Source organism: Aliivibrio sp. S10_S31 (genome assembly GCF_014694495.1).
GTDB lineage: Bacteria > Pseudomonadota > Gammaproteobacteria > Enterobacterales > Vibrionaceae > Aliivibrio > Aliivibrio fischeri.
Window position 1 is genome coordinate 1 of sequence record NZ_JAAUWR010000014.1, and the last position, 57,671, is coordinate 57,671.

The following is a 57,671-nucleotide window of genomic DNA, read 5'->3' on the forward strand; positions in this document are numbered from 1 at the left end:
CTTTGCTCATGCTGTTCGTGGTCATTGGGGTATAGAGTCGATGCATTGGTCTTTAGATGTCAGTATGCGAGAAGATGAATGCCAAATATTACTTGGAAATGGTGGTCAAAATTTCGCACGTTTTCGTTATATAGCGCTTAATTTACTGAAGAAAAATAAAGGCAAAGACAGCGTAAACTTAGCTCAAATGAAATCATTAATGAATGATGAGTACAGAGAAAAGCTAATGTTTGGTTAAAAAACGTTCATGCGTTTGCCGTGAGGTTACGCTATTTTCGATGTGCCTATTAACGGTTCGTTATCACAAATATTATTTGGAACATTGCTATTTATATCAGCAAGTTTGACGCTTGGTTTGGTAATTTCAACAATAGCAAAAACACAGTTGCAAGCGATGCAAATGACGATCTTTATACTCCTTCCATCTATACTGTTATCTGGTTTTATGTTTCCGTACGAAGGTATGCCTGTCATAGCTCAATGGATAGCAGAAGTATTACCCGCAACCCACTTTATGCGATTGATTAGAGGTATCGTATTAAGAGGAGCTGATTTAATGGACTTATGGCGTGATACGATTTGGATGATAGTGTTTACATTAATAGGACTGTTTATCGCGTCTAAACGCTTTAAGAAATCGTTGGATTGATTGGTTAAATTTATTGTAAATTTTGAGCTAACAAAAATTGTTTCTGAAGGAATTCAACCTTATTGTTATGATACATCTGCGATAACAGATACATAACAGACGATTACTGCTAGGAAATACTTATCCAGAGAATCGTACAGCCTGTATGGTTCCGTGTTGTATTTTATTAGAACTTGGACTTAGCTTCGCTAGAGGTCATGCAAAATGGTTCGCAGAGAAAAATTAATCTCTACCTAAAAGTCTTATAACAGAATGAATATCCATCTATGAGCATTATTTTTACCTCAATAAAAAGTTAAATATCAAGATCAAAAGTTTTAAGCAATAGTCGACAATCATGACTAAGTTTAATTCTTAGAAGTAGTATCGTTATTTGTCACCGCTCTCAAATCTGTTCCTTTCTTCACATATTGTTTCAACAGGCCATTAGCGTTGCACTAATTACCTGAAATCAGGAGTAAGCTGTTTTTTAAATGGACTAGATATAGTTGCTTGTTATAATTAAAGTCATATGCATATTAGGTATATGTTTAAAGTGATATAGGTAATAGTTATTTTTACCATTCTGTTTTTTAAGTGCCCCCCAATTACCATATTACACTGCAATTTACACCTATATAATGTTACAGGTGTAAATTGCAATGTAATATGTGACTATGAGATAAATTTATCAGCGGTAGATCACAGTGACTGAGTTTAGTTTATATCCATCATTAGATATCGTAAATAAAAGAGCGTTAACATCAAAATCAGCAATAGAAATAACGCAAAGAAAAGGGAATGAAAAAAAAGAAATAGGAAGCCCTCTAGATATTGCTTTTACTTATCAAAATTCAGGTGCTGATTGGATACATATAGTAGACCTTGATGCTGCATCAGGTAAAAAAGATAATAGTGATATTATTATTAGTATTATAAAAAACAAAAATATAAAAATGAAAACACAAGTATGTGGAGGAATCAGGACAATAAAACAATTGGATAAATATATAAATGCAGGATGTTCAAGAGTAAATATTAGTTCCATGGTTTTTGATAACCCTAAGCTCTGTGAGTTAATTTTAAAAGAATATGGGGATAAAGTAGCTATAGCGCTAGATGTTAAACTAGTGGGTTTTAACTATCAACTAACGACTCAAGGCTGGAATAAATTACAAGGTAGTTTGTGTTCTACTATTGAATGGCTTGAACAATGCGGATGTACTCGCTATGTAGTTACCGATACTAATAAAGGTGGAATGATGAATCGCCCCAATATAACTTTAATTAATGAGGTTCTAAAAATGACTAATAAACCTATTATTTCAGGAGGAGGGATTTCAAATTTAAGTGATATAAGAACTTTAAAATCCACTGGAGTTGAGGGTACAATTCTGGGGCAAGTTATTCACAGTAATAAGCTCCCGCTTAATAAATTTATTGATGAAGCTAAAGTATTAAATTATGCGTATTAGATTATCAGATGTGGGAATTTTAGGTGATGTAAGATTCCAGAAAGACTTGATTACCTCTGATGATGGTTTTTTAGAATTTTATTTAAATACAACTGAAATAGATGGTTTTTTATTGTCAAGAGGGAAACGATATTATTCTGAACTAACGTGTAACGATTTAATTGTAGATATAAAGAAATATCATCTAAGATATAAATCTACAAATTGCTTATATTACAAATATATACTGATTGATCACACTTTAAATGGAATGGTTCGTTTGTTGGATATTTTAGTTTCTTATAATGAAGCTAAATTAATCAATTATTATATTGATAAAATAAAACAATTATCCGTTTTAATTATTAACTTTTTCATGGGGAAAGAGCTGTTTTCTTTGTCTGACTATTCTATGGATTTCCCTAAATATCTTGGACTTAAAAAAACAAGGATATATCTTGAAGGTGATAACCACCTTTTGTCATTATTGTCTGTAATGCAAATGCCAGCTTCAGATGTGTGTGTAGGCGTATTATTTGGTGGTGCAGTAAGCGCTTCGATTTATTCTGCTTATCATCATTCTCAACTTAATTATGTGAAATTGTCTTGCTATGACGATGTGAGCTTCAACAGTGAAAATCTATGGGGGGCAGAGATTAACAACAATACATCCGTGCTCATCTTAGATGATAACTGTGGAACCGGTAAGACTTTGAAGCTAGCACAACAAATTTTAAAAAATAATTATCACATTAATGCCAAAATTGCAGCAATAGAACTTCATTGGGAAAAATTATTAAGGATCAAAGGATATAGGCATCAAGATGTTATTTTTGATGTGAATTCTTTAGATTATTTGACTCCATTGAGTGTTAGGCATCACCACTTATTAAATCAACTTGTCACCAACAATGAACAAATAAAAATGCACCGAACAAGTGTTAATGAGTGGATTGAATACTCACAGGTTATTCTAAGTTTATTAGCCGATTTAGGAGAAGTGGCTCCGGATCTAGAACAATTAAAAAATGCATGGGATTAGGTAAAGGTAATCAATAGATATTAACAATCGCGATTCTAAAGGATTTATATGAAAGCTCACATTATTTGGGACTGGAACGGTACACTTTTGAATGATTTTCATGTTTCTCTTTCTGCTACAAATCAGGCATTAACAGGTATTGGTTGCTTACCTCTCACTTCAGATGAATATCGTTCAAATTATAGTGTACCTGTTCACGATTTTTACTATAACGTGTTAGGTAGAACTCCAACCAGCAGGGAGTGGAACAAAATTGGTCAAATATTCAATAATATATATAAACAAGAAGTTCTTAATGCTTTACTCGCGGATGAAGGAATGGATCTACTTAAAAGTAGAAACCATCAATCAATATGCTCATTAATGGAATATAACCTTTTAATTCGTATGCTAAATGATTTTAAAATCTCTCATTTATTCTTAGATATTTACGGAAGAAACGATCCTTTGTCAAAAGAAGGAAAACATAAACATTTAGAGCAACATGTTCATAATTTATTGAATAAACACTCTGTAACGAAAGAGGAAATTGTAGTGATAGGTGACACAGAAGATGATGCCAACTCAGCATATTCATTGGGAATTCCTGCAATTCTTTATTCTGGAGGCACTTATAGTTATCAACGTTTGGTCAATACAGGGAGTCCTGTTGCTAAAACACTGAAAGAAGCTGTTCATCTTGCTGATAATATAATAAAAGAGAGGCATTTATGTTTAAAGCCGTTGTAGGGCTTCAATTTGGAGATGAAGGAAAAGGTAAATTTGTTGATTTTTTAGCCTGTGACTATCAACATATAGTGAGGTTTAATGGTGGAGCAAATGCTGGTCATACTGTTATCGTTAGTGGGAAGCACGCTGCATTTTCACAAATACCAGCCACAGTTACTGATGGTAAATCTTTATATATTTGCCAAGGAGCTTTAATCAGTATGGAAAGAATGATTCAAGAGATCGACTTTATTCATTCAGTATGCCCAAATAGTAAAATTTATATTGACCCTCGATGCCATATTGTCATGCCGATTCATGTTCAACTAAATAAAGCCTCAGAAGCCTATAAAGGAGAGAAAAAAATAGGGTCCGTTGGTGTTGGCGTTGGTGCTTGTTTTGAAGATAAATCAAATCGTGTGGGTATACGACTAATAGACCTTATTGATGAGGATACACTGAAAGCTAAACTGCAAACTCTTTGGAAAATAAAAGATAAACAGATTTCCAATGTTTTTGGTGGGGAATTAACGCTTTGTTTTTATAAGGAATTAAAGCGTTTATCTCTATTGGGAAAACGGCTTCAACCTTATTTTTGTTTTACTAATGACTTTATCAAAAAACTTCTAGATAATGGTATCGATGTATTATTAGAATCTTCCCAAGCTACTTTTCTCGATAACAGTTTTGGCACTTACCCATATACAGTCGCTTATCAAACATTAATTCAGAGTTGTTTTACATCAATGGGGGTTCCAGCGGAAAAACTTAATGTATTAGGGGTAATGAAGTCTTACATGATTAGAGTTGGTAATGGACCATTACCAACAGAGGTAAATGACGAGCAAGCTCTCTATATTAGACAAAGAGGGAATGAATTTGGCACTGTTTCTAATCGCCCTAGAAGGTGTGCATGGCTCGATTTAGCGCTTATTGAGCATGCAATTCAATTAAATGGTGTTAATGAAGTAAGTATAACAAATGTAGATGTACTATCTAACATACAAAACTTGAAGGTATGTGTCGGATATCGTCTTAACGGGTTAGAAGTATGTATAAATGAAGCTTTATTACACTTCGACCATGTTGAGCCTATTTATGAACAGTTTGATAGCTGGCCTGAACTTTATGGCACTTATTATTGCATAGATGATTTACCATTTAATTTAATAAAGTACCTTTCGTTTATCCAATCGAAAATAAGTGCAGATATACGGTATATATCTTATGGACCAGATAGAAATAAAACGCTTAGAATTAATTCTGAGGAATTTAAAGCACAAGTAAAAATCACAATGGAAGCAATAGTATGATTTCATATGTCACTGGATTCATGTTTTCTAAAAATATCAAAAATGTCGCATTAATCAAAAAAATAAAACCGACATGGCAAAAAGGGTTATATAACGGTATTGGGGGGAAAGTAGAATGTAACGAGACAGCATCTGAGGCAATGGCTCGTGAATTTGAAGAGGAGACAGGGGTGAAAACACACCCTGATGAATGGAGGTTATATACCATCATTACTTCTCCGAATGAATACGAAATATCCTTTTTCTTTATGATAAGTGACCAAGCTTACTTTGTGCAAACCATTGAAAAAGAGGTGGTGTCTATTTATCAAATAAACCAATTACCTGAAAATACCATTTGGAATCTACGCTGGCTAATTCCACTTGCGTTAGACCCCAAACTGACCTTTAGGTCTCCATTAAAACTGAACGAATTTTCAAGAGTATAAACAATAATTATAGGATGTCACTTAATAAAATGTTTAAATAAGAGGGAGTAATTATTTCATTCGGTTGCGGATATCATCGTGTAACTTGGAAACTAATGTTCCCTAATATGGACTTCGAATATATTAGCGCAAACCAACTCCGTTATCTGTCAATTATAGTTGCAATATCGGGGCGGATAATACGTTTTTATTTCAATCTAAAGCTTGTGTACCTTAAGCGATAAAAATCACATTTCCGCAGATACAAACCCAAATATGGCGGGTTTCGCTATAGAACCATTCTTGATGTTGTTGGCAGCATGGGCAGACTATTTTATCCATAAGTTTCCCTTATATTTTTTTATTATCAAGATCTAGTATGGGAAGAAAACTTATCAAATCAAAATATGAGCTTGTGAGTCTCAATTCGACATAAGCAACACTTTGATGTAACTATGAGATTAGTTAATAGCAATACGTTTATTTTAATTACACTTTTAAGAGATAAGCGTCGTAAATTTTGCGGGCTGTCACATTATGAATGTTGTCTCTGTGTATAAAATGAGAATCCAAAAAAGAAAGTATGCTCAAGGAGGAGTCATGTTTTTATTGGAAGGGTTAAGCCCACTGACAGAGTTAATTATATGGATAAGTTATGCCATCACGATTGTAATTTGTGCGTTGACGGTTGCTGTTATCGTTGAATTCAGTAAAAAAGAGTAAGATACGATGACTTATCCTAAAAACAAAAAAAGAGCACATTGATAATGTGCTCTTTTTTATTTAAACCAGAAAAATTAAAGTGTTGTAATCACATCTTCCATTGGTAAACGTGCTTTTGGTAGACCGTGGTTATAATCTTCGCCATCTTTGTGATAACCCAAAGCAAGGGCAAAATCACATACATAGCCATCTAATTCATCTTTAAACTCTTCACCAATCAATGCTGAGTCAACACCTTCCATTGATGTTGATGCAATGCCCATACGAGCAAGAGTATGCAGCGTGTTACCTAGAGCAATATAGCTTTGTGCTTTTGTCCAGTTACCATTAAAGCCTGCTTCGTTAGTATTTAATTCAACAAAGCCAAAAGCGCCATCTAGCATATCGTTGTAACGCTCAGCAGGTAAGTGGCCAGAAGCAACTTCTGCATCCACTACTTTACGGTATTGGTCTTTTGTATAGTTTGGGTTGTGTGCAAATAAAATCGTGTGCGATGCTTCTTTTGCGTGTGGTTGATTAAATTCAAACATGTTCGCAAATGTACCATGAAAACGTTCTTTTGCTTCTTCACTTTCAAGAACAATGAATTTCCAAGGCTGAGAGTTAATTGAAGATGCAGATAGACGAATCGCTTCTTTAATTACGTCCATATCTTCTGCTGAAATGCGCTTTGTTGCGTCGTATTTTTTAGCAGTATAACGAGAATTTAAATCAGCAATAATTGGGTGAGTCATATGAGCTATTTCCTAAATCTGGTGAACAAAAGCGCGAGCTTATATTTTCTTTACTCGTCGTTGATGTGAGTAAGATAAAGAAAATCAAAGACGAGAAAAAGAGATGAAAGATCCAATCACTATGGAATAAAAGTTCCATAATTGTTGACCTGTCTATAGCTTTACAGTTTATGATGGGTATCAATTGAACGGTAAGTCTTATTTAACAGGAGCCAACCATGTACCGTATATCACAACTTGCAGAGTTAGTGGGGTTATCAAGAACGACCTTACTCTATTACGAAAAATTGGGTTTGATAAAAGGCGAACGTTTAAACAATGGTTACCGTCAATACAGTGAGAAAGATGCGCAACGATTGGTGTTATTACAAAACCTTCAAGCGGGTGGATTAACGCTTAAAGAGTGCCAAGCTTGTCTTGATGCCAAAGTGAACCGTGAGGTTTTAGTTGAGCGTTTAGAGCAATTGGATCAAGAGATAGAGCAAAAACAAAACTCACGCCAGTTGCTTGCCGCTTTATTAGGAGAAAGCAGTTTAACAGACTGGCACGAGTCATTAGACCAACTAGCACCAGAAGCGCATATTGAGTGGTTAATGAAACAAGGCTTTGATGAAAAGCAAGCAATGAGACTGAAATGGTTATCTAAAGATATGAACGAACATGAACGCTACATGCAAGATTTTGATTTGATTTTTAAAGAGTTAGAAAGATGGGGGCCAGGTTCTGAAAGTGACACATTAAAAGCATTACAGAAAGTACCTAATAAACCAATGACATTACTTGAAATTGGTTGTGGACAAGGTATTGCGACTGAGCTTTTTGCTCGACATTCCGATGCGATGATTATCGCAGTTGATAACGAAGAGTTTGCACTCAAGCATTTAATGGAAAAAATGCAACAAAATGGTTTAGAAGATAAGATCACAACGGTGTGTGCAGATATGGCTAAAATGCCGTTTGAGACAAAGAGTTTTGATCTTATTTGGTCAGAAGGCAGTGCCTACATCATGGGAGTACAAAATGCTTTAAAAGCATGGAAACCATTATTAAGTGAAGATGGTGTTCTTGTGGTAAGCGATTTAGTTTGGAGTACGGATAAACCAAGCGAGAGTGCCTTGTCTTTTTGGAAAAAAGAGTACCCAGATATGGTGTCAGTTTCAGATCGAATTAAGCATGCACAACAAGCGGGTTATGAGGTTATTGAGCATTTCTCTCTTAGTGATGCAGCATGGGAAGCGTATTATCACCCTTTAATTAAGCGATTAGATACATTAAAAGATAAGTTAATAGATTCTCCTGTATTAATTGATTTTAAGAATGAAATAACCGCATTTAAACAGCGAAAAAATGAGTTCGATTATGAGATTTTTATACTAAGGTCTCGTTAAGAACAAAAATTACTGACCTGTTTATCAATTTACCGATTATGCTTTGAAAGATGATAAAACATATAAGGTTGTGGAATGGATTACTCTCAATATCATGTTGAACAAACTCAAGAAATTACGGATCTGGTTACTCGCACTTTTTCAAAATCAGAAGGGGTTGATGAAGGCACACTGATTGGTGCATTAATCAAAGATCTTTTTGCAACAACAGATCCTGATGATATGTTTATTTTTGTTGCGAAAGATAACGACAAAATTGTCGGAAGTATCTTTTTCACACGCTTAACATTTGAGATAGATACAACGGCATTTTTGCTTTGCCCTGTTGTGATTGATGCTGAATATCAAAAAAAAGGGGTTGGTCAGGCGCTTATTAATCATGCTATTGAGGTTTTGAAACAAGAAGGTGTTGAGTTGGTATTTACTTATGGTGAGCCAAAGTTTTATGAAAGGGTTGGTTTTGAGGTCATAAGCGAAGAGCAATTTAAGTCTCCAATTCCATTGAGTTATTTGTATAGCTGGTTAGCTCAATCTTTAAATGATGAAGCATTAACTTATATTCCAGGGCGTTCAAAGTGTGTTGCTGCTCTTAATAATTTGCGACTCTGGTAACCGTTACTCATTGCTTCTTTAGTATATCGATAAAAAGGGATAATCGTACTTTGTAGTAAGTACAATTATCCCTTTTTGCGTATATTTATCCATTCTATTCACCTTTCCAGTATGAATGTTTAGACAGGACGTATTTGATTTGGCATTCTCATTATTATAATAACACTAAGGCATATTCGCCTTTAAAAGGATAATAATGAAAATAGGAATAATCGGCTTAGGTGACATTGCGCAAAAGGCGTATTTGCCCATCATTACTCAGCTTCCGGGTATCCAACCGCTTTTTTGTACACGAAACCCTGACACGCTCATACAATTATCGTCTAAATATCGTATAGAAGGGACTTGCCAAGATTATCATCAGCTTCTAAAAATGGGTGTGGATGCCGTGATGATCCATGCTGCAACTCAAGTTCATTTTGATATCGCTTCTTTTTTTCTGAAAAATGGTATCCCAACCTTTGTTGATAAACCTCTTGCTGATTCCGCACAAGAAGCGGAGTTGCTGTATACGATTGCAGAACAATATAACACCCCGCTTTACGTTGGATTTAACCGCCGACATATTCCATTGTATAACCAATTTGTACCAGAGCTTGCGAACGGAACGATAGGTAAATTGCGTTCATTACGTTGGGAAAAACATCGTCATGCTTTACCGGGTGATTTACGGACCTTTATTTTTGATGATTTTATCCACCCATTGGATAGTGTGAATCTAAATGCTCAGTCCACCATTGATGATGTGCATGTTATTCATCAAATGCAGGGAGGACAGCTAGCAAGATTAGACGTTCAATGGCAAGTTGAAGAGACAATATTACATGCTTCAATGGATCGTCATTTTGGAGTGACAACAGAGCGAGTTTCTGTTGGTTATGAAAATCAATCTCTTGAGTTTTCATCGTTTGTTGAAGGACGACAATGGCTGGATAACACAGAGCAAAAGTTAGTATTGAAAGATTGGACGCCAATGCTAACAAGTAAAGGATTTGAAGCCATGATTAAAGATTGGATTCGAGTGGTGGAAAAGGGCAAATTATCAACCGCAACCGCTGATCGTAATCTTGCCAGTCACCAATTGGCAGAGGCTGTGTATCAGAAAATACACAACCAATTGAAATAATAACTACTTGAGTCTTCTTGATAGTTTTATATAAACAAATAAAGACAAAAATATGATCGCACCTCCAGTTAATTTCTGAGGTGCGACGACTTCATTAAGAATGCTAATACTAAGTAAAAGAGTCCAAATTGGCTCTAGTATCATGATGAGTGAAGCGGTTTCAATGTTGACTGAGAATTGCCCGAGTGTTTGTGCAAGGTATCGAATTGCTGTGGCAACAATGGTAGAAATCAAAAACCAAAAGATGGCGTGTTGAGTGATTTCAAATGGAGGATGAGAATTAAAAGAGGCATATAAGCATCCACTAATACCGACAATAAATAGCTGAACACAAATCGATAGCAATGGTGTTATTGAGCCAATAATGCGTTTATTAAGAACAAAATGCATCGAAAGCAGTAATGAAGAAAGCATAAAGCCAAGTTGACTTACCTCCAATTTCCAGCCATTTCCTAAAGTAAGTAATATCATTCCAAGAACCGATATTGGTAGAGCAATCCAAAAGGCTTTATTGGGTTTATTGCGAAATAATATCCATGAAATTACAGGTGCGATGATCATCGCTAAACTCATGATGAATGCGCCTTCAGCAAGCGATGTGGTGATGGATACAGCGTATACCCAAACTTGCAGAGCAAAAGACAGCACTAAGCCTACGCCACTCAATGCTAATATTTGTTTGCCAGTTAATGTGCGAAATTGTTTGAAACAGAATGGAGCGAGCACAAAACTAGCCAGTAGAAATCGAGCACCGATAAAAATATCACCCGGTATGGTCATCACAACCATTTTTGATGCTCCCCAGCCGATAGCAGCCAGAATGGTGGCAATAATTAGGTAAATCATTCCGCGCATGATGTTATCTCTTGATAAAAATGACGATAATACCAGTGTTATGGTTATTTATAAAAAATAACCCCACTCAAAAGAGCAGGGTTATGTGCAGATCGTTCGCTTGTCTTAAATTAGTGAGCGGCTTGGTATTCTGGGTAATCAACAAGCCCTTGTTGTGCGCCACCAAATAGCGTATTTGGATCGTGCTCTGCTAATGGGTAATCGTTTTTAATACGACTAGGCAAATCAGGATTCGCAATAAATGGGCGACCAAATCCAACTAGATCTGCAAGGTTGTCTGTCAGTGCTTGCGCCGCTTTACCTGTATTATAACGACCAGCATAAATAATCGTGCCTTGGTAAGCTTCACGAATCGCTGTTTTAAATTCCGCTGGTGTCTCAGGGGCATTATCCCAGTCCACTTCTGCAATGTGCATATAAACCACGTTGAGTTTGTTTAATAATGCTGCTGCTGCCGTGTAGGTTTCTACTGGTGTTTTATCGACTGTGCCATTTAGAGAAGTAAATGGAGCAAGGCGAACACCAACACGCTCATGACCAATGGCTTCATTTACTGCTTCGACAACTTCGCCTAGAAAACGCAGACGATTTTCGATAGAACCACCGTATTCATCGGTACGGTTGTTCGCTTCAGAGTCAATGAATTGATTAATTAAATAACCATTGGCTGCGTGAAGCTCAATACCATCAAAGCCTGCTTCAATCGCGTTTAATGCCGCTTGGCGATATTCTGCGATAACATCGTTAATATCTTGCTGAGTCATTTCACGAGGCTCAACAACATCAACAAAACCTGGAGCATTAGTACCGTTATCGATGAATACTTTTACGTTCTCAGCCTTAAGTGCAGAAGAAGAAATCGGTTGTTGACCACCAATGTTTTCAGGGTGAGTAACACGACCTACATGCCAAAGTTGAGCGAAAATAGTACCGCCTTTAGCGTGAACGGCATCAGTCACTTTTTTCCAACCACGGATCTGGTCTTGAGAATAAATTCCCGGAGTCCATGCGTAGCCTTGGCCCATCTCTGAGATTTGAGTGCCTTCCGCGATAATAAGGCCTGCACTTGAACGTTGAGCATAGTATTCAGCCATCATATCGTTCGCTACATTACCCGGTTGACTTGCACGAGAACGAGTCATAGGAGGCATAACGATACGGTTTTTTAGTGTCAGATTACCAAGTTGCATTGGCTGAAATAGTGCATTTTTCATCAATAAATCCTCTTAGTTGCTTAATTGAATAAGCTCAATTTGATAACCATCCGGGTCCGTAATAAACGCAATATGCGTTGTACCGCCTTTTACTGGTCCTGCTTCACGAGTCACGTTACCACCTAATGCTTTGATATTATCGCAAGCCGCGTAAATATCTTGGACGCCTAAAGCTAAATGACCAAATGCATTACCCATGTCGTAGTTATCGGTATCCCAGTTGTAAGTTAACTCGATAGTTGTTCCGCCTTCCTCATAACCAACGAAAACGAGTGTATAGCGATATTCACTGTTTTCGCTGTGATCGAGCACTTTCATCCCCAAAACTTTAGTATAAAATTCAATAGATTGTTTTAAGTCTGTTACTCTGATCATCGTATGTAGAAATTGCATGATTTCACCTTGCCAGTGCTGATAGTTGTCGTTTGTATGAGTTAACGATACGTAAAATGACCAAACTTAGGAAATTATGATTTTTTATTGATTTGATAATTTTCTGTTATTAAGTTCGGAAGGTTTTAATAACGAATACAAAAATGCCGCAGTATTATCTGCGGCATTTTCAAATTTAAAACGTATGGATTAAGCGCATTCTTTCTTTGGTTTTCTCTTCTTGTAAACCACACAGAAGTTGCCACGTTTGGTTCGGCATTTAGAACAACGCTCACAATCGACTTCGGCTCTGTTGCCTTCTTTCCAACGTTTGATTAGCTGAGGCTCTGCAAGTAAAGGACGCGATAAAGCGAAGTATTGGATATTCGTTTCTTCAGCAATCTTTTCAATGGCATTAATGTCGTTTAGACCACCAACGGTGATCACAGGAACGTTAACATCTTGGCTGATCACATTACCATATTCATGGAAATAACCTTCTTCTTGAAGTGTATAGCCATCAAAAGATTCACCAACAAGTGTGCTTGCATTACCGTGAATGTTACCTGAAATGATGATCCCATCAACACCGATCTCTTCCAGTTTTTTACAGATGATTCGAGTCTCATCGAACGTTAAACCACCTTCAAAGAACTCAGAAGCCGTCAGTTTTACTAGGATAGGGTAATCATCACCCACTTGTTTTCTGATCTCAGCGTAGATCTCTAGTAAGAAACGCATACGATTATCTAAGCTACCGCCGTATTCGTCTTCACGACGGTTGTAATAAGGACTTAAAAATTGGTTGATTAAATAAGTGTGAGCCGCATGGATTTCAACCCCATCAAAGCCAGATTCTTTTGCTCTTCGGCTTGCTTTGGCAAACGCATCAACAATATAGTCGATTTCGTCTTTTGTCATCGCCTTGCCTTGTGTTTGTGTACCACGTTCACACACATCACTTGGAGCAAAAATAACGCGTTCGCCAACGTTATAAGTTGTTTTGGTGCCACCATAAGCAAGCTGCATAACAATTTTTGAATCATTTAGGTGTACAAGCTCAGTCAGCTTTTTGTACTCTTCAATGAAAGAATCGTTATACATACCCATCATGCCAGCGTTGGGTTTTTCTTCTTCAACAATGTTTGCATAGCCAGTAACAATTAAGCCAACTTCACCTTTAGCGAGCTCTTCGTAGATATCGTATAACTTGTCTGTCATATGGCCGTCTTCTGTTGCCATATTTTCCCACGTTGCACTTCTCATGAAGCGGTTTTTAAGTGTCATGCTGCCAATGCGGGTTTCGGTAAACAAAGTGCTCAAGTGTGTTCCTCTATTACTGGTTTTATTTTATGGGGCGATTTTAGCGTCAATATAAAGCAAAAAACTTAATCTGTATTAAGTTCATGTCATATCCGATTAAACAACAAACAAAATAGGGATAATTATTCTTACATCTTCCCTATATTGCTGTTTTTATATGATTTTTTTTGGTCATTTATAGAACACTATTTTTGAAAACTTATGTTGCACGAGTTTCGCCGCAAACTTCTTGGTGTTTTTATCGATGCTGTGTATGTTTACCCAATATTAATGAATAAGTACCAATGAAAATGGGGTGCTCTTATTCTCTCTAGCAGTTGTGGGACAATAGATGAATACAATCAAACAACCTAAAGGGATATTCCATATTATTGCAATCCAAATGTGGGAATTCTTTAGTTACTACGGTATGCGCTCTTTATTAATTCTTTTCTTAACGGAAAAGTTATTAATGTCAGACCAACATGCCTACGCTTTGTATGGTGCGTATACATCGCTTGTGTATGTGACTCCTATTATTGGTGGTTATTTAGCGGATAAATATTTAGGTAACTACTGGTCGGTAATTTTAGGCAGCTTACTAATGGTGGGTGGACACTTTGTATTGAGTTTTCCAAGTAGCGATCACACCATTTTGTATATTGCGCTTTCTTTAATTATCTGTGGTTACGGTTTCTTTAAAACTAACTCAAGTTGTTTGTTAGGTGAGCTATATCAAACCAAGGAACAAGAGCGTGGCCGTGAGGCGGGTTTCTCCATCTCTTATATTGGTGGCAATATTGGTTCGATGATTTCTCCGATTCTATGTGGTTTTGCTGCAATGAAATGGGGATGGCACGTGGGTTTCTCGCTTGCAGGGATTGGGATGCTACTTGGCCTATGTATCTTCATGACAGGTCGTAAAAACTTTTCTCACGTAAGTAAACCAAATTTACCAGCACTTCAGAAAAAAAGTGCAGGCATTCCACATTGGTCATTGCTACTTGCTTCATTGGTTGTTGCTGCTGTTGGTTTAGTATTTGTGCTTAAAAACTTATGGGCAGGTTATATTCTATTAGTGATTTGCTTAATGTCTTTGGTGCACATCATCAACTTATACCGTAAGAGTGATGAAGAAGATCGTCAAAAGCTAAATTCCATCATGTATTTTATGTTGTTTGGTACGGTATTTTGGGCGTTTGACCAACAAGGTGGTAGCTCAATTAGCCTATTCATTGAACGTAATATAGATACCAATATTGGTGGTTTTATTATCCCGACGGCTTTTTTCCAATCCATTAACCCAATTGCTGTGATTGCAGGTGGTGCTGCGGTGGCGTGGCTATGGAAAATGTTAGATTCAAAAAGCATTTCAGTGAGAACACTAACAAAGCTGAATATCGGTCTTTTATTGCTTACTGCTGGCTTTAGTTTAATTACTTTGTCATCAAAATTAGCAATGGCAAGCGGTCAAACTACCTTTGTTTGGTTATTGATTGGTCTACTGTGCATTGGGGTGGCAGAACTGTTTATTGACCCTGTGGCATTAGCTGCGATTACACGTCTAAATCCACACGGTGCAACAGGAACGTTAGCAGGTATTTATATGCTTGCTGGTGGCTCGGTAGCAAATTATCTTGCTGCAGATATTGCTCAGTTCACATCGACGGGTACGGGTGAAAATGCAGGAACATTGGATTTAATTGTATCGGCAACGCAATATCACCATGTATTTCAAAGTATCCTTTTTGTAACAATTGGCGTGTTTGTTTTAGGTTTATTGGTGGACTTTAAACACCGTAAACAAGCAACTATTTAATTCCATTATAAATAACAGCAAGCTGCCATGGCTTGCTGTTCCTTACCTCTTTCCTCTTAATCATTCAAATTCCCCTTAACTTTTTAGAATTAATAAATGCCGAATTGCTGTATTCCAATTTAGTTGTCATGATAATGTCAGTATAAAATGTTGCAAAATGTTTCTGTTAGTAACTTTGTGTAAATTGTTGATCATTAAGTGGTCATCTCTGTTTTTCAAAATTGATAATTTAGATTCCATTTATGGCTAGTGATAAGTAAATGTTAAAAACGTAAGTTGGTTGTGTAATGCGTAAAAATGCATAAAAAAAGAAGCAATCACAACACATACACAGGGATTAATTTATGTCTAACTTGAATGTATTCAAGCAGCCTAAGCAGTTTTATCTGATCTTTTCTATAGAGTTTTGGGAGCGTTTTGGCTTCTATGGCATGCAAGCAATTTTAGCGGTTTATCTGGTTAAAATTCTAGGAATGTCAGAGTCTGAATCATTTGTACTTTTCGGTGCTTTCTCAGCGCTTATTTTTGGCTCAGTTGCTATCGGTGGCTGGGTTGGTGATAAAGTCATTGGTACCAAACGAACCATCACTTTAGGTGCCTTGATATTGACCATTGGTTACGCACTATTAGGTGTGTCGGCATCGGCGGGTAATATTGGTGGTTCTGGTCTAATTTATGTCGCAATGGGCTTTATTACTATGGGTAATGGTCTATTTAAAGCGAACCCATCAAGTCTATTAGCTAAAGTTTATGATCAAGACGATAACCGTTTAGATGGTGCATTCACAATGTACTACATGGCGATTAACCTTGGTTCATTCTTCTCTATGCTGTTAACGCCTTGGATTGCGAACCAGTTTGGCTATGGCATGGCATTTAGTGTGAGTGCGGTTGGTCTGATCATCACTGTTCTTAATTTCGTTATGTGTTCTCGTATGGTAAAAGGTGTTGGCTCAGAACCGGATCTTATCGCAGTAAATAAAACACATTATTTAGGTGTTGTTGCAGCAACCGTTGCTCTTAGTTTCTTATGTTCAGTATTACTGCAAAACTTGTTTTACGCTCACGCAATTTTAGTTGTGGTTGGTATTGCGATTGTTGCACTTTACATGAGAGAAGCGTTTAAAATCTCTGGTTTAGAGCGTGCAAAAATGCTGGTAGCGTTCGTATTAATGCTGCAAGGCGTTGTGTTCTTTGTACTTTATTTCCAAATGCCAACGTCATTAAACTTCTTTGCAATTCATAATATCGAACACAACATTCTGGGTATTTCTGTTGCTCCTGAGCAGTTCCAAGCACTAAACCCATTCTGGATCATGATTGCGAGCCCAATCCTAGCAATGGCTTACACAAACTTAGGTGAGCGTTTTGCGATGCCTTACAAGTTTGCTTTCGGTATGGTGCTGTGTGCATTGTCTTTCTTAGTTCTAAAGTTCGGTGCTAACTTTGCAAATGAAGATGGCATCATGAGCTCTAACTGGTTGGTTATCTGTTACGCTTTCCAATCGTTAGGTGAGCTTTTAGTGTCTGGTCTCGGTCTTGCGATGGTAGCTCAACTGGTACCACAACGTATGATGGGTTTTGCAATGGGCATGTGGTTCCTTACATCAGCAACAGCAGCGGTTATCGCAGGTTGGGTTGCAGCATTAACAACTGCACCTGCAGGCTTAACTGACGCGAACCAAACACTGGCTATCTACAGTGATGTATTTGGTAAGATTGGTTATGCAACTGCAGGTGTTGCCGTTATTACGCTATTAATTGCGCCTAAGTTAACTCGTATTATTCGTGGTGAATCTGAAGGCCAAACAGAAGCAGCAAACGCATAATTAAGATTTGCATCAGCTTAATGTGATTAGGCTGAAATAATAAAAAACCAGTGTTATTCCTTCTTATCACAGAAGAAATAGGCTGGTTTTTTTGATCTCGGCTTATAAATTTGAACAATAGGATAGGTGAGTTCTTCCACTCTGGATTAGGATTAGCATAAATCGAATTGTGAAGGATAAACACATGAAAATAAAAGCAGGTTTATGTGCGCTATTGGCTATGTTCTCTTTTAATAGCTGGAGCTCAGAGCGAAGTGAACAAGCGTGGGAGCAAGTAGAGCAAGGCGCATTATTAATTGATGTGCGAACTCCTGGGGAATTTAGCCAAGGGCATTTAGATGGTGCAACGAACTACCCGTTAAATACAGTAGATAAAGCGTTCGCTAAAATAGATAAAGACACCCCGATAGTGGTGTATTGCCGAAGTGGCGCACGTTCGGGAAAAGCCATGAGTTACTTAAAGCAAGTGGGATTTAAAGAGGTGTATAACGGCGGTGGTCTAGTTGAAATGCAATCGACTAAACCAACACCATAATGAGTGTTTTATTGCTCGGATGCTGAAATAAGCACTCGATTATCACCGCAGCTATAAGCGATTACTTGGCTGATCTCAGATAAGCTGCGGCCTGATTCTTCTTTCCATTGATTAAACGCTTGGTTTGCTGCGAGATGCACACGTTTTGTATCTCGACCACCATCAATAATGCCATAATTACGTAAGTAAGATTCCACATCAGAAGATAAGATAAAGGTATCCACTCCCATTTGGCGTAATGCATAAGCGCCAGTATTGCCACCTAAACGTTGACCGTGTTTTTTTAAGTAAGCCCATAATCCGGTAATGTCTTCACTTGGCCAATTTGCCACCATGTTACCAAAAGAGTCGTGTTGTAATCCGGCGGAGTAGATCATCATCGCATTCGCAGGAATGGTTTTTACCTTGGTCAAATGACGAATAATGCGTGGGTCTTGTGCTTTTTCTTCCCATACTTCGTCAGGTTGCATTAACAGTGGTTGAATGCGGAATTGGAAAAAGACCTCTTCAAAATTAGGCCATTTTTTTCTCACTACATTCCAAGAAATACCACATTGAAAAACCTTCTCTGTAAATGCCGCTAACCAGCGATCATCAGGAATTTTAGCTAATTCACTACGAGGTAATGGCTTGTTTAATAACAACTCAAGCTGCGCAGTTCCACCTTTGCGGAGTGCTGCTCGCTCATAAATAGATTCAAACTTTTCAATGCTCATGATAGAAACCGGACAATAGTGAAATGAGATTAAGATAGTAACAATAATGGTAAGAACTGCACAACAAAGAGACGTAATGATAGATGTATATTAATGAAATATATGTATATACTTACAAATAACTGGACATTTAAATGGTACAAAAATCTGTATTACATAAAGTGTTTAGGAGAGTGAAGTAGGAAGAAGTAATGTTAGCAAAAAAGATGGATGCGCCATTGGATATGCAAAATGGGGCGCGATTTAAAACAAAAAAACACGGTTATGTCACCGTTATTGAATACTACAATACACACACTGTGATTGTGGCTTTTGAGAATACGGGTAATATTCGTGCAATTAGTGCAGCTAAGTTAAGAAGCGGCCAATTGGCAGACCGATCAGTACCACCAGAATCTATCATGGTAGGAGAGAAGGTTGAATCTGTAAAACACGGCATATTAACCATTGTTCAAGTTGAATCTGAAAATATCGTATTACTTACTACAGAAAGTGGTGAAGAAGTACGTATGCTACTGCCTGCGGTTCAAAAAATGAAAACCAAAGCCGAAGAGCCAACAAGCACAAAAGAAGAACCTGAATTACCAACTTCGTTAAGTGCATTAACTAAGAGAAATAAAAAAACCAAGGACGTGAATAATTTACTGAAAAAAATGCTTACTGATTACGGTAAATAATAGATTTATTCAAAATAAAATAATGAGAAAATAAACGCTAAATAATTACGACCTTAATTAAAATATAAATTCCAATCTAGATCACACTCTTCAAATATAATAAAACCCTAAAAAATAAATTAAGAAACATCCCTATCAATAAGACTGTATTAAGTAGATTTGCGTCACAATCTCATTTTGACTTTGTGATTTAGATCTATTTAAATCTCCAATTTACTCTTTAAGATTCATTACATAATAACTCGGGAGCTTATTATTTAGCTCCTGCAACCCTACAGAGAGTATATAAAATGAAAAAGATTTTAGTTGTATGTGGAAACGGTTTAGGCACTTCTTTAATGATGGAAATGGCAGTAAAAGAAGTGGCAAAGAAAATTGGTTTAGAAGCTGATATTGATCATGAAGATTTATCATCAGCAGCATCAAGCAATGCTGATATTTGGGTGGCAGCGACAGACGTAGCGACTCAGCTTGAAGAGGCTGGTAAACAAAACATCGTAAGTCTTGCCAATATTTTTGATAAAGCATCAATTGAAGCGCAATTAAAAACATTCATCTAAGCTAAGGTCGCTATTATGGCAAATTTCTTTGAGTTCATGCTCGGCTTATTAAAAGAGCCAGCAATCATGGTTGGTTTAATTGCATTTATTGGTCTTGTTGCCCAAAAATCAGATATATCAACCATTCTAAAAGGCACAATTAAAACCGTAATGGGATTCTTAATTCTTGGTTTTGGTGCAGGCGCATTGGTTGGCGCATTAAATAATTTCTCTGCGGTATTTACAGAAGCTTTTGGTGTAAGTGGTGTTATTCCAAATAACGAAGCGATTGTGGCATTAGCACAAGAAGCGTTTGGTTATGAAATGGCATTAATTATGTTCTTTGCGTTCATCGTAAATATATTATTAGCTCGTTTCACTCCTTTAAAATATATCTTTTTAACGGGTCACCACACCATGTTTATGTCTATGCTTGTCGCTGTAATTTTATCGACAGCAGATATTACAGGCACAACATTAGTGGCGCTAGGTTCAGTTATTGTTGGTTCATTAATGGTTATCATGCCTGCTATTGCCCAAAAATATACTGAAAAAGTAATGGGTACCGATCAGCTGGCAATGGGTCACTTCTCAACCTTGTCTTATGTGATTTCAGGTTATATTGGTAGCAAGTTTGGTGATACATCAAAATCAACAGAAGACATTAATGTACCAAAAAGCTTAATGTTTTTACGTGATACTCCAGTAGCCGTAGCAACTACCATGCTTCTGTTCTTCTTACTTGCTTCTGTTTTCGCAGGTGGTGAGTTTGTAGAAAGCGTCTCTGGCGGTCAAAACTGGGTTGTATTTACTTTTATGCAATCATTAACGTTTGCTGGTGGTGTATACATCGTACTGCAAGGCGTAAAAATGCTGATCGCTGAAATCGTTCCTGCATTTAAAGGTATTTCAGACACTTTAGTACCAGGTGCAAAACCAGCGCTAGATTGTCCAATGGTATTCCCAGTGGCACCTAATGCAGTATTAATCGGTTTCTTAAGCTCATTCACAGCAGGTCTAGTTGCAATGGGTATTCAAGGTGCATTTGGTTGGACAATTATTGTTGCGGGTGTTGTTCCTCACTTCTTCGTTGGTGGTGCAGCAGGCGTATACGGTAACGCAACGGGTGGTTTACGTGGTGCGGTACTAGGCGCATTTACTCAAGGCCTATGTATCTCATTCTTACCAATGCTACTGCTTCCAGTACTTGGTGGCCTAGGTCTAGAAGCAACAACATTTGCTGATTTTGACTTTGGTGTTGTTGGTCTTGTTCTTGGATGGATTGTGTCATGAGTTTATTAGATTTAATTGGTAACGACGGCATTGTTATTACTACAGAAAAAGAGCTAACACTGGATGCAGCATTGGACTTAACTTGTTCACTACTGATTAAAAATGGAAAAGTAGAAGCAAGCTACCTAGAAGCCATTAAACAAAAGCATAAAGAAATCGGTGCTTATTATGTTTTGGCTCCTAAAATCGCAATGCCACACGCAAGACCAGAAGATGGTGTAAACGAAGCTGCACTACAAATCTCGGTATTTAAAAATGGTGTTGATTTAGAGTCAGAAGATAATGGTGACGTGTACTTCTCTGTCACTCTTGCGGCGATGGATTCTGATAGCCACATTCATACCATTATGGCACTTTCAGAGTTATTCCAAAATGAAGATGATGTGGATGCAATTATCCAAGCAGAAACGGAATCAGACATTAAAGAGATCCTAAAAAAATACTAGATCCCCCCTCTAGTAATCTATTGATGAGTTAGGAATTCAATTTCTAACTCATCAAGTTTGGTTTTAATTTATTCTGATTTACTTGTACACAGAACTTGACCTCGGAAAGTATCACTTAGCAGTGGGTACAATGTATTTCCGTCTTGCTCTACTCGATTGTAAAACCATACATTTGCATCTGTATCGTCTAAAAATCCCATAGATTGTGTAAATTTAATGTTATTCAACACATTCATAAAATCAGCGTCTTTATTAGTTAATGCATCATTAAATTCATTTCGAGTTGGAAGCTTCCAATTAACCCCTTTAAGACCAAGAGACTCACAAAGGTTTATAGCCTCAGAACGAACCACTGCATCTTGACCACTTGAAACCATGTACCAATCACCAAGAGTCCACTCTGTAGCTTGAGCTTGAAATGTTGCAATCCCGAAAAAAGCAGTTAGTAAAAAACGTTTTAATTTCATATTAATTTATCCTAGATATAAATACCTATTAGTAGGTATGACAGGGTCGTCATAACCCTGTTATTTAAATTGAGTTCCTTGATGCTATAAAAATTACAAAGATGAAATCTCAATATTATCCACAATAAGACCATATGCTGATTTAGTTACATTTGGACTACTTTTTAGCTCAGGATAAGAAATTTTAAATCCAATAACATCACCTTCTTGGTATTTAAAATCACATGAGTTCATTGATTGCCATGAAGTAATGTTCGATATATTTTGAGAACAAACTACATGATCACCATTTTTTACGACAGATAATGTTGATAGCGTATCATCAGCCTTAGAAATTTTAATATTTGAACGCATTGCATCAAAATTTAAACGGTAATTTTGATTATTTTCTAAATAAGGTTGATATAAAGAATCTGATAACGAGAAGCTTGTAATAGTTGACATATTTTGGCTTCCAGATACCGGAATAATAATAGCAACATTCGATGAATCATCACCATCGCCACCATGTAAAATATCTGATGATTGACCGTTTTCTGGAATGTATTGATTAGGATAACTTGAGGTCGGAGATTGATCCGTAATATCTTGAACCGTTACAGTTCCTGGTAGATAGAAGCTTGAAACAAAGTTCGCTGGGTAATTTGGTAATAATGAAGCTTGACCATTTGCGTCTAGATTGTATTCTGTCATTACATGGTCAAACGTCTCTTTCCAAAGAGAGTCAGGGTTTTCTGTACCTGAATCATTATTTTTTATATCAAGTATCGTCTCTCCACTTGATGGAGCAGATACTTTAACAAGAGCGTCATCAACCCCTTCTTTTAACTCTACATTTAGCACACAGCTCGCCGAACATGTAATGAGTGTAGAGTTGTTGATATAACCATTCGGTAAGTAAGATAGCTCTTGATTAAATTCCGCTTTATTTTCATCTAAGATTTGTGCGTAAACAGGAGAGCCTGCTTTTGTACTAATCACAATTTCATTTGAATTCACGGATACTATAGGATCTGCATAAACTGCTGAGGAAAGTATAGCTGTTGTCGATAATGCTAATACAGATAATTTCATTTTTAACCTTCTTATTGTTTGTTAGATATAATAGTGTGATTGCAATCAACAATAGTCTTAGTTTTTTTAAGGTCTTTGTCTATAATTAGCTCTTTGTTATATTTAGTATTAATCAAATATAAGCAGTTTTTAAAATTCGTATATAAAATCAATAACGCGCTATTCTTTTTAATTAAATAGTATGATAGTAAGTAATAATAAATATGAGAGTGAAATAAATTAAATGCAATCAACACAGTAATAATTGGTAAATAACCTGAAACTTTAATAAAGGAGTAAGGATATATTGAATCTATTAATTAATGACTGATTTATATAATTTAGTATATTAATAACAAATTGAGCGGCATTGAGTTTGTTGCGGGGTTTTTATTTAACAAATCTGCACTTTTTTCACTATTTTTTTTAGCAACTTTCAAGTAATCTCGTTCCACATTTAAGACGCGTTAGACGTCACATCACTTCAAAGGAAAAAGTAATGATATTAGATATTTCGATGTGGATTTGGATCCCGCTTGCGTTGGCTATCGTCTTAGCATTTATCAATCAAACCAAAGCCAGTTTTGCCTTACTTGGTATCACCTTAATTGGTGCAATCATAGAGCAACGACTAAACATGGTTGGGTTAGCGGGGATAGCAACAGGCTTGCTTGTTGCCTATAAAACACCAAGCTTAGAGAAAAAATGGCAACTGGGGGCATACCTATTTATCTTCTTATGGTGCATTGCATTATTTCTTCATTTAATTCCCGGTTTTAACAACGCCAAGGTATTGGATGCCGTTGTTACCGGCCCATTAAGCGTTCCATTCACCTTATATTTAAACCTAGATAAACCGCTTATCTTATTTGGATTATTACTCGCTTATCCTGCTCTATTAGGAAGCAAAGCCAACGTAAATAAAAAAGCACTTATCTATACCGCGATTCCACTTTTTAGCTTGTTGCCTTTAGCGTGGGGATTAGGTGCATTAAAACCAGAGTTCACTATTCCTAACTGGTGGTGGTTGTTTGCATTAAATAACCTATTGCTAACTTGCGTAGCCGAAGAAGCCTTCTTCCGAGGTTTTATACAACAATCACTCAGTAAACGATCTGGTTGGATAGCAGGGGTAGCCGTAGCCAGTGTACTATTTGGTGCAGCCCATATTGGCGGTGGTTTACTCTTGGCTGTTTTTGCGACCTTAGCAGGTGTGGGTTATGGATTAGCCTTTCATTACAGCTCACGTTTGTGGGTAGCGGTTGCGTTCCACTTCTTGTTTAACTTCATTCACTTGGTGTTTTTCACATACCCAATAATGAAATAACTCACTTAATTTAAATAACTTTTATAAATGAAACTGAGTGGGCTTTTGCATTTATTTACTGACTTAAGCCAATAATTTGCGAAACCCCATTCAGTATATCTTGACCGCTATCACGCTTAGATCTAAAGTCTCACATATAAGAGATAATCATTCACTGAGGTTATATGAAAGTAGAAGCTGTTGGCAAAATTCAAATGGAATCCATTGAAAGAGAAAAAAGCCAAGAAGTATTAAAGAACAGCATTAGCAACATGAAAATGCAAAACGAAGGCGTCTACGACCAACAAGCCATCAACTTTGCGCGAAAGCGTGGAGAGATAAAAGAGCAAGAAATAGAATCCAGAGTAAATCGTTTAAAAATTTACATGGATAAGCAGCGAGAGCTAAACAACATCGCATAACGCTTGATGATTAAGGAATTATTATAATTGCTTAATCATCAAGATATTTACTCGTTAATGATTAATCAAAACGAACCGCAACACCCACATAAAACGCATCATTATCATAAAACTCTTCATCAACGTCTTTGTATCCTGCTCTGAGAGTCACACGCTCAAAATCGTACCCTACCTCAACCCCAAGGCTGTAGCTGTAATCAATATCGTTATTAAAGTAATGCATGCCGACAATAGGCGCTAGGTAGAATTGTTGCTTACGAAAAGCCGGTTTAATGTTAATACCAAATGAATGAACATCTTGGTTCCATTGCGTGAAATCTACATCGTAGCCAAAATCTAGCTCTTGATTAACAGGGAAATAAAAGCCAGACTGTAAAGAATAAGCGCTAGAGTTTGAGAGGGCATCAGCACCAAAATACACCTGCGGTTTTGCGAAACAAACACCAGAGAACAGAGCTAACAATAAAGCATATTTTTTCATTTAATACATATCATTCATTTGGGGAATACTTAATTCTAGCACGGCATAAAGGTAAGAAGCACCCTTCGGGCAACCTGCTTTATTTCGCGAATTGGTGCGTCACTCATTTTTCGCAACACACCAATAGCTCAACCAAGCCACAAAACGCTTCGCTGTGTCTTGTCCCTACGGGTCACAATCAGGGCTATTTATTATCAAATAAAGAAAGGAGTGAGCTTTAGTTATTAATATTTATAGTTTATCCTTCTATGTTTTGTTGATAGTATGTATGTGTGTTTATGTACAGTAGTAGGGTATTATGAAAGTTGTTGATTTATTTTGTGGTTGTGGAGGTTTGTCTTTAGGCTTTGAACAGGCTGGAGCGAAGATATTACTAGGAATTGATCATAATGAAGCAGCATTAAAATCTTTTGCATTTAATCATTCTGGATCTCAAACAATCTGTGGAGATATAGAAAGTATCACGTTAGATTTAATAGATCAAAAAATTGGAAATCAAAAAGTTGACGTTGTTATTGGTGGACCTCCATGTCAGGGCTTATCTTTATCTGGTCCTCGTAGATATGATGATCCAAGAAATAGACTTTTTCGCTCATTTGTGAAGATTACAAAACATTTAAATCCTAATGTTATTGTTTTAGAAAATGTACCAGGAATTTTAAGTTTATTTAAAGGAAAAATCAAAGAAGAAATAATTAAAGAATTTCAAAGTATAGGATATAATGTTTCTTATAAAATACTAAATGCGGCAGAGTTCGGTATACCTCAAAAACGTAAAAGAGCTATATTCATAGGGACTAAAAATAATATTGATATTAGTTTCCCTAAACCAATATATACAAAAGAAGAAGAATTTATATCATCGTCTGATGCAGTTTCAGATCTATTTGCTCTTAATGATACGGATTGTCAAGAATCAATGTACTATAAATCAAATCCATTAACTGAATATCAAAAAAGAATGCGCAATGGGGTTCAGGATGGAGAATTACATAATCACCTAATAACCAAACATACTCAAGCTGTAAAAGATACAATAAGTTTAGTTCCTGAAGGTGGAAATTATAAAGACTTACCAGAAGAGTTACAAAGTACTCGTAAATTTAATGTTGCTTGGACAAGATATCATAGTAAGAAACCAACTCCTACAATAGATACTGGCCATCGTCATCATTTCCATTATAAATATAATAGAGTACCCACAGTTAGAGAAAATGCTCGTTTTCAATCATTCCCTGATTCATTTATCTTTCTTGGCAATAAAACAGAGCAATATAAACAAGTTGGTAATGCAGTTCCTCCATTATTGGGGTTTTATATATCAAAAGAGGTTATGAAATGTCTAAGCAAAAATACATAACACCGACACAACATTTATTTCCAGTACATATGGTTAGGCCAAGGTTTAAAAGTACACTAGAAGAAGTTTTATTTTTTATTGCATCTGAAATATCAAGCTTTGATGAGTATGTAAATGATGCCGATTTAGATGCATTACTAATGAATTTTGATTTGAGCTCTAAGTTGGTAAAAAAAACGAGAGATAATTGGCGAACTGAAATTAGTGCATTATTTGGTTTATTTCAATATGATGAAAATGGAAAGTTTCCAAGTTTAATTTCAAAAAGACTATCTGAAAAACAAGATTTAATCGAGTTTTTTAAAAACTATGTTATTAAAATGCAATTTCCGAATGGTTTTTCTAAGTTGCATAAAGTAATTCCATATATAAATAATGATGTAAAGTTTAAACCATATGATGTTATTTGTAATTTTTTGTTAGAAGTTAAGGAAAACGATGCTGAAAATGCATACTTAACTAAAGAGGAAGTTACGTTTGTATTATTTGATGATTTAAGATTTAGCGCAAATAAATTACCATTACAAGATGCAATTTCTATTATTATAGACAATCGAAATGATAACGTTACCTATAGCAGTCATCCATCTGTAGATAAAAGTTTTAATGACCAAACTCGAGCAGCTCATGAATTTCTTGACTATATGGAATATGCAAATATCCTTAAGTCAGTTAAAGGTAAATATTATATTAATGAACTTGAATCAAGTTTCATTCAAAAATCATTATTAGAATCAAAATTATTTATTGGTTTTGACGCTTATTATAATAAGAAAATAAAAACAATTTCTTGTTTTGATAAAATAAAAGTAGAGTGGTCTGATTATGTTAATAGTCTTGACTTCAATATGAGTGAAACTAGTGTTCAATCTTTTATTAAGTCAAATAATGACGATGAAGTTATCATTGATAAAAATAATAAAGATAAGTTAATTATATCAACTAAAGATATCGGTGATATGGGAGAGGATTTGATTATTTCCCATGAGAAAAAGAAATTATTAGATGCGGGGCTTGGTCATAATTCGCATTTAGTAAAATTTATGCCTACTCATTTAGCTCTGGGCTATGATATTAAATCTATGGATGAAGAAGACAATCAAATTTATATTGAAGTGAAGACCACATTAAGCAATAAAAAAGTAACACAAAATCGCTTTCATTTAACAAAAAATGAATGGAATGCTGCATATACAAATAGAGATAAGTATTTTGTATATAGATTAATTATTACAAAAGAGTCAAAAGAATTATTCATTATAAATGATCCTGTAGGTAAGTTTATGAACGATAGAATAAAAATAAACTCACCTCATGGCTTTGATATTATATTTAATAATGAATCAGGGTATAATGAAAGGTTATTAGAATTATGACATATAAAGTTGCATCATTGTTTAGCGGTTGCGGTGGTATGGATCTCGGGGCTGAAGGTAATTTTGAGTATCAAAATGATTTTTATAAAAAGTTAAATACAAAAATTGTTTTTTCTTCAGATATCGATAAATATGCAGTTGAAATCTATAATGATAATTTTGAACATAAATCTATTTTAGGTGATATACGTGAATTAAAATCAACCTTACCAGAACATGATATTTTAATTGGTGGTTTTCCATGTCAGTCTTTCTCTATTGTTGCACAAAATCCACCACGATTAGGTTATAAAAATGATAATGGGAAGCTGTTTTTTGAGATGATTGATGTCTTAGAAAATAAAAAACCATTAGCTTTTATTGCTGAAAATGTAAAGGGGTTGCTTTCAGCTAATAAAAAACAGGCATTTCCATTAGTGCTAAAGTCATTTAAAGATGCTGGTTATCATTGTACTTTTAAAGTATTGGACTCCTCGAACTTTTCTATACCTCAGAAAAGAGAAAGAGTATTTATTGTAGGCTTTCGTGATTTAATTGCTTCAAATAAGTTTGATTATCCAGAATCAATAGATAAAAAGTCACATTTAAAAGATGTGATTTTTTCAGAAAATGAAGTTGACGATAAATATTTTTTCTCAGAGAAAGCTGTAAATGGAATGCTACGTAATCAAGAAAAAATGAATAAAGGAAGGGCTCAGGATCCTGAATCTTTTTGTAATACAATTACTGCTCATTTATCAAAAGCTAGCTTGAATAGTGTTGATCCTGTTTTATGTATTGAAGGTAGATATAGAAGATTCACGCCTCGAGAGGCTGCGAGAATACAATCTTTTCCTGATAGCTTTCAATTTAAAGTTTCAGATACTAGGTCTTATAAAGCGATTGGAAACGCTGTGCCTCCTGTTTTAATGTGGCACTTAATGAAGAGTGTAATTAGGGCTTTGGAGCAGTAATTCCAAACTAGTAAGTGAAGTGTGGTGTAAATATTTGCACCTCAACTGTAGGCATTTTTGAAAACATTTCTTAAAATTTGGAGTTGCTTCACTTACATGTGGCATGATACAGCAAAGCTTTCCGTTGGTTAATTAAGGTAGTTCAACAAAGCATATGGATAATATTCAATTCTATAATCAAAATTCTGAAACTCTTTTTCAAGATTATATTTCGGTCAATTTTGAAGATGTTCATGCCTGTTGGAAACCATTTTGGCCATGTTCGGGGGATAAGGTTTTAGATGTTGGCGCTGGAGTTGGACGTGATTCTAAGTGGCTTTCTGACCAAGGCTGCTCTGTCATCGCACTTGAGCCTGCAAAATCAATGCGTGAACTAGGTCAAAACTATACCGGAAAGCAGGTTCAATGGCTCGATGATGTACTTCCTGAATTAAGCCGTGTTCAAGCGTTAGGTATGCGCTTTGATGTTATTTTAGTGAGTGCGGTATGGATGCATATCGCACCATCATATAGAGCTCGTGCTTTTCGAAAACTTTCTAATTTATTAGCCCCTAATGGTTGCTTAGTCATTAGCTTACGACATGGCGGCTTTTCTGATGGAAGAGAAGGATATCCTTGTTCTTCTGATGAGTTAGCTCAATTTGCAAAAGATGCTTGTTTACATACTCGCTTAGTTACTGAGGTTGAATCTGATGCTTTAAAACGTGGTGCTATTCAATGGCAAACGGTTGTGATGAGCTTACCTGATGATGGTTCAGGTGATCTTAATAAAGTTCGTCACATTATTGTTAATGATAGTAAAAGTTCGACTTATAAATTAGCGTTACTGCGTGTACTACTTCGTATTGCAGATGCTCACTCAGGCTGCGTTATGGATCGAACGGATGGAGAAGTATCGATACCGCTAGGTTTAGTCGCTCTTTATTGGATTAAGGCTTATAAACGATTAATTGATGTTGGAAATATTCAACAAAACAGTAATACCAAAAAAGGCTTAGCGTTTATAACGGCAGATGGTTGGGAGCAGTTAAAGCATTTATCTGCAGATGATCTGGCTATTGGTGCCGTATTTTATAACGAAGAAGCAGAAGCATTACAAAAAGCGATTCAAGCTGCGATTAAAACCATGAAAGATGGACCAATTAAATTTATTTACTCGGGGGCTTTAGAAGAAAATAATAAAGAGTTTTCAACATTAGCACCATCGAAGAGACGTAAAATGGAATCAAGTATTGTTCTTGATCCGACGTTCTTTGAGAGTTTTGGCTCATTTGTTTTAAAGCAAAACCTTTGGGATTGCTTCCGCCTTTATTACTCTTGGATTGAACCATTAGTTGTTAATCAGTGGATATCTGAAATGCAGCGTTTTGAAGCTAATAGAGAAAACAATATAACGCTACAAACGTATCATGACTGTTTAATGTGGTTAGATAAAAAGCATGATACTCATAGAGTTCGCTCGAAAATAGAGGCCTTACAAGCTGATGGGCATTCGATTAGGTGCGTTTGGGGGCAAACAAAACTTAAGCGTGAATATCATGTTGATCATTGTTTACCTTTTGCGTATTGGCCAAATAATGATCATTGGAACTTATTACCTTCGAGTCAGTCATTAAATTTAAAGAAAAGTGATAAAGTGCCTTCACGAGATAGACTTGAGAAATCAAAGTCGACTATTTTGGATTGGTGGCAACTAGCATGGCAAACACCAAGTGAGCAGCAACGCTTTTTTAATGAAGCAACGCTATCTTTACCAAATATTCCACAGCAATGTAGAGATTTTGAAGAAGTATTTGATGCAATGGGGTTTCAAATTAAAGGCGTTCAAAGTCGCTTATTAATTAATGAGTGGTGATCTTTTTCACCATTCCCATCATTTCAGCCTTTTCTTACTGATTGTCACCGGTGTTTTTACCGTTAGTCTCAACTCGCCATTTACGCACTCACGGGTGGGAATGGCGTGTCTATCTATATCGCCTTTTAAGGTGTGAGCCAAATCTTCCATAAAGTGATTGCAGTGAAAGTGCCAAGAGTGGCTCCAGTTGCCTATGGCTTTGTTTTCTTCTGGCTCTGTAAGCAGTTTCCAGTGATCTCCGCAGTGTACGTTAACAAGGTTTAATGGTGCATCGCTAGGTAATCCAACACGTCCACAACGAGGGAATAAACCAGCTCGCTTAATATTAGAGATTTTTAATGCGTTGTCATAAGGGCTTTGGTAGTTGGTAATTCGGCTTGATTGAGCAAACATAGGCGCAGATTTATTGTCACATTGTGTTAATGACTTCTGTGCAATATCTCCACCAATAAAGCAGATTTGACTCACGTTCCAGTAAATTCGCTGCAAAGTTCGATTTTTACTTGCTTGATAAAATGCCTCTCTAATCACATAAGCCCCTGTAGAGTGGCCTAGTAAATGAATATCGATGTCGCACTGGTTTTCTTTCTCATGCAATTGGTTTATTGCTAATGGGGTTATGCCACCTGTCACCAGTTGAATCGCACTTTTGTAGGCGTCCATTCTGTCTTCTAAGTAATTTAATGTGTAGTTCGCACAAGGCCAATCAAAACTTACAACCGTTCCTGTATATCCATGTTGTTTTAGCTGTTTCTCAAGCAGTTTATGGCGTGAAACGATTTCTTCTTGGGTGTTGTTATAGCCATGAGCAAAAAACAGAATATTACCGGTTTTATATTGGGCTAGGGGATGATTGTCAGCGTGGCGTCCCGTTGTTGCTTGATTGGTTAATGCCGTTACCCATGCCTCTTGTGGCAGTTGATGTTGGTTTAAATCAGGGGTGGTTGCTTCATCTGGCAGCATTAGATAATGAGCTTCACCCGGTTCATTGGTGTGTTTTTCATTTGGAAAAAATCCGATGCGCTTGCGAGTGCTTAATATGAAGATCATGTCATGTCCCTGAGATGCATTAATCGTAAGCCATAAGGATAGGATGAATGAATAATTTGAGAAGTGAAAAGATACTGAGTTGCGGATGAGAGCCAAGTGATTATGTAAAGCTATGCATAAATGTATTGATTTTAAGACTCTTACTGATACTTGTATTTATTGTCATATATATCAATAGGTTAATTTATTCACAGTTTGTGAATCTGGTGCATATGTTTGTATGGAATAGTTTCATTTTGTCATAAAAAAAGCTCATAATAGATTTATAAAAATAAAAGAGTAATACAACTCAAAAACACTCACAAAAATAAAAATGCAAATAAATGCATTGTGAGGCTAGGCGACATTGGCTTACATAACACAGGGTAAAGGTATGTTCTATATAAGTGACCAAGGTTCATTTATGACGTTTATGGAAATTTTAATTTCGATTCTTATCGTCGTGATAATTCCAATGGCTTTTCATACGTTGGGGATCTTAAGAAGAAAAGAGTAATCCTATTTTCGTTATCATGGGGTAGAATGCATTTTTCGAATGTGCGTTGGATGCCCCATGGTTAACTACTCTCTTATTGATGTCCCTTTTAATTTAAGACATACCTGCTGGTTTTGTGGCGAGCCTTCGTATGATCTTCTCTCTTTTCCTAGTTCTTCACGTCAAGTTCACCATATATTCCATCAACCAATTGAATTACCTGCATGCAAAGAGTGTTTGTCTTTTTCATCCTCTGGTGTGTCTGAATCTATTTGGTCTTATCGAGATAAAGTAAAACACGCATTAATGAATAAATACGCCAAGCATTTGGGTATTGGTTTGCAATGGACAAAAGAAGAACTTGAAGAGGCTGAGTTTCATGGTGCGGTACTTGAAGGCTTTGGAAAAAGTGCATGGCAAATGTATGAAATAGCAAAAGCACGGGTTGATTATGTCGGTTGGGAGCTGTGTGTTGATGGCTCTCCATTAGAAGGAGATGAGAGTTATGGGTTTGAGTTTAATGGTGTGCGCTATTTAAGTGTTCAAGCGTGTATTGATCACCATGTAAAAGCTTTGTCACTGGATAAATTATTATTAGAAACGATCGTTGAACTTGTTGGATCTGAGCGATTTGCTTATGGATTACGTATTGCTGAGTTAAATCGTGATATCAGTAATAAAGAGCGAAATGCCATTATTGATGAGATCCAAAAACAAGAGCAAGACAGAGTCGATATTCTAGAAGAGTCTCAATTTGAAAATGATGATGTTATCCTTCCATTGGTTGCTGTTGTTATGTCAGAAGCCACAGTTCAACCTGAGGCGATAGAGTGGGCGATTGAACATCAATGCGCAGATTTAGAAACCTTGATGCATATGGAAGATGCTTTTTTTGATGCGTTTGAACATTTAGGTGGGCCAACGGCTTTTGCATTATTTGATGGATTGCAATGGTATTTAACGGCAAGACAAGATCCTAAATGGCGTGAAGAAAAGGATCCGAATGATGAGTTTTGGAAAAAGTTAGAATGTAATTAAAGTGTTGGCTCTTTTCTCACTCTTTTTGAATATACTGCTATTATTAATATGAGCTTATTCAAAATAAAAGGAGGTTCATATGTCAGTAAATGAATATAATCATGCTTTGGGTGAGTTATTAATGCTTTCTGGGCATTTGAATTATAGAAATTTTTCCGTAGAAGAAGCAAAGGCATTTAATAAATTATTTGATGTTATTGAAGAGTATGAAAGAAAAAATGGAATTCCTAGTAGGTATCACCGAGATGTACAGAAGTAATGCTTTTTAGTTACGGCACAATAAGTGCCGTAATTTTTTATATAATGAGATAGATAATTAAAACCGTGAATTATCTCCAGAAAATGGCAGCGAAACCGGTTAAGACAACAACACAAACAAGATTTAAGTAAATACCTACACGCATCATCTCAGATTGTTTAATATGACCAGAGCCGAAGACAATGGCATTAGGTGGTGTCGCAACTGGCAGCATGAAGGCACAAGAAGCGGAGATTGCTATCATGGCTGAAAGTACAACAGGTGAAATACCAAGAGCTTCTGCCACACTTGCAAATACTGGGATAAGCAGAGCGGCACTTGCCGTGTTACTTGCAAACTCAGTTAAGAACACCACAAAAGCTGCAACGGTTAATATGGTAAATAATATGCCTGCTTGAGCAAGAATATCGCTCAGGCTATGCGCTAGGAAGGTACTGGTTCCTGTTGCTTTTAGGATGTTACTTAAACAGATACCACCACCAAATAACAGTAATACACCCCAGTCTGTGGTTTTTTCAATGTCTTTCCATTGCACCACTCGTGCAAATCCAACCAGAATGATCGCCATTAATGCTACCAGAGTATCGAATTTTGAGAATCCACCTAGCATGGCATTAATTGGTTTACTGAAAACCCATAAGGTAACCGTAAGAGCAAAAATCATTAAAGTAACGACTTTACCTTTATCCCATGCAATAGGTTCTCGGTTTAACTCAAAGACTTCATTTAAGTTTGGTTTTAGCATGAAGTACAAAAGTGCAACTGTGGTTGGTAGTAAAACCAAAGTTACAGGTACACCAAAGGCCATCCATTCTGTAAAACTTAAACCAACTTCTGCAGCGGCAATGGCATTTGGTGGACTACCAACGATGGTTGAGATCCCGCCAATGCTGGCACAGTAAGCTATACCAAGTAAAACGAACACATAGGTGTTGTGGCCTGATTTTGAGTTTACTTTGTTTAATACCCCTAAAACGAGAGGAAGCATCATGGCGGTGGTAGCGGTGTTACTTATCCACATTGATAGCCCTGCTGTTACCCCAAATAGCATGTAAATAGCGGTACTCATTTTACCATTTGCTAATACCAATACTTTATCTGCAATGGCCTTGTCCAACTCTTGTCTGTGAAGTGCAGCAGCCAGAGCAAAGCCACCAAGAAAGAGGAAGATAATCGGGTTTGCGAAGTTACTGAGTGCTTTGCCGGTATCAAAAATCTCAAAACCAATGGCAAACATAGGAACTAAAAGTGCAGTGATACTAACGTGCATGGCTTCGGTGAGCCATAAAATAGCCACAAACGTTAAGATACTTAACCCAAGCACAACGTCTCTTTCAAATGGAAGGAAGTTATACAGTAAAGCAAAAAGAACGATATCAGCGAGGATGATAAGGCTATTTTTATTTAAGAACCATTCCCTGGTATTTGTGGGTAACGGTAGGTTTTCATTTTTGAGCATGACGAACTCCATTCTAACGATGAATTTTCAGACCAACTTTCTATCAAGATTGTTTTGATATCTTTTGTATTGTTACAGAATATTAACCGTAGTAAATGGAAGGTTATGAGGAGTGTCGTTTTGATCGTTTATATAATGTTGTAACTCTATTTAAGATCACGTTTTAAACAGAAATTGCACTTTAATTGTTATTCTTGTGTTAACTGTTATTTATTTGGAAGAAGGAATTTAAAAGAGAATTGAATGGAGAGGTGATATTGAATTTTTTTTAGTATTTTCTTTTATTTACAGTTGGTTATTTGTGATTAACGCCACCAGTTATATGGTGGCGTTAATTTTACTGAGTAAAACCCTTATTACATTTGCTCTGTAAATGTACGGCTAATTACGTCTTGTTGTTGCTCACGAGTTAGTGAGTTAAAACGCACTGCATAACCTGATACTCGAATGGTTAATTGTGGGTATTTTTCTGGGTGTTCAACAGCATCTAGCAATGTATCACGGTTTAATACGTTAACATTGAGATGTTGGCCACCTTCAATTCCTTCATTTACACTTGCGGCTTCGTGGTGGAAATAACCATCCATAAGTGCTGCAAGGTTTTGTTTTTGTACATCTTCATCTTTACCAAGTGCATTTGGCACAATAGAGAAAGTATAAGAAATACCATCTTTAGCGTAAGCAAATGGCAGTTTTGATACCGATGTTAGTGATGCTACTGCTCCGTTTTCATCTCGACCATGCATTGGGTTTGCACCCGGACCAAAAGGCATACCTGCACGACGGCCATCCGGTGTGTTACCTGTTTTCTTACCGTATACAACGTTTGATGTAATAGTAAGAATCGATTGTGTTGGAATAGCTTCACGGTACATGCTCATTTTCTGAATTTTTTTCATGAAGCGTTCAACAAGGTCACAAGCAATGTCATCAACACGGTTATCGTTATTACCAAATTTAGGGTAATCACCTTCAATGTTGAAATCGATAGCCACACCATCTTCATCACGAACTGGGGTTACTTTAGCAAATTTGATTGCAGCTAATGAATCAGCAACCACTGATAGACCTGCAATACCACATGCCATAGTACGACGAACATCGCGATCCATTAATGCCATTAATGATGCTTCGTAACTGTAACGGTCGTGCGAGTAGTGAATGATGTTTAAAGCCGTCACATATTGTGTTGCTAACCAATCTAACATTGAATCAAAGCGTGGCATTAGGCTATCAAAATCAAGAACGTCGTCGCTTACTTTGTCTACTTGTGGGCCAACTTGTGCTTTTGATTTTTCATCAATACCACCATTGATGGTGTAAAGCAGTGCTTTTGCTAGGTTGGCACGAGCTCCAAAGAATTGCATGTGCTTACCTACTACTTGTGGGCTTACACAACAGGCAATAGCGTAGTCATCGTTATCGAAATCAGGACGCATTAAATCGTCGTTTTCGTATTGTACTGATGAGGTATCAATTGACACTTTCGCTGCGTATTTCTTAAAGGCAATTGGCAGTTGCTCTGACCAAAGGATTGTCATGTTTGGCTCTGGTGCAGGACCCATTGTGTGTAATGTGTGTAGGTAACGGAATGTTGTTTTAGTCACTAATGTACGGCCATCAACACCCATACCTGCCATAGCTTCTGTTGCCCAGATTGGGTCGCCAGAGAAAAGTGAATCGTATTCTGGTGTACGTAAGAAACGTACCATACGTAATTTCATGATGAAGTGGTCAATCATCTCTTGTGCTTGTTCTTCGGTAATTAAGCCGTTGGCAATATCACGTTCAACATACACATCAAGGAAGGTTGATGTACGGCCTAGTGACATTGCGGCACCGTTTTGAGATTTAACCGCAGCAAGGTAACCAAAATATGTAAATTGAATTGCCTCTTGAGCTGTTTTAGCTGGTAGAGACATATCAATACCGTATTTTAGGCCCATTTGACGAATGTCTTCTAATGCTTGAACTTGATCCGCTAATTCTTCACGAAGTCGCATGGTTTTTTCAAGATCTTGACCTTGTTCAAGGAAGGCTTGAGTTGAGTTGTATTGCTCTTTTTTATCGGCTTTTAAGAAATCAATACCGTAAAGCGCTAAACGACGATAGTCACCAATGATACGACCACGGCCATAAGCATCAGGAAGACCCGTGATGATGCCTGATTTGCGGCACGCAAGGATCTCTTTAGTGTAAAGATCAAAACACGCTTTATTGTGTGTTTTACGGTATTCGGTGAATATCTTCTCAACGTTTTTATCTAATTCACGACCATACACTTCACATGAGTTTTTCACCATGCGAATACCGCCGTTAGCGATAATAGAGCGTTTTAGTGGTTTGTCTGTTTGTAGACCAACGATTGTTTCGAGATCTTTATTGATGTAACCAGCGTCATGGGAAATGATGGTTGAAGGTAAGTCGGTATCAAAATCAACAGGAGCGTGAGTTCGACTCTCTTGTTTGATGCCTTCTAATACGCTATTCCATAATGTAGTGGTTGATTCTGTTGCTTCTACAAGAAAGGATTCATCTCCTTCATACGGAGTGTAGTTTGTTTGAATAAAATCACGAGTGTTTACGCTCGTTTGCCATTCGCCATTAGTAAAGCCACGCCATGCTTCTATCATACCAGTTGTTGGAATAGTCATAATGCTTACCTATCTTTAATTATTTGTTTTTCAATCAGTTTGTAGAGTCGTATTTTTGAATTTGGATGTTCAATAATGCGTAATCACAAACTGTTTTCCTTTAGAACGATACTATTCCTATCACCTTTATGAGTAAAATGAATGCTTTTAATTTTTTAAATGTATTTTATGCATATATTAAGTTTTTAATATTCTTTGTCGTTAGTCTAGTGAGTTAAATTTTGTATTTTCACTGTTGATTAATTGTTTGAATGCATTTGTTTTGCGAATGTTTTTTATTGGGGGTATTTGCTTAACATCTGGAATCTGATGTCTATATTTATTTCTTTATTTACAATAAGTTACAAAAAATAATAATGTGTGATTTGAATTCCATTTTAATGCAGTAAAAATCGTTTTTATAAATTCTTTCCATTACATTTCAGCGCCTGCCCAATCATGTCAAATTATCAAAATAGGCGACCAAACTTATTGAAAGACTGTGCAGAACAAAAAACATAATAATAACTGTATTAAAGGTAAAGTAATGAACAAAAGCTCAACGAAAACGCTGATTGCGTTATCTATGATGGCGGTAAGCTCAGGCGTATCGGCACATGGTTATGTATCTGAAACTAATGATGGTATTGCGGGCTCTCGTGCTGCATTGTGTAAATTCCCAACGTCAGATACTCAAGAAAAAAACCGTGATTGTGGTTCTGTTCAATGGGAACCACAAAGTGTTGAAGGCCCTGAAGGTTTCCCTGAGAAAGGTCCTGCAGATGGTCAAATCGCAGGTGCTGGTCTGGTTCAGTTTTCAGAATTAAACGAACAAACAGCGGATCGTTGGGTTAAACGTCCAATTACTGCTGGTGCACAAACGTTTGAATGGACGTTTACAGCAAACCACGTAACAAGAACGTGGAAGTACTACATGACAAAACAGAACTGGAATCCAAATGCGGTATTAACACGTGATTCATTTGATCTAACTCCGTTCTGTGAACTTGAATACAACATGGAAAAACCGCCTCTATACCCAAATACGTTCTCACACGAATGTATTGTTCCTGAGCGTGAAGGCTACCAAGTTATTCTTGCTGTTTGGGATGTGGGTGATACTGCAGCTGCATTCTATAACGTAATTGACGTTAAGTTTGACGGTAATGGCGGCGTGGTTGATCCAACTTGGTCTCAAGGTGGTCAAATTAACCCAACTCGTGATTTAAACGTGGGTGATCGTGTATTTACTCGTGTGTTTGATGCATCTGGCGAAAATGCATCTCTTTCTACTGAATTAGTGATTGAGAATGAAACGCAAGGTCAAGCGAATAACTGGACACATGCGTTAGCAACAAAGATCAATAAAGAGCAGCAAAATATTGGTGCTGGTCAACTAAATGATAAGGGTGAATTTTCACCTCAATACGGTCCTAACCCTGTTTACCTGAAAGCGGGAAGTGGTCTAAAGAGCGTTGAAATTGGCTATCAATTAGAAACGGTTGAACCTGTTTATCATCTAGATATTGAAGGTTTGGCGTCTGAGTACACAATTGGTGATTCAGCGACAGAATTAGATTTAAGTCTATATGCTGCTGCGGGTGACATGAATGTTGAGCTAACGGTTTATAACCACGGTAAAGAAGCGCTAGCAAACACGAATGTAACGCTAAAAGATGGCGAAGCAAAATCAGTAGTAATGGCACTATCTAAGTCTGAGAAAGGTCATCACATGTTGGTTTCTCGTATCAAAAACATGGATGGTGAGTTAATCAAGCAAGATATGTCTGATTTCCACTTAGTTGAAGAAGCGGTAACGCCTCCACCATCAGGTGATTTTGACTTTGTATTCCCAGAAGGTGTGAAGGGCTATCAAGCAGGTACGAAAGTATTAGCAGAAGATGGTAATGTTTATCAATGTAAAGAATTCCCATACTCTGGTTACTGTGTGCAATGGACTGATACAGCAACTAACTTTGCACCAGGTGTTGGCTCTGATTGGTCTATGGCTTGGGATAAAGTAAACTAATATTGTTTATTAGATTATAGCGATAAAAAATAATATGAGAGCCTTCAATATATAATATGAAGGCTCTTTTTATTTATAAATTAAATACTATTTATGTGTTTTATCTTATCTATAGATTAAATTGCTTGATCATCCATTGAGAAAGTAAATTTAGCTTCATCATCCCAAGTTGCTGGCAAGTCTAATTTAACCACTGGTTTTATTAAACCATACATATTATAGAAATCTTGTTGGTAAGATCTCGCTTCATTTAATCCTTCTTGACCCGTTATATCAATATAAAAGAAAGCTTGAACTGGAGTTTGACGTCCTAAGCTTTTATCCCATGTTTTAATGCGGATCTCATTTTGCTTGTTATGAGTTTGCCCACTCACATCACGCATCGCTTGTAGTCCTTGATAAAAGTTAGATGCAACAAACTCAGTAGCATTAGGGTAGTAATATTGAATGTTAAAACCACATTGATGATGATCGCGGTTATCACCATTACTTGATGTTGAATTGTAGTGGTTTACCCATTGGCCTTCAGTATAAATACCTTGTGCATTACACTCACCACTGTTTGATTGGTATGAAGTGTGGGCTCCACAACCAGCATCATCACGTCGGTTTGTATCTGCATCTACAGGGAAAAAGCAAAGATATTCAAGATCTAAGGCACTACCAACTAACTCAAACGTTGGATAAATAGTAAAACCACTTTTGTATCCATAAGCTAGGCGTGAGAACTTAGCATCAGTACGAAGGTATGAGAAAGAAACACCGCCACTCTTCTCTGATGATGGGCTTGGCTCCCATACGTGATAATTACCCGGTTGTGTACCTCGTAATGTGACTCCACTACATAGATAAGAAGAACGATGTGAAGCGCCGCAATTGGCTCTTGTATCGTAATAATTTTCCATTAGGTTCTTAACCACTTTATTTCCCAACTCAGGTGTGACAACGGAATAACCTGGCGGCTTTGTTGGTGGTTGTGGAGGTGGTGGCTTAGCAAAAGCGAAGGCATTGGCACTGCTTATTATTATAAAAAACGTTAATACCAACTTAAACATAATTCATTCCTTTTTTTAATTGTTTATCATTAAAATAATATTGATTATTTTTAATAATCGAAATAAATTCTAAGTTGTTATTTGAATATAAACTACGGCATAAAAATTACTATATTTAGTTTTTTTGACCTAGTCTGCGAAGAATGTAAATTAAAAAATAAAATAAATTCATTAGAATAAATTAAATAAAGTTTATCGCATTAAAATATTACTTTACTGAATATAGAATTAATTAAATTGAGTAATGAATCAGGGTTATTGATTGAGTAGAAGTAAAAGAGAGGTACAATAGTCTTATGATTATGGCGTGAATATTACATAAAATGAATAAATTAAAGTACCTTCAGGGCTACCCTGAACATATTTTGGCGCAAGTAGCCCCAATGATTGAGAATGGCAAGTTAGCTGAGTGGGTAAAAAATAAGTACCCAACCATGCATGATATTACGTCAGAAAAAGCGTTGTTCGAGTACACTCAAGCATTGAAAAACAAATACATAAAGAAGTCATCGCCATTAAGTAAAGTGGTATATGATCCAAAAATACATGTCGTCAATAATGCATTAGGTCTACATACCTTTGTTTCTCGTATTCATGGCAATAAATTGAAAGCAAAAAATGAAATTCGTATTTCAAGTGTGTTTCGAAAAGCGCCAGAACCCTTATTGCGTATGCTCGTGGTGCATGAATTAGCTCATATTAAAGAGAAAGAGCACAATAAGGCGTTTTATGCTCTTTGTTGTCATATGGAACCTGAGTATCACCAGTTAGAATTTGATGCGCGTTTGTATCTAACGTATTTAGAAACGGTGTGATTTTTTAATCTCTAAACTTGAAATTGATATTTAGCGAGGATCGATCCCGTTATCTTTGCGCTCGGTTTCACATTCATAAGAAGCCATTTCAAATTCTCTGCAAATCCATGGACGATTTTCATAGATGGTGCACATCAAGGTGTCGCGATCCACGGCGGCACACCAGCCATCATCTAATCTTTTCATTATTTCACCACCCCATTGATCTTTTTCAATGAGTTCTTTTGGTACACCCGTATCTGTGATGAGCATTACTTCTAAGCGGCAACAGCATGCACGACAATTAGAACAGGTAATGGTAGAGGGACTATGTGTGTCAGAAGGCAGCTCTATGATATCAATGCTCACTAGCGTTCCTATTAATGCGTTTTTTGTCAGTATGTACGCAGGGTACGCTACTTTTTAGAAAGACTCGATAATTTATTTAAAAAATAGAATGCGTTGAGATGCTAAGTCGTGATCTGGCTCAATGAGGCTTTGCGTAGGGTAGAACCTTAAATGTAGTTCAATTGACAATATTAGTGATAGTCTTTTTTTGAAAAAAAATCACAAATATTACTCAGCTCACATTCTCGAATGAATAGGTTTAACATCAGTAATCTCCTTTGCTAAACATACACCTGAAAGGTATGGATTTAGGAGGTTATTATTATGTCTATTAATTCAATTGATCACGGTGAAATCACCGACATGAAAGGCAAGTACGAAGTAAGTGATGAAGTGGTAACAAACATTACGGAGTGTCAGAAAAAAGCAGCGGCGCGTCGTCGTATTGAAGCGATGCGTGAGATTAGAGAAAGCGGACTTACGCTTGAAGAAGCAAAAGAATTAGGTCTTATCCATTAGTTTTTGATTTCTACCTTCATACCTTTAGATACTTATAGATGCGCCAGAACCGGCGCATTCTTGTTTTTAACAACCGCTCGTTTCAAGTTTACTGCTTGATACAGAATTAGATTGATTAGCTTGATTGTACATAAAGTAACAATCCGCGTTTTTAATGTTCTCAGCTGAATCTGCAAATCCGATATACAGTTGCTGTTGACCATCCACTTCTTGAATTGAAACAAGTAGATTATCTTCTGGTTTTATTAATCTAATTATTGAATTGTTATCAAGTGGGTCATCACTTGCAATTTGGTTAGCATGCTCAACAGAAGTTTTAATGTTACTTAATACTCTTTGTTTTGCTTTACTTTCAATGTTTGAGAAGAAAGGTTTGGCTGCAAAACCCAGTGCACCTAAAATCATGACTGCAACGATCAACTCTTTTGGGTGGAATTTTTTATTACTTTTCATTTTGAGTTACTCACTGAACCATACACTTCATGGTGTGCCGTTTTGACTATTTAACGGACTATTTTCACGAAGGAGCTTTAATACAAGCTCTCATTTCTAAATGGTATTTCATAGAAACAAAAGCGAATCGATCTATTCTATAGTAATAATTGATAATTAACATATTAGCAATGTAGCACTTTTGAGAAAAATGGGCGCAATGTCAAATTAATACTGAGAACCTACACCAGAGTTAGATCTTAGCTCAATATGACGCTTTAAATTCATCGGTTAACGATATGAATTGTGAGTGGTTATTGTGAATGGTTGTGGGACTTCATTTTTTATTGCTAGAAAATTTAGCGATGAAGCATTAGAATTTAGCGGTGATTAATTAAATGAGCTTGTTATGAATAACCTTTCGCTATTACCTCCTGAAGAAAAAAATAAAATCGAACTCGATAAACAAGCTGCGTTCTTTGTTTGGAAGGTAAAAAATGCAAAAGCAGGTCCTGAACTCTGGACTATAGAAGCAGAGAAGCTAGAAGATGAGACAGAACGTCTGTTTTTTCAGCAATCTATCGAAAAATATAAAACAAAAATGGGCGTAGCGTAAGGTTCCTTGATCTTTACTAGCGTATCCCCTGAGTATTTTGGTAGAATCCTGCCCATAATTTTAAGTCAACAAACATAAGAGAGAATCCCGATGGGAAGAAGTTTTGAAGTGCGCAAGGCCTCAATGGCTAAAACACAGGGCGCAAAAATCAAAGTTTATTCTAAATACGGTAAAGAAATTTACATGTGTGCTAAGAATGGCGGTGCAGATCCAGACATGAACTTGTCTCTAAGACACCTTATTTCAAAAGCGAAAAAGGACCAAGTTCCTGCACACGTAATTGACAAAGCCCTTGATAAAGCAACTGGCGGTGGTGGTGAAGATTACCAACACGCACGCTACGAAGGCTTTGCACCAGGCGGCGCAAGCGTAATCGTTGACTGTCTAACTGACAATGGTAACCGTACTTTCCAAGACGTTCGCCAATGTTTCGTTAAAACTGGCGCTAAAATTGGTAGCCCAGGTACAAGTGCTCACATGTTCGATCACCAAGCTGTATTCCAGTTTAAAGGCGACGACGAAGAAGCAGTACTTGAAGCACTAATGATGCAAGATGCTGACGTTACTGACATTGAACTTGAAGATGGTGTAATCACAGTATTTGCTCCAAACACTGAGTTCTTTAAAGTAAAAACTGCTTTAGCTGCAGAATACCCAGACTTAGTTCTAGATGTTGAAGAGATCACTTTTGTTCCTCAAAACCACACACCAGTAACTGGTGAAGATGCTGAGAAATTCCAAAAATTCTTAGACATGCTAGACGATTGTGATGATGTTCAACAGGTTTATCACAATGCAGAATTAGAAGACTAATCAGTCCTTTAATTTTCAAAATGATAGAAGCCGAGCCTATGTTGCTCGGCTTTTTCTTTTTAATAATGGCTTTAGGATTGAGTAATCTCTAACTTACTGTATCCTACAGCGCTCGCAGTTTTGCGCATAATATTTATATAGAGATAATGATTGTATGGGTTTTACCTCTCTGGGCTTATCTGCCCCTATTTTAAAAGCTGTAGAAGAACAAGGTTATAGCACGCCTTCACCAATTCAATTACAAGCAATTCCAGCAGTAATTGAAGGCAAGGATGTTATGGCTGCTGCACAGACAGGGACAGGTAAAACAGCAGGTTTCACATTACCTCTATTGGAGCGTTTGTCGAACGGTCCAAAGCGTAAGTTTAATCAAGTTCGTGCGTTAGTATTAACGCCTACACGTGAGTTAGCCGCGCAAGTACACGAAAGTGTTGAGAAGTATAGTAAGAACCTACCACTGACTTCTGATGTGGTTTTTGGTGGCGTAAAAGTAAACCCACAAATGCAGCGTTTGCGTCGTGGTGTGGACGTTTTGGTAGCAACACCAGGTCGTTTACTGGATCTTGCTAATCAAAATGCGATTAAGTTTGATCAATTAGAAATTCTTGTTTTGGATGAAGCTGACCGTATGTTAGATATGGGCTTTATTCATGACATTAAAAAAATCTTAGCTAAGCTTCCTAAAAACCGTCAAAACTTACTTTTTTCTGCAACGTTTTCAGATGAGATCCGTCAATTAGCAAAAGGGCTAGTGAAAGATCCTGTTGAGATTTCAGTAGCTAAACGTAACACAACGGCTGAAACAGTAGAGCAATCAGTTTATGTAATGGATAAAGGCCGTAAACCTAAAGTACTTACTAAACTGATTAAAGATAATGATTGGAAGCAAGTTTTAGTATTTAGTAAAACCAAGCATGGTGCAAACCGTCTTGCAAAAACACTAGAAGAGAAGGGCGTAAGTGCTGCAGCCATCCATGGTAATAAGAGCCAAGGTGCGCGTACTAAAGCATTAGCAAACTTTAAGAGTGGTCAAGTACGAGTACTTGTAGCGACGGATATTGCAGCGCGTGGCTTGGATATCGAGCAATTACCTCAAGTTATTAACGTTGATTTACCAAAAGTACCTGAAGATTATGTTCACCGTATTGGTCGTACAGGTCGTGCTGGTGCAACGGGTAAAGCCATTTCTTTTGTGAGCGAAGATGAAGCGAAAGAATTGTTTGCTATTGAACGTTTGATTCAAAAAGTACTGCCTCGCCATGTGTTAGAAGGTTTTGAGCCAGTTAACAAAGTACCAGAATCAAAACTGGATACTCGCCCGATCAAACCGAAAAAACCTAAGAAGCCAAAAGTACCAAGAGTTGAACATAAAGATGGTCAGCGTTCAGGTGAAGATCGCAATGGCAACAAACAAGGCGCAAAACAAGGTCAAAAGCCAGCGAAAAAACGTACTCCTACAAATAATCCATCAGGTAAAAAAGAAGGTACGGATTCGGATAAGAAAAAGCGTCCATTTTCTGGTAAACCTAAAACTAAAGGAACTGGCGAAAATCGCGGTAATGGCAGTAACTTTGGTAAATCAAAATCTACTCCAAAATCGGATGTAAAACCACGTCGTCAAGGTCCACGACCAGCACGTAAACCAAAAGCAAACTGATCTTTTTTTGCTTATGTAAAAAAGTAATAAAACCGGCAATTTTCGCCGGTTTTTTTATAAGCTATATATCTCCTTACTTGAGAGGGTATTAGTTGTTAGATGCGGGCTGTCTTGGTTGTGAGATAATGCCTTTTTATTGATACAGTTATCAAAAGCATTATGAAACCATGTGTCTGTTAATAAACTTGGTGTACCTTTGTGGGTATAAATTAGTCAAGTGAATGCTTTGAGGAATAATGAGGATAAAAAATATCGTTGCTGTTGGGTCTTTGCTACTGTTAAGTATCGCAATGACTTGTGCTATTTTTTATGTGACAAAGAGCTATAACAAACAAAGTCGATTGATTGAGAACGAGTTAAAGTTTAATGCGAATTATGTGTCTTCTTGGATTCAGACGGCTTTTTACCATTCTAATAATGTATTACATGAGCTCTCTGATTCATTAACTGAAGAAGATTTTGCTTCTTTACCTTTTAATGAGGTTTATGATGAAGATTATGGAGAGTTATTTGAAATTCATTATCAGACATTGATGAATGCCATTCATGTTTTTGCTGTCGATAAAGATTGCGTATTATTAAACACCAAGACAATTGGTGGCGTTGATCTTTCTTCAAGAGAGTATTGTCAAAAGCTAAAGAAAAGCAATCAAGAAATAAACTCGGTTATTACTACTCCTTTTAAAGACATTTTAAACCGAAATGTGATCTCTCAAAGTGTAACGGTTAATGATGAGTACGGAAACTTTGCAGGAATTGTAGGTATCATTACTGATTTTTCATTTTTTTCTAAAGCCTTAAGAAGTGTAAACTTAACGAACATTAGCTCTATTTCAGTATTAAGTAGTGATTTTACTGTATTAGCTTCTACGGTGCCTAAATTCTTGCCAATTGGGAAAAAACTGGATTTTGATTATATTCCTAAAAAAGAAATTAGCGGTTTAAAGTACAATCAAGAGTTAATGTTTGAATCAAATGAAAGGTATAACGGTGCCTATCAGGGGGTTTATGTAAAAAAAGTATCGGATCTTCCATTTATTGTATTAGTAACTAAGGCTAAATCTCATTGGGTAACTCCCCTTTATATTGCCATTTCCACTGTTTTTGCTTTATTACTTATATTTGCCATTTTCCTTGTTAAAAACGCTTATTATTTTGGAAAACTCAGTAGTGAAGCTGAGCATTACTCTAAACTTGCCTTGTTTGATGATTTGACAGGAGCATGTAATCGACGTTGCTTTGAAGCAAAAGTGTTAGGCTTTATTCAAAACTATCACTCTAAAAACCAGACATTTTCTGTTGCACTGTTTGATATTGATTATTTTAAACAAATAAATGATACCTATGGTCATGAAGTTGGTGATGAGGTGTTGCGTTTATTTAGTCGTGCTTGTGAAAATATCTGTGAATCAGATGATCATTTTGCTCGTTTAGGTGGCGATGAGTTTGTCATGTTGTTAAGTAATAAAAGCAGGGATGAGGCGGAAGTGATACTTAATGAACTGCTTTGTTCAATACGCAATATAGAAATAAGAATTAATGGTCAATTGGTACAACTAACGAGCAGCATTGGTGTCAGTGAAATGAATGATGATGTTTTTGATGCTTGTAAATTATTAAGTCGTGCCGATGAAGCACTTTATGAAGCAAAGCGTTTAGGTCGAAATCAAGTTTTTATATCTGCGTAATGCCTCCCTACCTTGTTCAAATCCAGTGAGATGATTCACTGGATTTTTCATTAGAAAAACTAATCCAAAATCCACAAAAAATCTCTTGTGAAATATAAGGTAATTTGATTGCCACTTTCCTCTATACGCCTTATCATCTCGCGCCATAAGGTTAGAGGATAATTCGACTATTATTTCTGGCCTTTCTTTTATTAATTATCACACCTTATTATTTTTTATTAATAATTACTGTTTTTGTGGAGAGCAGTCATGCAAAAGTCGTATTCACTTGCGACGTTCAGTTTTTTGATCGTTATTTTAGTTGCTGTTGGTCAAATGAGCCAAACTATGTATGTGCCGTCAATTGGTTACATGGCAAGTGAATTCAAGGTTAGCCCTGCATCTTTACAGGCGGTAATGGCTGTATATCTGATCCCTTATGGTCTATCACAATTTTTCTATGGCCCGATCTCTGATCGTGTTGGCCGTCGTGTTGTGATCTTATCTGGCTTGGTATTATATATTGCGGGTACCTTAGTTGCGTTATTTGCTCATGAGTATGCTCTGTTTTTAGCTGGCTGCTTTGTTCAAGGCTTAGGTATTGGTGCTGCTGGTGTAATGTGCCGTACAGTTCCGCGTGATTGCTATTCTGGTGATGAGCTACATAAAACCAATAGTATTATCAGTATGTGCATGATGTTTTCACCACTTTTGGCTCCAGTGTTAGGTGGCTATTTAACTGAAGCATTTGGTTGGCGTTCAAGCTACCTATTTTTAGCTCTGTTCAGTATCGCGGTTATGATCATTATGGTGACTTCAATGAAGGAAACGCTTCCTTTAGAAGTTCGTCGTAAAGATGCGGTATGGAAAAGCTACCGCCATGTACTGTCTGAGCACCGTTTTCAAGGCTATCTAATTTGTCTTGTTGCAACTTTCGCAGGCGTTGCTGTTTTTGAAGCGGCTGCTGGTGTATTACTTGGTGGTAAATTAAAACTGCCAGCAACAACGGTAAGTATTTTGTTTATTCTGCCTATTCCTGGCTACTTAGCGGGGGCGGCGTTATCAAGTGTGATAGCTAAACATTGGTCTGAGAAGAAGTCACTTGATGTTGGTCTAGTTTCAATTGTGTTAGGCGCTGCAATTGTATTAATTCCAGGTTTGATGGGATTAACCACAGCATTAACATTGATCGGTGGTGCGGTGTTGTACTTCTTAGGCGCAGGCATTTTGTTTCCTGCTGCAACGACGGGTGCTTTATCACCATTTCCATATCATGCAGGTACAGCAGGTGCCTTATTAGGTGGTATGCAGAACTTGGGTGCAGGTTTAGCAACAATGGTAGCATCGTTCATTCCGGCTGATAGCCAAATGCCAGTAGGTTTGATCATGTTTTTAATGGCGTTACTTGCGGTATACGGTTTGCGTAAAGTGCATTCAATTCCGCCATCAAGCGAAATGCCATTAGCGGTTTAGATATACAATCCACATAAATATTTGATAAAAAGAAAGGCCGAGTAGATAATTTCTATTCGGCCTTTTTACTTATAATGAAATGGTCATTACTTGATATGAATTTGGTTTAGCCACGCATACGGCTTACGCGGAAGCTACGGCCTTTCATTTTGCCGCTTTCTAGTTTCTTAAGCGCTGCTTTTGCAACGGTATTATGAACAGCAACATAAGCATGGAAATCAAACACGTTGATCTTACCAACCATTTTACCTTCGATACCGTCTTTACCAGTAAGCGCACCTAAAATGTCACCCGGACGTAGTTTGTTTTTCTTACCACCATCAATCCATAAAGTAACCATTTCAGCGTAGTAAGCAGGCTCTTTTAGGTAATCAGCACTTGGTAACGCTTCATCACGAATATCAATGTTCATGTATTCTTCGATTTGAGCAATGTTGTGCATTTCTTTTTCATTGAAAAGGCTTAGAGCAATACCTTTATTTCCTGCGCGACCTGTACGACCAATACGGTGAACGTGCACTTCAGGATCACGAGATAATTCAAAGTTAACCACAGCATCAAGTGATTCGATATCTAAACCACGTGCAGCAACGTCGGTTGCAACAAGAATCGACGTACTCTTATTGGCAAAACGTACTAACGCTTTATCACGATCACGTTGTTCTAAATCACCGTGAAGTGCAGTTACGCTGAAATCGTAATGACGAAGTTCATCTGCCACTTCTTGGGTTACACGTTTTGTATTACAGAAGATAACCGTTGATTCAGGTTGGTGCTTAAGCAATAGGATTTGCAGTGCTTCTAGACGATCTTCAAAATCACCCACTTTAAAGAAGTGTTGGTTAATTGATGTGTTTTCTACTGTTTCTTCTGCTTTAGTCATGATTGGATCGTTCATGATGCGATCTGCAATGGACTTGATTTGCGGTGGGAAAGTCGCACTAAACAGAAGATTTTGACGTTTAACTGGTGCGTGATCTAATACCGCATCAATTGCATCTTGGAAGCCCATTTCTAACATACGGTCTGCTTCATCAAGAACAAATGTATTTAGGTTATCTAAGTTTAAGTAACCTTTACGAAGGTGTTCTTCAACACGACCTGGAGTACCAACGATAATGTGAGCACCGTGTTCTAATGAACCTATTTGTGGGCCAAAAGGAACACCGCCGCATAAAGTTAGTACTTTAATGTTATGAATTGCACGAGCAAGTTTACGAATTTCTTTTGCTACTTGATCAGCCAGTTCACGTGTTGGGCATAAAACCAAAGATTGAACACGAAAGCGTTTTACATTTAAGTTAGCTAATAAACCTAAACCAAATGCCGCCGTTTTACCTGAGCCCGTTTTTCCTTGGGCAATAACATCTTTCCCTTTTAGCATGAAAGGTAAGCTTTGTGCTTGGATTGGTGTCATTTCGTTATAACCTAACGTTTCTAGGTTTTGTAAAAGTGACGGATGCAGATCTAATGATGAGAAAGATGTTTGACTCAAGGTGATTTCCTTTAAACAAGTAGTGACAAAGTGATAATTGTCCAATGGATGGCAGAGTAAAGATAAGAGGCTAAAAAAGCAAGGGAGATCACAGTTTTTCTGTATATAAAACCATCACTATTTAGACGATGTGGAATGTATCAAGATATTAACGTAAATAAAGGCATAAAATAGTGTGAAAAGGTGATCTACTTATAATTTTTATAAATTTATATTTTGTGTTATATTTCGGCGTCAAATAATTATAATAAGCGTCAAATAAGGGTCAGATGAAAAATCGAAGTGCTTTTTTTTATAGTTCAATGACGATTGGGATCTTACTTCTCTTCTTATCTTTATTTTATCTTTTCACTTCTTATCAAACAGATAGCTCTCGTGTTGTTGAACGCTTAAAATTTAATGCGAGCTTTGTTGAGCTATGGTTAATTAAGTCTTTTTCAGATTCTGATGCAGTGCTAAATGATATGGCACATGACTTGGCAGAATCTGGTCCTAGTCGTATTGAAGATGATCCAATCACACATCAGCTTGAGCAGTTTTATTTAAAAGAAAAAGAAGATGCCTTACCTAATGCTACATTGGCGTTTGTTGTTGATGAATCTTGCGCGTTAACTCATAGCGAAACACTTCGTAATATCGATCTTTCAGAGCGTGAGTATTGTAAATCTTTACTTAATAACAATGCTCGACAAAGCATAATAACTTTGCCTTTTATCGATCTGGCTGGACGAAATGTTGTCGTTCATGGGAAAAAGATCATTGATGATGAAGGAAAGCTAAAAGGCATTGTTTGTCTTTCTACTAATTTAAATTTTTTTAGCTTAACACTAAGCCATTTACAACTTCCATCTTCAATGGGTATCGCGATTTTAAGCACCAATATGAAACTTCTTTCGGCGATACCAAAAGGTAATTTACCGTTAGGGAAAGGCATTGATTTATCGTTGGTTGAACCGAGTGTTTTAGAACGATTTTATCGTGATAATGAAGTGATTATGTCTTCTGATATCTATGAGAATGGCACACTTGATACGATTTATGCTCGTAAGGTTAAAGACTTACCTTTTATTGTGGTGGTAACAAAAGAGCAAAATTATTGGCAAACTAAATTTTCGCTCTCATTAATGCTTGTTATTGGGTGTTTCACTGTAATTATCGGATTATTGTTGTTTAATCTTAATTATTTAAAGAAAACTAGCGCACAAAAAGATAAGTATACCGAGTTGGCTTATAATGATTACCTTACTGGTGTGAATAATCGCCGAGCCTTTGAAGAACAGGCAAGTAAAGTATTTAAAACGTATCAATATGATAAGCAAACTTTCTCGTTGGTCATGTGCGATATTGATAATTTTAAAGAATATAACGATAAATTTGGACATGATGTTGGTGACCAAATGATCACTGCATTTTCTGAGGCGTGTTCAGCACAAATTAATCAAGAGGATATCGTCGCTCGACTGGGTGGTGATGAATTTATTGTTCTTCTTCATCATAAAGATAAAGAGCAGGCCGTGATGGTTGCTGAAAGTCTACAAAATGTGATTAGAGCTCTTTCTGTTTTGGTTGATGGTCAAGAATTATCAATGACATGCAGTATGGGAGTTGCAACAGTGAGTGAGTTAACTACTAGTCTTCATGAATTATTGAATATTGCAGATACTCAACTGTATAAAGCAAAAGAAGCAGGCCGTAACTGTGTTAGGTTTGAATTGTAATTGATAATTATTTGCATTATTGCTGTTTGATGATTATTCTAACGCCTCTGCTTTATTTGTTGGTGTTGTACTTTTTATATGCAAAATAGTGAATATTTTGAATTACTTTTTCACTCCTCAAGAGAGGTTACACCTTATCTGAGTGGGCATTTAGCTCATCAAACCGAGTGCTATAACGCAGATCCACACCTCCATATATCGAAAAACAATGGCGAACAAATAAAAGCACTTTATGAACGCTTATCTCAGATTTCTCCTGAGGCTGGTAGTGCATATTGGTTAACCAGAACATGGGACTTATTGTGTTGGCAGCCTGTATATATTGCATTTATATCCATTTATCAGCTTAGAGCGCTTCCTAATATTAAAGAAATGAGCCAAGAGATTAAGAGTGATTTTGTAGCGGGTTATACGTTTCATCATTCAGATTTAACGCTTGGAACTAATGAAGACTTGATTTCATCTGTTGCTCAGCAGTTAAGTGAGCTTTTTTCTTCATATCGAGAAGATATATCTCAATGGACTCGGATTAGACCGGGTTTTACTAATCACTTATTGGCTGATGGTTTGCTTAATTGCATTGTAAAATTGCAAACTTACTTGCCTACATTATCTAACGAATATTTACTTGAACAGGCTAAGCTTTGGTTAGAGGCATTTTCATTACCTAATAAGCATTTATTGAGCTTGCAGATTGATACGAACACGGAGCAACTTCGATTGGTTCGTACCAGTTGTTGTTTAGTGTATAAATGTGATGGTCGTAAATTATGTCTAGATTGCCCTCGCCATCCGGATAATAAACGTTAACTGCAGTACTCCTTGCTATGTCTTGTTTATTTGAGGCTTCATGAAAGCAATGATTAAAATGCCTACAGAAAATAGAATACAAAGGTAGATAGGGTAAATCGGTGAAATGGTTGCAGTATAAGCAAATAATGAAGCAATGCCGTAACCAAGAGTGTGTGACATGGATATATAGCCAGCCACAGAACCAGGATTATCTTTATCTATAGAGGTGGCCTTTGTTGTATAGGCAGGCACTAATAAGGCCGCTCCACAGGCGGTTATTGCCATTCCAATTCCTAATAGCCATATTGAATGTAGAGTGAATATTAGATAGCCCAGTAGCAAGCAGATTGCTCCTAAGTAATACATGGTAGTGATTTGTATTTTTTTCTTTTTGATGACGAAGACTTGGGTGATTAAGGTCACTGCTGCACTAATGGTTAATAGTATTCCAATCACATCACTGATTTTATTGGTGGACCAATGGGTAATGTCTTCAATTAACGGCGAGAAACTGTATTGCAATAGCGCAATGGTTAAGCACAAGAATAGCCCTGTGAGTAGGTAGGGCATTAATCTTACATTTGGAATAAAAGAACTTACTTGGTGAGACGATTTATTGTGTTTATTTATTTTCGATGGGCTTGGCAACATAAAAGCGGCGAATAGAGCGAGAAGGGGGAAGCAAATCATCATAATTAGTGGTGAATAGGGCCCCGATTTTAATAGTAGAATAGATAATATTGGCCCAAGAAGGCGGCCTAAACTTAATCCAATGCTAACGGATGTAATGGCTTGTAATCGATTATTCTCACCACATAGAAGAATGGCCCAATGCTGGCTAGCTGGAACCATTCCAGAAACGGTGCAGCCGTAGATTACTCGCGCAACAATCAACCCGATCAAACAAAAACCAGCGTAATTGGGATGATCATTACTGAAAAATGTAAAAGTAAGTAGAAGTAAGAAACTGAAGCTCATTCCAAATAGAGCTTGTAATACTACAAATTTAGGGCCTTTTTTATCGCTGTACTTTCCCCAAAATGGTGCTGAGGGTAGAAAGAGAAAGCTACCAACTGCAATTACAATTGACCACGTCGGTAGTGCAAAAGCTGAATGAGTGACTAAAAATGGAAGTGAGACAAGTAAGCCGTTTTGCCCAATTCCCATTAGCGCGGCTATTAACCCAATAATGATGAGTTGAATTGATGCATAGGTATTTTTGTCGAAAAAAGAGGGCATTAGAACTTCCTGTTTTAAATGTCTCGCTCTTTATATCTTACTTTTTAAAATATGTGAATAAAAATAATTATCATTAACATTTCTTTATGTTAAGGTCTGCTCATCATTCATGGACAGATTATTTTATTACCCTCATGTATCAGCTTGTCGATGCGTCGTTTGAAATCGACGGAAAAACAATTTTATCTCCTACATGTTTATCTTTTCCTACCAATAAAGTTACCACGCTCTTAGGACACAATGGGTGCGGCAAATCTACACTAATGAAATTACTTAGTCGTCAAAATACACCGTCATCAGGTCATGTGCTATTTGATGACAAATCAATTAACCAACTTTCACAGCAAGATTTTGCATTGCAGGTTGCTTATTTACCTCAACACCCTCCGATTACTGATGGGGTGACGGTTCGTGAATTGGTTTATTTTGGACGTTATCCATGGAAAGGAGCATTTGGACGCTATAGTAAAAAAGACAATCAATTGGTCGATGAGGCAATTGAAAAGGTGGGGTTGACGCCATTTCGAGATCGTTTTGTCGCGACATTATCTGGTGGTGAGAGGCAGAGGGCTTGGGTTGCAATGTTATTGGCTCAACAAAGTCAGTGTATTTTATTGGATGAACCCACATCAGCATTAGATATTGCACACCAATATGAATTATTGGCCTTGATAAGAGAGTTAAATCAAACCCTAAATCTAACCGTCATTATGGTATTACATGATATCAATATGGCTGCGAAATTTAGCGATCATTTGATTGCTCTGCATTCTGGATGTGTTATTGCGCAAGGATCGCCAGAGAGTGTGATGAATACTCAAACGTTAAAGCAAATTTACGGTATGGATTTAGCGTTATTTTCTCATCCTGATACAGGGAAAGTGATCAGTTACATCCCTTAATTGATGGAAATAAGATAATCAGAAAAGGAAAACAAAACATGCATAAAGTGATTAGCCTGATTATGTTGGCTCTATATGCTATGTCTTCACAAGCGATTGAGATTAAGCACGAATTAGGCTCTACAGAGGTTGAGGTTACGCCACAAAAAATTGTAGCGTTAGATTGGGTGTTAGCCGAAACCGTTTTAAGTTTGGGAGTGGAACCATTGGGTGTTGCGGATGCGAAAGGATATCAAGCGTGGGTGATGGCTCCTAAGTTGCCTTCGAACGTATTGGATGTAGGTTCACGACGAGAGCCAAATTTAGAGTTGCTTACAGAGTTGAACCCTGATGTTATTTTGATTAGTCAGCACATGAGTGCGATGTATGAGAAATTAAGCACGATTGCTCCCACTTTGGTTTATACCGTCTATAGCAATAAAAAATCGCCATTAATTGCCGCGAAAGACATAACTATTCAGTTAGGCCGTTTGTTGGATAAAGAACAGCAAGCGTTACAATTGATCGACCAAACGGAAAAAAAACTGATTGAGAATGGCGACAAAATACGACACTTGCAACAACAAGAAAAGCCGCTGCTTTTTGTTCGTTTTATTAATGACAAAACCGTTCGTATTCATAGTGAGGGATCATTAGCACAATCGACAATCAATGCTATGGGGTTAACAAACGCTTGGCACGAACCGACAAATTTGTGGGGATTCACGACCGCAGGTATTGAGAAACTCGCGCAATATCAACAAGCGAATGTGCTTATCTTTGGCCCATTAAAGGAAGAAGAGAAAGTCAAACTGACTCAATCCGCCTTGTGGCAAGCGATGGCATTTACACGTACCGGTTCAGTTTATGAACTTCCTGCTATTTGGACTTTTGGTGGGTTAATTTCGGCACAACGTTTCAGTGATCATATAACTCAACAATTGACTCAATAACGGATAAAACGAATGCGCGTATCAAGTGTACTAGGTAAGCCTAAAATAGGTAGCAGTAGAACAGGACTAAATATTGGCATTATTGTCTTGATGTGTATTGTTTTATTGAGTTTATTGCAATGGACGGCTCCTTATTCTCAAGGCATCGATTTATTATGGAAAACCGTATTTCATTATGATTCATCTGATTATCAACAATTAATTACGTATTTAACTTATCTTCCTCGTTTATCCATTGCTGTGCTATCAGGTTTTGGTTTGGCAATTGCTGGTTGTGTTATGCAGTTTGTATTACGTAACCCTATCGCTTCACCAACGACGTTAGGGGTTGCTGCTGGAGCTGAATTGGGGATGGTTCTTGGTATTTTGTTTTTACCTGTTAGTAGTTCTATTAGTGGTTTTATTCCTGCATTTTTAGGCGGAGCATTTGCCACCGGGTTAGTGTTTTTATTATCGGTAAAACGTGGTTTTTCACCAGTTCATATGGTGCTAGCTGGAATGGTTGTTAGCCTTTTTTTTGGGTCTTTAAATACCATGTTGTTGTTACTTAATGAGCAACAATTAACTAGTGTATTTGTATGGGGGGCGGGTACATTAAATCAAAATGATTGGAGTAGTGTATCAAGGCTTATTCCATTGATTACCTTTCCTGTTATCACGATCTTGTTACTTGCTCGCCCCTTGTCCGCACTTCAATTAGGTGATCATGTCGCTTCCTCTATCGGCATTAATATAAAGCAGATTAAAGTTATATCGTTGACCTTAGCTATATTTATTACCGCAGCAGTGGTAAGTGAAGTTGGTTTGATTGGTTTTGTCGGGATCGTTGCTCCAGCAATAGCTCGAATGTGCGGTGCAAGAGGATTACCTAATCAAATTTTAATGAGTGGCATTATTGGCAGTGCAATGCTTTTATTTGCTGATTTAATTATACAACCATTTTCAGGTGTGGGTGGTGAGCTATTGCCTACGGGAGCCATGACAGCATTACTTGGTGCTCCTTTTTTATTATGGTTATTAAATCGCCAACAATTACAGTCAGACATGAAGGTGAGAGAAACCTCGCAAATTGTATATCGAGTAAGAAGCCTTAGACATGTTGTTGTTCCATTGTCTTTTTTGATTGTTGCTTTGTTTATCGCAGCAGTACTACTTGGAAAAGGGCAACTTGGCTGGGCGGTAGCCTTTGACATATCCATTATCGAGTTAAGAATACCACGGGTATTTGTTGCGTTCTTAGCCGGGGTTGGGTTAGCCATTGCTGGGACGGT

Annotated in this window: 56 protein-coding genes and 1 pseudogene (1 of these 57 running past the window's edge); 40 read left to right on the plus strand and 17 right to left on the minus strand. The window is 37.0% G+C overall.

The window, feature by feature from the left end; all coding sequences use genetic code 11:
* From HC728_RS20410 to HC728_RS20295, 8 genes and pseudogenes are all read left to right on the plus strand, one after another.
* The coding region (locus tag HC728_RS20410; RefSeq protein ID WP_190395590.1) for a transposase at nucleotides 1–238 on the plus strand (238 nt) is incomplete at its 5' end.
* Nucleotides 239–262: 24 nt separating this feature from the next.
* A pseudogene (locus HC728_RS12860) lies at nucleotides 263–649 on the plus strand (ABC transporter permease); the annotation flags it as partial.
* Nucleotides 650–1,335: 686 nt separating this feature from the next.
* Nucleotides 1,336–2,103 carry a HisA/HisF-related TIM barrel protein gene (locus HC728_RS12865; RefSeq protein ID WP_190395591.1) on the plus strand — a complete coding sequence of 256 codons (768 nt, stop codon included), beginning with the start codon at nucleotides 1,336–1,338 and terminating at the stop codon, nucleotides 2,101–2,103.
* Nucleotides 2,093–3,124, plus strand: coding sequence for a phosphoribosyltransferase (locus HC728_RS12870; protein WP_190395592.1), 1,032 nt, complete (start codon nucleotides 2,093–2,095; stop codon nucleotides 3,122–3,124). The genes HC728_RS12865 and HC728_RS12870 overlap by 11 nt, the downstream gene beginning before the upstream one ends.
* Before the next feature lie 48 nt (nucleotides 3,125–3,172).
* Nucleotides 3,173–3,853, plus strand: a complete 681-nt coding sequence (locus tag HC728_RS12875; protein WP_190395593.1) for an HAD family hydrolase — start codon at nucleotides 3,173–3,175, stop codon at nucleotides 3,851–3,853.
* Complete coding sequence (locus HC728_RS12880; protein ID WP_190395594.1) at nucleotides 3,835–5,145, plus strand: adenylosuccinate synthetase; 1,311 nt, start codon at nucleotides 3,835–3,837, stop codon at nucleotides 5,143–5,145. Before HC728_RS12875 ends, HC728_RS12880 begins: the two co-directional genes overlap by 19 nt.
* The gene (locus HC728_RS12885) at nucleotides 5,142–5,573 is read left to right on the plus strand and encodes an NUDIX domain-containing protein (RefSeq protein WP_190395595.1); all 432 of its coding nucleotides are present in this window, start codon (nucleotides 5,142–5,144) and stop codon (nucleotides 5,571–5,573) included. The genes HC728_RS12880 and HC728_RS12885 overlap by 4 nt, the downstream gene beginning before the upstream one ends.
* Nucleotides 5,574–6,152: 579 nt before the next feature.
* A complete protein-coding gene (locus tag HC728_RS20295) occupies nucleotides 6,153–6,275 on the plus strand; it encodes a hypothetical protein (protein WP_005421903.1) in 123 nt (40 codons plus the stop codon).
* A 74-nt stretch (nucleotides 6,276–6,349) separates the two neighbouring features.
* On the opposite strand, the gene HC728_RS12890 is transcribed toward HC728_RS20295, so the two are convergent.
* Nucleotides 6,350–7,009 carry a nitroreductase family protein gene (locus HC728_RS12890; RefSeq protein WP_005421904.1) on the minus strand — a complete coding sequence of 220 codons (660 nt, stop codon included), beginning with the start codon at nucleotides 7,007–7,009 and terminating at the stop codon, nucleotides 6,350–6,352.
* Between the two features lie 218 nt (nucleotides 7,010–7,227).
* On the opposite strand from HC728_RS12890, the gene HC728_RS12895 reads away from it, so the two are divergent.
* The 3 genes from HC728_RS12895 (at nucleotide 7,228) to HC728_RS12905 (ending at nucleotide 10,135) form a co-directional block, all read left to right on the plus strand.
* Nucleotides 7,228–8,397, plus strand: coding sequence for a MerR family transcriptional regulator (locus HC728_RS12895; RefSeq protein ID WP_190395596.1), 1,170 nt, complete (start codon nucleotides 7,228–7,230; stop codon nucleotides 8,395–8,397).
* A 75-nt stretch (nucleotides 8,398–8,472) separates the two neighbouring features.
* Nucleotides 8,473–9,009: a GNAT family N-acetyltransferase gene (locus HC728_RS12900; protein WP_190395597.1), complete on the plus strand. Its 537-nt coding sequence runs from the start codon at nucleotides 8,473–8,475 to the stop codon at nucleotides 9,007–9,009.
* Nucleotides 9,010–9,205: 196 nt separating this feature from the next.
* Nucleotides 9,206–10,135: a Gfo/Idh/MocA family protein gene (locus HC728_RS12905; RefSeq protein WP_190395598.1), complete on the plus strand. Its 930-nt coding sequence runs from the start codon at nucleotides 9,206–9,208 to the stop codon at nucleotides 10,133–10,135.
* Nucleotides 10,136–10,138: 3 nt separating this feature from the next.
* On the opposite strand, the gene HC728_RS12910 is transcribed toward HC728_RS12905, so the two are convergent.
* The 4 genes from HC728_RS12910 to HC728_RS12925 form a co-directional block, all read right to left on the minus strand.
* Nucleotides 10,139–10,990, minus strand: a complete 852-nt coding sequence (locus tag HC728_RS12910; protein WP_190395599.1) for a DMT family transporter — start codon at nucleotides 10,988–10,990, stop codon at nucleotides 10,139–10,141.
* Between the two features lie 110 nt (nucleotides 10,991–11,100).
* Complete coding sequence (locus HC728_RS12915) at nucleotides 11,101–12,204, minus strand: alkene reductase (RefSeq protein WP_065640933.1); 1,104 nt, start codon at nucleotides 12,202–12,204, stop codon at nucleotides 11,101–11,103.
* A 12-nt stretch (nucleotides 12,205–12,216) separates the two neighbouring features.
* Nucleotides 12,217–12,597 carry a lactoylglutathione lyase gene (gloA, locus tag HC728_RS12920; protein ID WP_190395600.1) on the minus strand — a complete coding sequence of 127 codons (381 nt, stop codon included), beginning with the start codon at nucleotides 12,595–12,597 and terminating at the stop codon, nucleotides 12,217–12,219.
* A gap of 189 nt (nucleotides 12,598–12,786) precedes the next feature.
* Nucleotides 12,787–13,899: an NADH:flavin oxidoreductase gene (locus tag HC728_RS12925; protein WP_065598140.1), complete on the minus strand. Its 1,113-nt coding sequence runs from the start codon at nucleotides 13,897–13,899 to the stop codon at nucleotides 12,787–12,789.
* 331 nt (nucleotides 13,900–14,230) lie between these two features.
* Here HC728_RS12925 and HC728_RS12930 point away from each other — a divergent pair, with 331 nt between their 5' ends.
* From HC728_RS12930 to HC728_RS12940, 3 genes are all read left to right on the plus strand, one after another.
* Nucleotides 14,231–15,697: a peptide MFS transporter gene (locus HC728_RS12930; RefSeq protein ID WP_190395601.1), complete on the plus strand. Its 1,467-nt coding sequence runs from the start codon at nucleotides 14,231–14,233 to the stop codon at nucleotides 15,695–15,697.
* 344 nt (nucleotides 15,698–16,041) lie between these two features.
* Nucleotides 16,042–17,526 (plus strand): dipeptide/tripeptide permease DtpA, encoded by a 1,485-nt coding sequence (gene dtpA / locus HC728_RS12935; protein ID WP_065594751.1) that lies wholly within the window; start codon nucleotides 16,042–16,044, stop codon nucleotides 17,524–17,526.
* A gap of 184 nt (nucleotides 17,527–17,710) precedes the next feature.
* Nucleotides 17,711–18,061 (plus strand): rhodanese-like domain-containing protein, encoded by a 351-nt coding sequence (locus tag HC728_RS12940; protein ID WP_005421930.1) that lies wholly within the window; start codon nucleotides 17,711–17,713, stop codon nucleotides 18,059–18,061.
* Between the two features lie 8 nt (nucleotides 18,062–18,069).
* On the opposite strand, the gene HC728_RS12945 is transcribed toward HC728_RS12940, so the two are convergent.
* Nucleotides 18,070–18,777, minus strand: coding sequence for a DNA-3-methyladenine glycosylase I (locus tag HC728_RS12945; protein ID WP_065624488.1), 708 nt, complete (start codon nucleotides 18,775–18,777; stop codon nucleotides 18,070–18,072).
* Nucleotides 18,778–18,983: 206 nt separating this feature from the next.
* Between HC728_RS12945 and HC728_RS12950 the strand changes: the two genes are divergently transcribed.
* The 4 genes from HC728_RS12950 to HC728_RS12965 all read left to right on the plus strand — a co-directional run bounded on the left by HC728_RS12950 (nucleotide 18,984) and on the right by HC728_RS12965 (nucleotide 21,732).
* Nucleotides 18,984–19,454, plus strand: a complete 471-nt coding sequence (locus HC728_RS12950; RefSeq protein WP_170620539.1) for a hypothetical protein — start codon at nucleotides 18,984–18,986, stop codon at nucleotides 19,452–19,454.
* A gap of 290 nt (nucleotides 19,455–19,744) precedes the next feature.
* Entirely contained in the window at nucleotides 19,745–20,014 is a 270-nt protein-coding gene (locus HC728_RS12955; protein WP_005421936.1) for a PTS sugar transporter subunit IIB, read from the plus strand.
* A 15-nt stretch (nucleotides 20,015–20,029) separates the two neighbouring features.
* Nucleotides 20,030–21,286: a PTS ascorbate transporter subunit IIC gene (locus HC728_RS12960; protein ID WP_011263029.1), complete on the plus strand. Its 1,257-nt coding sequence runs from the start codon at nucleotides 20,030–20,032 to the stop codon at nucleotides 21,284–21,286.
* A complete protein-coding gene (locus HC728_RS12965; protein WP_190395602.1) occupies nucleotides 21,283–21,732 on the plus strand; it encodes a PTS sugar transporter subunit IIA in 450 nt (149 codons plus the stop codon). Before HC728_RS12960 ends, HC728_RS12965 begins: the two co-directional genes overlap by 4 nt.
* A gap of 68 nt (nucleotides 21,733–21,800) precedes the next feature.
* Here HC728_RS12965 and HC728_RS12970 read toward each other — a convergent pair whose 3' ends face one another.
* Both HC728_RS12970 and HC728_RS12975 read right to left on the minus strand, forming a co-directional pair.
* The gene (locus HC728_RS12970; RefSeq protein ID WP_017019595.1) at nucleotides 21,801–22,199 is read right to left on the minus strand and encodes a hypothetical protein; all 399 of its coding nucleotides are present in this window, start codon (nucleotides 22,197–22,199) and stop codon (nucleotides 21,801–21,803) included.
* 93 nt (nucleotides 22,200–22,292) lie between these two features.
* Complete coding sequence (locus HC728_RS12975) at nucleotides 22,293–23,273, minus strand: hypothetical protein (protein WP_190395603.1); 981 nt, start codon at nucleotides 23,271–23,273, stop codon at nucleotides 22,293–22,295.
* Between the two features lie 478 nt (nucleotides 23,274–23,751).
* On the opposite strand from HC728_RS12975, the gene HC728_RS12980 reads away from it, so the two are divergent.
* Both HC728_RS12980 and HC728_RS12985 read left to right on the plus strand, forming a co-directional pair.
* Nucleotides 23,752–24,579: a CPBP family intramembrane glutamic endopeptidase gene (locus HC728_RS12980; RefSeq protein WP_190395604.1), complete on the plus strand. Its 828-nt coding sequence runs from the start codon at nucleotides 23,752–23,754 to the stop codon at nucleotides 24,577–24,579.
* Between the two features lie 164 nt (nucleotides 24,580–24,743).
* A complete protein-coding gene (locus HC728_RS12985; protein ID WP_017019592.1) occupies nucleotides 24,744–24,980 on the plus strand; it encodes a hypothetical protein in 237 nt (78 codons plus the stop codon).
* A 61-nt stretch (nucleotides 24,981–25,041) separates the two neighbouring features.
* On the opposite strand, the gene HC728_RS12990 is transcribed toward HC728_RS12985, so the two are convergent.
* Nucleotides 25,042–25,461: a hypothetical protein gene (locus HC728_RS12990; RefSeq protein WP_155654717.1), complete on the minus strand. Its 420-nt coding sequence runs from the start codon at nucleotides 25,459–25,461 to the stop codon at nucleotides 25,042–25,044.
* 298 nt (nucleotides 25,462–25,759) lie between these two features.
* Here HC728_RS12990 and HC728_RS12995 point away from each other — a divergent pair, with 298 nt between their 5' ends.
* The 4 genes from HC728_RS12995 to HC728_RS13010 all read left to right on the plus strand — a co-directional run bounded on the left by HC728_RS12995 (nucleotide 25,760) and on the right by HC728_RS13010 (nucleotide 31,005).
* Complete coding sequence (locus HC728_RS12995) at nucleotides 25,760–26,821, plus strand: DNA cytosine methyltransferase (RefSeq protein ID WP_190395605.1); 1,062 nt, start codon at nucleotides 25,760–25,762, stop codon at nucleotides 26,819–26,821.
* A complete protein-coding gene (locus tag HC728_RS13000; protein ID WP_190395606.1) occupies nucleotides 26,800–28,197 on the plus strand; it encodes a protein NO VEIN domain-containing protein in 1,398 nt (465 codons plus the stop codon). The genes HC728_RS12995 and HC728_RS13000 overlap by 22 nt, the downstream gene beginning before the upstream one ends.
* The gene (gene dcm, locus HC728_RS13005; RefSeq protein WP_190395607.1) at nucleotides 28,194–29,150 is read left to right on the plus strand and encodes a DNA (cytosine-5-)-methyltransferase; all 957 of its coding nucleotides are present in this window, start codon (nucleotides 28,194–28,196) and stop codon (nucleotides 29,148–29,150) included. The genes HC728_RS13000 and dcm overlap by 4 nt, the downstream gene beginning before the upstream one ends.
* Before the next feature lie 154 nt (nucleotides 29,151–29,304).
* On the plus strand, nucleotides 29,305–31,005 hold the full coding sequence (locus HC728_RS13010; RefSeq protein ID WP_190395608.1) for a class I SAM-dependent methyltransferase: 1,701 nt from the start codon (nucleotides 29,305–29,307) through the stop codon (nucleotides 31,003–31,005).
* 18 nt (nucleotides 31,006–31,023) lie between these two features.
* On the opposite strand, the gene HC728_RS13015 is transcribed toward HC728_RS13010, so the two are convergent.
* Nucleotides 31,024–32,055 carry an alpha/beta hydrolase gene (locus HC728_RS13015; protein ID WP_190395609.1) on the minus strand — a complete coding sequence of 344 codons (1,032 nt, stop codon included), beginning with the start codon at nucleotides 32,053–32,055 and terminating at the stop codon, nucleotides 31,024–31,026.
* Nucleotides 32,056–32,428: 373 nt separating this feature from the next.
* Between HC728_RS13015 and HC728_RS20300 the strand changes: the two genes are divergently transcribed.
* The 3 genes from HC728_RS20300 (at nucleotide 32,429) to HC728_RS13025 (ending at nucleotide 33,827) form a co-directional block, all read left to right on the plus strand.
* Nucleotides 32,429–32,551, plus strand: a complete 123-nt coding sequence (locus tag HC728_RS20300; protein ID WP_255507871.1) for a hypothetical protein — start codon at nucleotides 32,429–32,431, stop codon at nucleotides 32,549–32,551.
* Between the two features lie 57 nt (nucleotides 32,552–32,608).
* Entirely contained in the window at nucleotides 32,609–33,568 is a 960-nt protein-coding gene (locus HC728_RS13020) for a hypothetical protein (protein WP_190395610.1), read from the plus strand.
* 79 nt (nucleotides 33,569–33,647) lie between these two features.
* On the plus strand, nucleotides 33,648–33,827 hold the full coding sequence (locus HC728_RS13025; protein WP_190395611.1) for a hypothetical protein: 180 nt from the start codon (nucleotides 33,648–33,650) through the stop codon (nucleotides 33,825–33,827).
* 70 nt (nucleotides 33,828–33,897) lie between these two features.
* Here HC728_RS13025 and HC728_RS13030 read toward each other — a convergent pair whose 3' ends face one another.
* On the minus strand, nucleotides 33,898–35,286 hold the full coding sequence (locus HC728_RS13030; RefSeq protein ID WP_190395612.1) for a DASS family sodium-coupled anion symporter: 1,389 nt from the start codon (nucleotides 35,284–35,286) through the stop codon (nucleotides 33,898–33,900).
* Nucleotides 35,287–35,642: 356 nt separating this feature from the next.
* Nucleotides 35,643–37,940, minus strand: a complete 2,298-nt coding sequence (gene pflB / locus HC728_RS13035; RefSeq protein WP_190395613.1) for a formate C-acetyltransferase — start codon at nucleotides 37,938–37,940, stop codon at nucleotides 35,643–35,645.
* 526 nt (nucleotides 37,941–38,466) lie between these two features.
* Here pflB and gbpA point away from each other — a divergent pair.
* Nucleotides 38,467–39,948, plus strand: a complete 1,482-nt coding sequence (gene gbpA, locus HC728_RS13040) for an N-acetylglucosamine-binding protein GbpA (RefSeq protein WP_190395614.1) — start codon at nucleotides 38,467–38,469, stop codon at nucleotides 39,946–39,948.
* Nucleotides 39,949–40,064: 116 nt separating this feature from the next.
* On the opposite strand, the gene HC728_RS13045 is transcribed toward gbpA, so the two are convergent.
* Complete coding sequence (locus tag HC728_RS13045) at nucleotides 40,065–41,003, minus strand: halovibrin HvnB (RefSeq protein WP_065598123.1); 939 nt, start codon at nucleotides 41,001–41,003, stop codon at nucleotides 40,065–40,067.
* 323 nt (nucleotides 41,004–41,326) lie between these two features.
* On the opposite strand from HC728_RS13045, the gene HC728_RS13050 reads away from it, so the two are divergent.
* A complete protein-coding gene (locus HC728_RS13050; RefSeq protein ID WP_005421957.1) occupies nucleotides 41,327–41,818 on the plus strand; it encodes a M48 family metallopeptidase in 492 nt (163 codons plus the stop codon).
* Nucleotides 41,819–41,848: 30 nt separating this feature from the next.
* Here the strand turns inward: HC728_RS13050 and HC728_RS13055 are convergent, their stop codons facing one another.
* Nucleotides 41,849–42,166, minus strand: a complete 318-nt coding sequence (locus tag HC728_RS13055; RefSeq protein ID WP_017019336.1) for a YkgJ family cysteine cluster protein — start codon at nucleotides 42,164–42,166, stop codon at nucleotides 41,849–41,851.
* Between the two features lie 303 nt (nucleotides 42,167–42,469).
* Here HC728_RS13055 and HC728_RS13060 point away from each other — a divergent pair, with 303 nt between their 5' ends.
* A complete protein-coding gene (locus tag HC728_RS13060) occupies nucleotides 42,470–42,664 on the plus strand; it encodes a PA3496 family putative envelope integrity protein (protein WP_005421961.1) in 195 nt (64 codons plus the stop codon).
* Between the two features lie 66 nt (nucleotides 42,665–42,730).
* Here the strand turns inward: HC728_RS13060 and HC728_RS13065 are convergent, their stop codons facing one another.
* Nucleotides 42,731–43,117: a pilus assembly protein PilA gene (locus HC728_RS13065; RefSeq protein ID WP_065598122.1), complete on the minus strand. Its 387-nt coding sequence runs from the start codon at nucleotides 43,115–43,117 to the stop codon at nucleotides 42,731–42,733.
* A 388-nt stretch (nucleotides 43,118–43,505) separates the two neighbouring features.
* On the opposite strand from HC728_RS13065, the gene HC728_RS13070 reads away from it, so the two are divergent.
* The 5 genes from HC728_RS13070 (at nucleotide 43,506) to emrD (ending at nucleotide 49,322) form a co-directional block, all read left to right on the plus strand.
* Nucleotides 43,506–43,712, plus strand: a complete 207-nt coding sequence (locus tag HC728_RS13070; protein ID WP_012535376.1) for a DUF3283 family protein — start codon at nucleotides 43,506–43,508, stop codon at nucleotides 43,710–43,712.
* 90 nt (nucleotides 43,713–43,802) lie between these two features.
* Nucleotides 43,803–44,525 carry a YebC/PmpR family DNA-binding transcriptional regulator gene (locus HC728_RS13075; protein ID WP_017019338.1) on the plus strand — a complete coding sequence of 241 codons (723 nt, stop codon included), beginning with the start codon at nucleotides 43,803–43,805 and terminating at the stop codon, nucleotides 44,523–44,525.
* A gap of 154 nt (nucleotides 44,526–44,679) precedes the next feature.
* Nucleotides 44,680–46,182 carry a DEAD/DEAH box helicase gene (locus tag HC728_RS13080; RefSeq protein ID WP_065621216.1) on the plus strand — a complete coding sequence of 501 codons (1,503 nt, stop codon included), beginning with the start codon at nucleotides 44,680–44,682 and terminating at the stop codon, nucleotides 46,180–46,182.
* Nucleotides 46,183–46,418: 236 nt separating this feature from the next.
* On the plus strand, nucleotides 46,419–47,870 hold the full coding sequence (locus HC728_RS13085; protein WP_065621214.1) for a sensor domain-containing diguanylate cyclase: 1,452 nt from the start codon (nucleotides 46,419–46,421) through the stop codon (nucleotides 47,868–47,870).
* A gap of 249 nt (nucleotides 47,871–48,119) precedes the next feature.
* Complete coding sequence (gene emrD / locus HC728_RS13090; protein WP_190395615.1) at nucleotides 48,120–49,322, plus strand: multidrug efflux MFS transporter EmrD; 1,203 nt, start codon at nucleotides 48,120–48,122, stop codon at nucleotides 49,320–49,322.
* Nucleotides 49,323–49,428: 106 nt separating this feature from the next.
* Here emrD and dbpA read toward each other — a convergent pair whose 3' ends face one another.
* Nucleotides 49,429–50,817 carry an ATP-dependent RNA helicase DbpA gene (gene dbpA / locus HC728_RS13095; protein WP_012535236.1) on the minus strand — a complete coding sequence of 463 codons (1,389 nt, stop codon included), beginning with the start codon at nucleotides 50,815–50,817 and terminating at the stop codon, nucleotides 49,429–49,431.
* A gap of 269 nt (nucleotides 50,818–51,086) precedes the next feature.
* Between dbpA and HC728_RS13100 the strand changes: the two genes are divergently transcribed.
* Nucleotides 51,087–52,535, plus strand: coding sequence for a diguanylate cyclase (locus tag HC728_RS13100; protein WP_017019341.1), 1,449 nt, complete (start codon nucleotides 51,087–51,089; stop codon nucleotides 52,533–52,535).
* 78 nt (nucleotides 52,536–52,613) lie between these two features.
* A complete protein-coding gene (locus HC728_RS13105; protein ID WP_065604526.1) occupies nucleotides 52,614–53,345 on the plus strand; it encodes a siderophore ferric iron reductase in 732 nt (243 codons plus the stop codon).
* A 15-nt stretch (nucleotides 53,346–53,360) separates the two neighbouring features.
* On the opposite strand, the gene HC728_RS13110 is transcribed toward HC728_RS13105, so the two are convergent.
* The gene (locus HC728_RS13110) at nucleotides 53,361–54,566 is read right to left on the minus strand and encodes an MFS transporter (protein ID WP_017019342.1); all 1,206 of its coding nucleotides are present in this window, start codon (nucleotides 54,564–54,566) and stop codon (nucleotides 53,361–53,363) included.
* A 134-nt stretch (nucleotides 54,567–54,700) separates the two neighbouring features.
* Here HC728_RS13110 and HC728_RS13115 point away from each other — a divergent pair, with 134 nt between their 5' ends.
* The 3 genes in view from HC728_RS13115 to fhuB are tightly spaced (at most 38 nt apart) and all read left to right on the plus strand, a layout consistent with a single transcriptional unit that may run on beyond the window.
* Nucleotides 54,701–55,468 (plus strand): ABC transporter ATP-binding protein, encoded by a 768-nt coding sequence (locus HC728_RS13115; RefSeq protein ID WP_026029328.1) that lies wholly within the window; start codon nucleotides 54,701–54,703, stop codon nucleotides 55,466–55,468.
* 38 nt (nucleotides 55,469–55,506) lie between these two features.
* Entirely contained in the window at nucleotides 55,507–56,400 is an 894-nt protein-coding gene (locus HC728_RS13120; protein ID WP_188863907.1) for an ABC transporter substrate-binding protein, read from the plus strand.
* A gap of 12 nt (nucleotides 56,401–56,412) precedes the next feature.
* Nucleotides 56,413–57,671, plus strand: partial view of a Fe(3+)-hydroxamate ABC transporter permease FhuB gene (fhuB, locus tag HC728_RS13125; protein WP_190395616.1) — the 5' portion only. 745 nt of this gene lie beyond the right edge of the window; the window shows 1,259 of its 2,004 coding nt (coding positions 1–1,259); it begins with the start codon at nucleotides 56,413–56,415; the stop codon falls past the right edge of the window.

Excerpts from the sequence above, each read along its gene's own strand:
- HC728_RS13030 (WP_190395612.1), bottom strand. The coding sequence starts at position 35,286 with ATGCTCAAAAATGAAAACCTACCGTTACCCACAAATACCAGGGAATGG.
- HC728_RS20295 (WP_005421903.1), top strand. The coding sequence starts at position 6,153 with ATGTTTTTATTGGAAGGGTTAAGCCCACTGACAGAGTTAATTATATGG.
- HC728_RS12880 (WP_190395594.1), top strand. The coding sequence starts at position 3,835 with ATGTTTAAAGCCGTTGTAGGGCTTCAATTTGGAGATGAAGGAAAAGGT.
- HC728_RS13010 (WP_190395608.1), top strand. The coding sequence starts at position 29,305 with ATGGATAATATTCAATTCTATAATCAAAATTCTGAAACTCTTTTTCAA.
- pflB (WP_190395613.1), bottom strand. The coding sequence starts at position 37,940 with ATGACTATTCCAACAACTGGTATGATAGAAGCATGGCGTGGCTTTACT.
- HC728_RS12965 (WP_190395602.1), top strand. The coding sequence starts at position 21,283 with ATGAGTTTATTAGATTTAATTGGTAACGACGGCATTGTTATTACTACA.
- HC728_RS12915 (WP_065640933.1), bottom strand. The coding sequence starts at position 12,204 with ATGAAAAATGCACTATTTCAGCCAATGCAACTTGGTAATCTGACACTA.
- HC728_RS13065 (WP_065598122.1), bottom strand. The coding sequence starts at position 43,117 with ATGAAAAGTAATAAAAAATTCCACCCAAAAGAGTTGATCGTTGCAGTC.
- HC728_RS12950 (WP_170620539.1), top strand. The coding sequence starts at position 18,984 with ATGGATGCGCCATTGGATATGCAAAATGGGGCGCGATTTAAAACAAAA.
- HC728_RS12970 (WP_017019595.1), bottom strand. The coding sequence starts at position 22,199 with ATGAAATTAAAACGTTTTTTACTAACTGCTTTTTTCGGGATTGCAACA.
- HC728_RS12885 (WP_190395595.1), top strand. The coding sequence starts at position 5,142 with ATGATTTCATATGTCACTGGATTCATGTTTTCTAAAAATATCAAAAAT.
- gloA (WP_190395600.1), bottom strand. The coding sequence starts at position 12,597 with ATGCAATTTCTACATACGATGATCAGAGTAACAGACTTAAAACAATCT.
- HC728_RS12890 (WP_005421904.1), bottom strand. The coding sequence starts at position 7,009 with ATGACTCACCCAATTATTGCTGATTTAAATTCTCGTTATACTGCTAAA.
- HC728_RS12910 (WP_190395599.1), bottom strand. The coding sequence starts at position 10,990 with ATGCGCGGAATGATTTACCTAATTATTGCCACCATTCTGGCTGCTATC.
- HC728_RS13060 (WP_005421961.1), top strand. The coding sequence starts at position 42,470 with ATGTCTATTAATTCAATTGATCACGGTGAAATCACCGACATGAAAGGC.
- dcm (WP_190395607.1), top strand. The coding sequence starts at position 28,194 with ATGACATATAAAGTTGCATCATTGTTTAGCGGTTGCGGTGGTATGGAT.
- HC728_RS12930 (WP_190395601.1), top strand. The coding sequence starts at position 14,231 with ATGAATACAATCAAACAACCTAAAGGGATATTCCATATTATTGCAATC.
- HC728_RS12980 (WP_190395604.1), top strand. The coding sequence starts at position 23,752 with ATGATATTAGATATTTCGATGTGGATTTGGATCCCGCTTGCGTTGGCT.
- dtpA (WP_065594751.1), top strand. The coding sequence starts at position 16,042 with ATGTCTAACTTGAATGTATTCAAGCAGCCTAAGCAGTTTTATCTGATC.
- HC728_RS12995 (WP_190395605.1), top strand. The coding sequence starts at position 25,760 with ATGAAAGTTGTTGATTTATTTTGTGGTTGTGGAGGTTTGTCTTTAGGC.
- HC728_RS13100 (WP_017019341.1), top strand. The coding sequence starts at position 51,087 with ATGAAAAATCGAAGTGCTTTTTTTTATAGTTCAATGACGATTGGGATC.
- HC728_RS13120 (WP_188863907.1), top strand. The coding sequence starts at position 55,507 with ATGCATAAAGTGATTAGCCTGATTATGTTGGCTCTATATGCTATGTCT.
- HC728_RS13070 (WP_012535376.1), top strand. The coding sequence starts at position 43,506 with ATGAATAACCTTTCGCTATTACCTCCTGAAGAAAAAAATAAAATCGAA.
- HC728_RS13025 (WP_190395611.1), top strand. The coding sequence starts at position 33,648 with ATGTCAGTAAATGAATATAATCATGCTTTGGGTGAGTTATTAATGCTT.
- HC728_RS12905 (WP_190395598.1), top strand. The coding sequence starts at position 9,206 with ATGAAAATAGGAATAATCGGCTTAGGTGACATTGCGCAAAAGGCGTAT.
- HC728_RS20300 (WP_255507871.1), top strand. The coding sequence starts at position 32,429 with ATGTTCTATATAAGTGACCAAGGTTCATTTATGACGTTTATGGAAATT.
- emrD (WP_190395615.1), top strand. The coding sequence starts at position 48,120 with ATGCAAAAGTCGTATTCACTTGCGACGTTCAGTTTTTTGATCGTTATT.
- HC728_RS13115 (WP_026029328.1), top strand. The coding sequence starts at position 54,701 with ATGTATCAGCTTGTCGATGCGTCGTTTGAAATCGACGGAAAAACAATT.
- HC728_RS12895 (WP_190395596.1), top strand. The coding sequence starts at position 7,228 with ATGTACCGTATATCACAACTTGCAGAGTTAGTGGGGTTATCAAGAACG.
- HC728_RS12960 (WP_011263029.1), top strand. The coding sequence starts at position 20,030 with ATGGCAAATTTCTTTGAGTTCATGCTCGGCTTATTAAAAGAGCCAGCA.
- HC728_RS13000 (WP_190395606.1), top strand. The coding sequence starts at position 26,800 with ATGTCTAAGCAAAAATACATAACACCGACACAACATTTATTTCCAGTA.
- HC728_RS13085 (WP_065621214.1), top strand. The coding sequence starts at position 46,419 with ATGAGGATAAAAAATATCGTTGCTGTTGGGTCTTTGCTACTGTTAAGT.
- HC728_RS13080 (WP_065621216.1), top strand. The coding sequence starts at position 44,680 with ATGGGTTTTACCTCTCTGGGCTTATCTGCCCCTATTTTAAAAGCTGTA.
- HC728_RS12990 (WP_155654717.1), bottom strand. The coding sequence starts at position 25,461 with ATGAAAAAATATGCTTTATTGTTAGCTCTGTTCTCTGGTGTTTGTTTC.
- HC728_RS13045 (WP_065598123.1), bottom strand. The coding sequence starts at position 41,003 with ATGTTTAAGTTGGTATTAACGTTTTTTATAATAATAAGCAGTGCCAAT.
- HC728_RS12985 (WP_017019592.1), top strand. The coding sequence starts at position 24,744 with ATGAAAGTAGAAGCTGTTGGCAAAATTCAAATGGAATCCATTGAAAGA.
- HC728_RS12940 (WP_005421930.1), top strand. The coding sequence starts at position 17,711 with ATGAAAATAAAAGCAGGTTTATGTGCGCTATTGGCTATGTTCTCTTTT.
- HC728_RS13110 (WP_017019342.1), bottom strand. The coding sequence starts at position 54,566 with ATGCCCTCTTTTTTCGACAAAAATACCTATGCATCAATTCAACTCATC.
- HC728_RS13020 (WP_190395610.1), top strand. The coding sequence starts at position 32,609 with ATGGTTAACTACTCTCTTATTGATGTCCCTTTTAATTTAAGACATACC.
- HC728_RS12945 (WP_065624488.1), bottom strand. The coding sequence starts at position 18,777 with ATGAGCATTGAAAAGTTTGAATCTATTTATGAGCGAGCAGCACTCCGC.
- HC728_RS12875 (WP_190395593.1), top strand. The coding sequence starts at position 3,173 with ATGAAAGCTCACATTATTTGGGACTGGAACGGTACACTTTTGAATGAT.
- HC728_RS12975 (WP_190395603.1), bottom strand. The coding sequence starts at position 23,273 with ATGAAATTATCTGTATTAGCATTATCGACAACAGCTATACTTTCCTCA.
- HC728_RS13105 (WP_065604526.1), top strand. The coding sequence starts at position 52,614 with ATGCAAAATAGTGAATATTTTGAATTACTTTTTCACTCCTCAAGAGAG.
- HC728_RS13075 (WP_017019338.1), top strand. The coding sequence starts at position 43,803 with ATGGGAAGAAGTTTTGAAGTGCGCAAGGCCTCAATGGCTAAAACACAG.
- HC728_RS12900 (WP_190395597.1), top strand. The coding sequence starts at position 8,473 with ATGGATTACTCTCAATATCATGTTGAACAAACTCAAGAAATTACGGAT.
- HC728_RS12955 (WP_005421936.1), top strand. The coding sequence starts at position 19,745 with ATGAAAAAGATTTTAGTTGTATGTGGAAACGGTTTAGGCACTTCTTTA.
- HC728_RS13015 (WP_190395609.1), bottom strand. The coding sequence starts at position 32,055 with ATGATCTTCATATTAAGCACTCGCAAGCGCATCGGATTTTTTCCAAAT.
- HC728_RS12870 (WP_190395592.1), top strand. The coding sequence starts at position 2,093 with ATGCGTATTAGATTATCAGATGTGGGAATTTTAGGTGATGTAAGATTC.
- gbpA (WP_190395614.1), top strand. The coding sequence starts at position 38,467 with ATGAACAAAAGCTCAACGAAAACGCTGATTGCGTTATCTATGATGGCG.
- HC728_RS13050 (WP_005421957.1), top strand. The coding sequence starts at position 41,327 with ATGAATAAATTAAAGTACCTTCAGGGCTACCCTGAACATATTTTGGCG.